Raw genomic sequence first — 57671 nt, forward strand, 5'->3', positions numbered from 1 at the left:
GGTGAGTATGGTCGGCTCGAAAAAGAGTCCGCCGCGGCCATGGGGACTGCCGCCTGTCATAATCTGCGCCCCACCGGCTAAGGCATCGGCTATGTGCTCTTTCACTTTGGCGAGGGCCGCAGGATCAATCAAGGGGCCGATCATCACCTCCGGCTCCGTGCCAGCACCCACCTTGTAAGTCCGGACCTTCGCTGCCAGTTTTTCGGCAAAGAGATCATAGACGTCGTCCTGAACATAGATTCGGTTAGCGCAAACACAGGTTTGTCCGGCGTTCCGGTATTTCGAGGCCAGGGCGCCATCGACCGCCGCATCGAGATCGGCATCGTCAAAGACGATGAAGGGTGCATTGCCGCCCAGTTCCAAAGACAATTTCTTGATGGTGTCGGCAGATTGCCGCATCAGGAGCCGTCCGACTTCCGTGGAGCCGGTGAAGGATAATTTGCGCACCAAGGGGCTGGCGCAGAGCACGCGGCCCACCTCAGCCACCTGGGGACCGTCGCAGGTGATAAGGTTGAAAACCCCTGGCGGTAGACCGGCCTGTTCGCCGAGCGTGGCCAGAGCAAGAGCGGTGAGGGGGGTTGCCTCAGCAGGCTTGCAAACCACAGTGCAGCCTGCGGCTAGGGCGGGCGCCACCTTGCGGGTGATCATGGCCAGGGGGAAATTCCACGGAGTTATGGCGGCGCAAACCCCGATCGGCTGCTTGAGGGTCAGCAGCATGCGATCGTTTTGATTGCTGGGAATCACACTGCCGTAGGCGCGCCGAGCCTCCTCGGCGAACCATTCGACAAAGGAGGCGCCGTAGTTGACCTCGCCCCGCGCCTCGGCTAGGGGTTTTCCTTGTTCAGCCGTGATGAGTTGGGCCAGATCCTCGCCATGGGCCAGGATCAGCTCAAACCAGCGTTTGAGGATGGTTGCGCGCGCTTTGGCGGTCAGGGATCGCCAGGCGGGCCAGGTTACACTGGCCGCCGAAATCGCCAGCTCTGTCTCGGCGGAACCCATGGACGCGACTTCGGCGATCAAATCACCGGTAGCAGGGTTGGTTACCGGGTAGACGCCGCGATCCTGTGCCGGTGTCCAGCGGCCATTGATGTATCCCTGGTTTCTGAGCAAGGTTTTGTCGGTGAGCGGAATGGGCATTGCAACAACTCCTTAGGTGTAAGTATTCCGTATGTTGTCAATCAGCCACGATCAGTGGCAAGAATCTCCTGCGTCAGGTTGTCGACGACCACCGGGGTTTCCAGGAAGGTGAGGCTGGGGTCGGATCCGTACTTGGACCGGACAAAGGCCTTCCATTCCTCAGTATAGACCTGCTCCGCATCCTGTCTGGATTGCCAGAGATAGATGCCGCCGGCCTCGGTTCCATCGGAAGTGACAAAATAGTATTTTCGGATCAGGCCCGGCATGCCTAGGTATTTCGGTGCGGTTCCGAGAAAAATTTCTTTGGCTTGGGCGGTAGAAATTGGTTGCGGAAGTTTGAATCGAACAAGTACCGTGATCATCGCTGGCTCCGTCGGCATGAGACAGATAATAGGGGTATTTTCCCTCTCTACGCATACATAGCACGACCCAGAAGAGAAGCAAATACATTCCATGGGCACAACACGATTGATAGTTGCAGGCAGCATGATCGACGGCAGCGGTAGCGGTACCGCAGCCCGACGCCAGGTTTTCCTGACCGTCGAGGAAGGCATCATCACCGCTATCGGATTGGCTGTGGACTTGCCTTGCTCTGCCGATGCGGTCATCGACGACCTCTCGCATTGCACCATCGTTCCGGCACTGGTGGATTGCAGTGTTGCCCTGGCCAGATCGCCCGCCGTTGACCTGCGGATGCCAAACAGCGAACAGAATGACAGCGGTGCAGCAGCGCTCCTATTTGACCGGCACCTCTCCTATTGCCATGCCCACGGTGTGCTAGGGGTAGCCGACAGCAGCGATCCGTCAGGCTTGGTGCAGCGTTCTGCTGCCGGAACCGGGCCACGGCTGCCGGTAATCATTCGTTCTGCCTGGCAATACCAGGGCAGGGATGGGATGCCCATGGATTCCGGCAAAAACGATTTTCTCAGGATCGCCTATTCCGCCGATATCGATTCGATGGATTCTTCCTCGACCAGAATCGACCTGGAAGAACTCCGCTGTATCTTGTCGCACCATTGGGAAGGAAAAAAGGTGGTAGTCGCCAACGGCCCGCAGGCAGTTGCAGAGGTGCTGGAGATCGGCTGTGATGCTGTAGAGCAGGGCTACGGCATGGGCGAGGAGAATCTGCGAGCCATGGCGGCGCGGCAGGTGTTGTGGATTCCCAGCGTGCTGCGGGCCAAGAACAGGCTGGATGGTTCAGCCTCAGGCGGAGATGTATGTTGTCGCTTTTCCATGCGCTTTGTTGCGCCCGGAAAACCGATCCCTGGCGCGGAGGCCTACTGGAAATCAGTACTCGCCGAACAGTTGGCGCAGTTGCGATTGGCCCGTTCCCTAGGCGTGCCGACCGCCATCGGGACCGGTGCTGGAGGCACGGGTATTCTCCACGGCGAGTCGGTGGTCGAGGAAATAAAGCTCTTTATCAAGGCTGGTTATTCCTTGGAAGAAGCGATCCATTGCAGTTCGGAAGTTGGGGCACGCTTCTTCGCCATGGAAGGGCTCGGGGCGTTGACGGTCGGGCGACACGCCACCTTCCTGGTCACCAGGGGTACGCAGCAGCAACTGCCGAGAAAGCTCTCCTACCTGGAGAATATCTACCATGACGGTATCCCAAGCACCAATTATCGCAAAAATCCGGTGAAGGTGGGGGGATAGGGCTGACGCAGCCAAGGAGATAAGGGTTGAGCCGAATCTGGCCAATAATTTCCGTTAGGTAAACCCCCGGCTTTGCCGGGAGACAACAAAAGTTTGACGGTTCCAGCATAATAAAGAAGCCTCCTCTCACGTGGACCGCTCAAAGTCACGAGAAAGGAGGCTTCATGAACAACGTACAATGTTTAAGCCACACGAAATGGGGTTGCAAGTTCCATGTAGTGTGGATACCGAAATGCCGTCGGAAAATGCTTTACGGTCAACTCCGCAAGAATCTTGGAGATGTGTTCCATGACCTTGCCCGGCAGAATGAGAGCCGGGTGCTGGAAGGGCATTTGCAATCCGATCATGTGCACATGCTGATTTCGATACCGCCGAAATATGCGGTATCGCAGGTGGTTGGCTATATGAAAGGAAAAGCGCGATCCATATAGCGCGGACCTACCTTGGCCAACGGAAGAACTATAGCGGCATGAGTTTTTGGGCACAGGGCTATTTTGTTTCAACTGTCGGTGCCGATGAAGAGGTTGTGCGGGCTTACATCCGCGAGCAAGAACAAGAAGACCATCGCGTCGAGCAACTGCAACTATTCAGATAGTCGACCACCGAATGGTGGTCAGAGAATCTGTTGAATATACCGCTTTGAGCGGGTCACAATCTTTCAAGCCACCGGCTTTGCCGGTGGTCACTGACTGACCAGAAATATCGATAGGGTTTTTCGCTGCCGGCAGGTTTTTCTTGGGTGATGGAAAACAGGAGACGCCTTGACTCTTTAAAAAAACGTCAATTTAAACGAAAGCTAGGTGTTGCGCATGGAAAGAGAAACGCGCCCCCTCTTTATATCCACTTCAAGTACACGCACCTGGACCTGCTGTCGAACCTTGACCACTTCTGCCGGATTCTTGACATAACTGTCGGCAAGCTGACTGATATGGACAAGACCATCATGATGGACACCAATATCCACAAAAGCACCAAATTTGGTCACATTGGTCACGATACCCGAAAGGCACATTCCCACCTCCAGATCGTCTAACTTTTCAATTCCTTTGGCAAAGGCAAAGACTTCAAATAATTGGCGTGGATCGCGACCCGGTTTGCCTAATTCGGCCATAATGTCCTGCAAAGTCGGGAACCCAGCCTCATCATTAACATATCGTGTAAGTTGAATCAGTTGTCTCAGTTTCTCATTCTCCATAAGCGCAGATACCGTACAACCGCAATCCTTGGCCATCTGCTTGACGATCCCATATCGTTCCGGATGAACCCCTGAACGATCCAGGGGGTTTTTACCATCATGAATACGTAAAAAACCAGCGCATTGCTCAAAAGCTTTTTTGCCGAGTCGGGGAACTTGTAACAATTGCAGTCTGTCGGTAAAAGGCCCCTTTTCACTGCGGTATGCAATGATATTGGAGGCTAGGGTATCCCCTAATCCAGAAACAAAGGTGAGGAGTTCCTTGCTGGCACTGTTCACCTCAACACCAACTTTATTCACGCAGCTGATGACCACGTCTTCCAAGCTTTGTTTCAGCGCTTTTTGATTGACGTCATGCTGATACTGACCGACGCCTATAGCTTTCGGATCAAGCTTGACCAATTCTGCCAAAGGATCTTGTAAACGGCGACCAATGGAAACGGCCCCACGGACGGTGATATCCTGCTCGGGGAATTCTGTACGCGCGACCTCCGAGGCGGAATAAATGGAAGCGCCGCTCTCATCAACCATGGTGATAATCAATTCTGGTGGAAGTTGTAATCCTCGAATGAAGGATTCAGTCTCCCTGCCCGCCGTTCCGTTGCCAACAGCAATGGCCTCAATATGGTATCGCTCGCATAACTTGATCACCGTTTGCGCGGATTCCTCCCGTTGTTTTTGGGAAAGCGCAGGGTAAATGGTGGTGAAATGCAGTAGTTCTCCCTGTTTGCCCAAACAGACCAATTTTGCCCCTGTCCGAAACCCTGGGTCCAAAGCCATGGTACGTATTTGACCTAGCGGGGCAGCGAGCAGCAAATCGCGCAAGTTTTCTGAAAAAACAGTGATGGCTTCAAGGTCGGCCTGATTTTTCAAGCTCGCTCGGAGTTCATTCTCCAGGGATGGAGCGAGCAACCGCTTGTAACTCTCTTCTACGGCAAGAGCCACCTGTTGTCCTGAAAAGCCATTGGAGCGAACCAGGCAGCGATGGAGAATTTCTAGCGATTCAGCCTCAGGAGGACGAAATGAAAGGTTCAGAATTTTTTCATTTTCACCTCTGAGCATTGCCAGCAATCGATGCCCTGCCACTTTAGCAACAGGTTCCTGCCAATCAAAGTAATCCCTGAACTTACCGCCGTTCTCCTCCTGGCCTTTAACCATTTTCGAGATGACCAGTGCTTTCCGCTGAAAAACAGACCGAAGACGAGCGCGAATGGAAGCATCTTCATTAATCCATTCGGCAATGATATCACGGGCACCACACAGCGCCTCCTCAACCGTTCTCACTTCCTTGTCGGGATTCACAAAGGCGTCAGGCTCGATTTGCCGATTAGCCTGCCTGTAGATAGTTTTCGCCAAAGGCTCCAAACCCTTTTCTTTGGCGATTTGCGCTCGGGTTCTCCGTTTGGGGCGGTATGGCAGGTAAATATCTTCAAGAGTAGCGAGAGCAGGAGCAATGTTGATTGCCTGCCGTAGCTCTTCAGTCAAGATGTTCCGCTCATCAAGCGAACCAAGGATGGCTGAGCGACGTTTATCCAAATCGGCTAACTCGACCCTTCGGTCACGAATAGCGGTAATTTGTACCTCATCAAGAGACCCGGTGGCTTCCTTGCGATAACGGGAAATAAACGGAACAGTAGCGCCATCATCAAGCAATGCAGATACGGTTTCCACCTGCTCGACGCTAATATGCAACTCATTGGCAATAATTTGTGGGGGGGCTCTCATTATTCTTAAACAAAAACGAATCGAATGATTCTCAATAGTGGATTTCTTACCTTTGCCGGCGGCACTGGCTTAAAAAACTATGTGCGAGAGCGGAAGTGAAACAATTTGGATTCCATGGTATTCGGCATCTGTTTGCCTCTATCTTGGCTGCGAATAACAGGCCCCCTAGTAGAGATACAATAGATGTTGCGGCACGGGAGTATAACGACGACGGCACGGTATATTCACACGTTGGACGGTGAAAACCGTGAAGTTTTGAGCGCGTTGCCTGCCTGGGAAGATCGAGAACTGAAAAGAGGGGCGAGCTGATGCACACTCACTACTCCAAAACAAGAAAACGCCTTGAAAGCGCATTAACTTTCAAGGCGTTTGGTACTATTGTCAGCAAGTAACTGGAATTACTTGGTGACCCCAAGGGGACTCGAACCCCTGTTGCCGGCGTGAGAGGCCATTAAGGGAAGATCAAAGCGCTACCACCCAACGCATTTCAATACATTTGAAACATCTTCTGTCTTTAAAAAACATCCTGATTCACGAAAAAGGCCCCCAGCAGGGCCCCCATCAATGGGTCAATAGCGGGGTGACATTTAAAGTGAATTTTTGCTGCTCTACTTTCCACAGATCATAAGCCATCTGTTGGCCCATCCAGCTTTCAGGGCTACCGCCAAAAGCCATAGAGAGTCGAAATGCCATTTCTGGAGAAATACCAGCCCTTCCATTTATTATTTTGGAAAGTGTTTTACGGCTTACGCTAAGTGCAACAGCGGCCTGGGTAACAGATAATCCCATGGGAGAAAGCCATAGCCCGCTAAGAATTTCTCCCGGATGTGGAGGGTTATGCATTCTCATTATGTCACCTAGTGATAGTCTTCATAGTCCACGATTTCAGCGTCGCCGTTTTCAAAACGGAAAGTAATGCGCCAGTTGGTTTGTACCGTCACGGCCCAAGTACTCCTTCTCTCACAACCATGGCTTGATTCAATTTGGCAAGGACAAGTCGCAAACGTTCAACATATTTGGGTTGGATACCAACTTTGTTGCAAGAGAGAAAAAAATTTCCAACCCCTTATTGCCCATCCTAATGACATTGAATTGAAATTCATTGAAACAATTCTAATTTTTCAAACAACAGTCCTGATTGATCTTTAGCCGAGAGCATCGGTGGCGTGCTGATAGGCCAGTGGATGGCAAGAGTTGCATCATCCCAATGAATAGTTCGCTCAAATTGAGGAGCCCAATAATCAGTGGTCTTATAAAGGAAATCGGCCGATTCGCTCAGCACCAAGAATCCGTGCGCAAACCCCTCGGGCACCCACAACTGTCTTTTATTTTCCGCACTGATTATCTCTCCCACCCATTGCCCGAAAGTTGGCGAGCTTTTGCGGATGTCCACAGCCACATCAAACACCTCACCCTGAACAACGCGCACCAACTTAGCTTGCGGTTGCTGGATCTGGTAGTGCAATCCGCGTAGCACATACTTTGCAGAGTGGGAGTGGTTGTCCTGCACGAAATGTATTTTTTTGCCGATCGCAATTTCAAACTGCTTCTTATTGAAGCTCTCATAGAAGAAGCCCCGTTCATCGGCAAACACTTTTGGCTCAACCAGGAAGACGTCGGGAATAGCAAGCTGGGTAAATTTCATTAGAATACTTTTCCTTTGAGCATGCGCAGCAGGTACTGGCCATAGCCACTTTTTACCAGGGGTTGCGCCAGTTTTTCCAGATGGGCGGCATCGATCCACTTCTGCCGGTAGGCAATTTCTTCCGGACAGGCAACCTTGAGCCCTTGGCGTCGTTCAAGGGTGGCGATGAACTGGCTGGCATCAAGCAAGGATTCATGGGTACCGGTGTCGAGCCAGGCATAGCCGCGGCCCATGATTTCAACATTCAACTGCCCTTGCTCCAGGTAGAGACGGTTGAGATCGGTGATTTCCAATTCGCCGCGCTTTGAAGGCTTGAGGCTTTGGGCCAGTTCAACCACGTGGTCATCGTAGAAATAGAGGCCGGTGACCGCGTAGCTTGATTTAGGTTGCTGCGGTTTCTCCTCAAGCGAGATGACTTTGCCGCTGGAATCGAACTCGGCGACTCCATAACGCTCGGGGTCCTGCACGTGATAGACAAAAACGGTGGCGCCCTCAATTCGCGACATGGCATTATGCAATATTTGATGAAAATCATGTCCAAAATAAATATTGTCGCCCAGCACTAGGGCTGAAGGATCGTTGCCGATAAACTCACGGCCGATGATGAAGGCCTGCGCCAATCCGTCCGGCGAGGGTTGCACGGCATATGTCAAGTTCAGCCCCCACTGGCTGCCATCTCCCAGGAGCGACTGGAAGCGTGGCGTATCCTCCGGGGTAGAAATCAGCAAAATGTCCTGGATGGAGGCAAGCATCAGGGTGGAAAGCGGATAATACACCATCGGCTTGTCGTAAATCGGCAGCAGTTGCTTGGAAATAGCCTGGGTGGCCGGATACAACCGCGTTCCGGAACCACCGGCAAGGATAATACCTCGACGTGTTGTCATGATGTCAGAATCTGTTGAAGGACATGGTGTATTCCGAGTTGCCAATCCGGCAGCTCAAGATTGAAGGTTGTACGAAAGAGTGTGGTATCCAGGTGCGAATTGGCAGGACGTTTGGCCGGCAGCGGATACTCTTCGGTTGTGATTGGCCGAATATTATCGAGCATCGTTTTCAGGGGTTTGCCGGCCTGACGTGCCTGTTTGATGACAAAACAGGCAAAATCGTACCAGGTGGTCACGCCGCCAGCGGTCAGGTGATAGAGGCCAAAGGGGAAATCCGCCAGGCTTTCGCGCCGTGCCCGCCCTACCAACTGCGCCGTGACGTCGGCCAGTAAGGCAGCAGATGTCGGGGCTCCGTGTTGATCGGCAACGATGTTGAGGTTGTCGCGCTCGCCTGCCAGGCGCAGCATGGTTTTTGCAAAGTTGTTGCCATGCGCACCGACCACCCAACTGCTTCGCAAAATCAGGTGCCGATCACAGCTCTGCTGGAGAGCAACATCACCATCCCTTTTGGTGCAGCCGTAGACGCTCCGCGGATTGGTGGCGTCGGTCTCCCGATAGGCTGATTGGCTGAGGCCGTCAAAGACATAATCGGTTGAATAGTGGATCACCCAGGCGCCCAGGAGGGCCGCCTCTTCGCCCAGTATGCCGGGCGCAGTTGCATTGAGCGCAGCAGCCGCATCGGGTTCGCTCTCCGCGCGGTCAACGGCGGTGTAGGCGGCGGGGTTGACAATCAGATCCGGCTGTACGGATCGCACCAGCTGCCGGATGGCATCAGCGTCGGTGAGGTCACATTCCTGCCGGTCCACAGCAAGCACCTGACCGAGCGGTGCCAACGCACGCTGGAGCTCAAAACCGAGCTGGCCGTTTTTGCCGGTGAGAAGGATTTTCATAGACGAGCTCCATAGTTGCTGTCGAGCCATTGGCGGTATTCGCCACTGGTAACATGCTCCACCCAGGCCTGGTTGGCCAGATTCCATTGCACGGTCTTGCGGATCCCAGTTTCGAATATTTCCGCGGGGCGCCAACCTAGTTCCCGCTCGATCTTGCGGGCATCGATGGCGTAACGGCGGTCATGACCGGGTCGATCCGTGACATGGGTGATCAGGCGGGCATAACTGCCGGTCGGATCAGGCCTGAGTTCGTCCAGCAGTTTGATGATGGTGTTGACGATATCGATGTTGGGCATCTCATTCCAGCCACCGACGTTATAGACCTCGCCGACCTGGCCTGCCTCCAGAATGCAACGGATGGCGCTGCAATGGTCCGTGACATACAACCAGTCGCGAACTTGTTGACCATCGCCATAGATTGGTAGTGGCTTGCCGGCCAGGGCGTTGGCGATGATCAACGGGATGAGCTTCTCGGGAAAGTGATAGGGTCCGTAGTTGTTGGAGCAATTACTGATGGTGATTGGCAAGCCGTAGGTGTGGTACCAAGCACGAACGAGGTGATCGCTGGCAGCCTTGCTGGCCGCATAAGGGCTGTTGGGTTGATAGGAATTGTTTTCGGCGAAAGGCGGGTCGTCCGGTTGAAGCGAACCATAGACCTCATCGGTACTGATATGATGGAATCGGAACTGTCTCAATTCCACACCTTTTAGGGAATTCCAATAGGAGCGCGCGGCTTCGAGCAGGGTGAAAGTGCCATCAATGTTGGTGCGCATGAATTCGGCGGGGCCATGAATACTGCGGTCGACATGGCTTTCTGCAGCGAAATGAATGATTGCACGGGGGCGGTGTGTAGCCAGCAGGTGATCGACTAAGGCACGATCACAGATATCTCCCTGGACAAAAAAATGGCGTGGATCAGCGGCAAGCGCTGCCAAATTTTCCCGATTGCCAGCGTAGGTGAGTTTGTCGAGATTAACAACCGGTTCATCCGACTGCTCCAACCAGTCGAGAACAAAATTGCTGCCTATAAAACCGGCACCGCCGGTAACGAAAAGAGCCATATTATTGGTATTAATGATGAATTATTTTTTTGCTGTTATGGGAGGTGGTCAGGGTTAGCAAGACATCCTGGAGTGTGAAATAAGCAATGTTCCTTTTGTTATACAGTTACGGGCTTTAGGCACTCTTGCTCAACAGTTTGAGTCCCTTCGAATAAGCCTCATTTGGAGTCTGCTTGTCAAGCGATGAATACTTTCTATATTATAACAGTTGCACCAGAGAGTCAGGTCCCCGGATGTTGACAGGGGGGGGACTGGCTAGGTATTGAGCTGCGAAAGTAATGATTAGAGGTGTCCATGTTGTTAAGCGCCCGCCCCCGCCCTATTCACGGATTTCACCTGTTCGACAAATCAGCCCGCGTATCCCATTGAGTGAAGAGATCCGGCTGGATATAACGGAGGTAACCGACCAGCGCGGACAGGTTATCGCGAAAGGCATTTAAAAAAATTTGCTTCAATTCATGGAGCTTGTGACTGATAAACCAATTGACCAGTACAGCGTTGAGGACAAGTTCCGGTACCGTGACGTCCTTCAAGCCATACCCAAATACGATAACCGAAAAGAACTCAACTGGTGGTTCAAACAGCGACCCACCCCGAAAAAAAATCGGCTGTGTTTCAGCGGCAACCAGATAAAGCATTGTAATTATGTTGTTAATATAATTAACAACATAAAAAATACAGGTTATCCACTTTTAATTGTCCAATTGATTTTTAATGGCATACAATTAAATCAAATTTTGATCTAAACAAGAAAGAGACGTTAACAACCGAACATTATGGTCGGGACTCTATGGCTAAATTGCCTCGGGAAGCTGAAGTGTGGCCAATATCCAAATTTGAGGGTCCCATTTCGTACGACAATTAGGAATTTTAACAAGAGCTTATCTATAAATAACCATGATTTTGTTTAGAACGATCATTGCTGCGGCCAGCATGTTGATTGCATTGTACGATAAACCTATTTTTCGTATCGAGGTATCAACTTGCGAAAACGGTTGAACAAGGAATGTGCAAACTCAACCACCCACCTGCGTGCTTTGAATGTCGGGTTTTTTTCTATTAACCTCTTTTCTTCACCACCTAACTGGATGTGTGGGATAAAGCCATATTCCTCCACCACCCCTTCTTTCCCGACATACCCAGCGTCGAGACAAAAATTTTGGGTCTTGCCCTTGTTGTCTTTCGGCCCCAAAACCCGTTCTTTCAGCAATAGCTCGAGAGAAACGCTGCCATGCCGTTTGGCTCCGCTGATGACAATTGACAAAGGGATGCCACTTTCGTTGACGAGTAAGATTCCCTTTGTTCCATTTCTTTCCCCGATCTGTAAGATTTGGGCCAACAGTTTCTTGAGCAAGGGGCGCTTCGATATTCGATTCGTCCGCCGCTTCCCAGATCCAGGCGATTCCTTCCATTTCGTCGCACTCTACCAATCCGCGCAACCACAGATTGCGAAAGACACCTACCGAGGCCCATTGCTGAAATTTGCAGCGAACCGCTGTAGAGCCCAATCCTTCAAATTTCTTCCGTGGCAAGGTATTCCAAATGATACAGGCGCGCAACACGTCAACGAATGCGGCGCAGTAGTTCCGATCCGAATATTTGGTTTTTTTTCCTCCACCTGGCTTGCGCTTATAACATTTCTCGTCGGCGCGGGGAAATTTTGGGATCAAGGACTCGACCAACGCCCAAAATTAATTGGAAATTCCCCATATTTTAATGCGTGCCGTGTCTTCATTCCATCAAGGATTTTTCTTGGTATGATCACTGGGATCTACGGCTAGATGTAAGCCTTTTTTTTATGGACAAACTCTTTTTAATCCCAAAAATAACATTTCAGCAACTCTTAGGTCGATTATCATGAACATTAATTTACTAACCACTGATCAAGTAGCTTTCTTAAGCACCTCAGCCATCAATAGCTTGACCAGCTCAGAAGTTGCTGCCATTGATACGGTTCATCTCAACGCCTTGAGTTCGGGGCAGTTCGGGGCCATTGCCACGGCCGGCATCGCCCAGATGACGACAACGCAGCTGGCCGGTCTCGACAGCGATCATGTGGCGGCCTTCACCACGACCCAGATATCCACTTTGAGCACAGCGGCGATCGCGGCATTGACCACGGACAACGTGGTGGGCCTCGAGACCGCTGACATCGCAAAACTCGGTTCCGCCCAGGTGAGAGCCATTGAGGTCGATGACCTGTCCGAGCTGACATCGGCGCAGCTGGTGGCCATCTCGTCCTCGGCGATGGCGGGCCTGACTTCCGCCCAGTTGGAATCTTTTGGAACCGACGCCCTGGCGGGCCTGAGTTCAGCGCAGGTGAGCATGTTTGGGTCTGCCCAAATAGCCGGGCTTGGCACGGACTTTTTGAACTCCCTGGCGACCTCTGTCTTCCGTTCCTTTTCCACCAGTGCGGTTGCCCAGATGACGGCAACGCAGCTGGCCGGTCTCGACAGCGATCATGTGGCGGCCTTCACCACGGCCCAGATATCCAAGTTGAGCACAGCGGCGATCGCGGCATTGACCACAGACAACGTGGTGGGCCTCGAGACCGCTGACATCGCGCAACTCGGCTCTGCCCAGGTGCGGGCGCTGGAAGTGGATGATCTCAACGCCTTGAGTTCGGGGCAGTTCGGGGCCATTGCCACGGCCGGCATCGCCCAGATGACGACAACGCAGCTGGCCGGTCTCGACAGCGATCATGTGGCGGCCTTCACCACGACCCAGATATCCACTTTGAGCACAGCGGCGATCGCGGCATTGACCACGGACAACGTGGTGGGCCTCGAGACCGCTGACATCGCAAAACTCGGTTCCGCCCAGGTGAGAGCCATTGAGGTCGATGACCTGTCCGAGCTGACATCGGCGCAGCTGGTGGCCATCTCGTCCTCGGCGATGGCGGGCCTGACTTCCGCCCAGTTGGAATCTTTTGGAACCGACGCCCTGGCGGGCCTGAGTTCAGCGCAGGTGAGCATGTTTGGGTCTGCCCAAATAGCCGGGCTTGGCACGGACTTTTTGAACTCCTTGTCGACCTCAACCTTTGGCTCCTTTTCCACCAGTGCGGTTGCCCAGATGACGGCAACGCAGCTGACCGGTCTCGACAGCGATCATGTGGCGGCCTTCACCACGGCCCAGATATCCAAGTTGAGCACAGCGGCGATCGCGGCATTGACCACAGACAACGTGGTGGGCCTCGAGACCGCTGACATCGCGCAACTCGGCTCTGCCCAGGTGCGGGCGCTGGAGGTGGATGATCTCAACGCCTTGAGTTCCGGGCAGTTCGGGGCCATTGCCACGGCCGGCATCGCCCAGATGACGACAACGCAGCTGGCCGGTCTCGACAGCGATCATGTGGCGGCCTTCACCACGACCCAGATATCCACTTTGAGCACAGCGGCGATCGCGGCATTGACCACGGACAACGTGGTGGGCCTCGAGACCGCTGACATCGCAAAACTCGGTTCCGCCCAGGTGAGAGCCATTGAGGTCGATGACCTGTCCGAGCTGACATCGGCGCAGCTGGTGGCCATCTCGTCCTCGGCGATGGCGGGCCTGACTTCCGCCCAGTTGCCAGTCTTTGGATCTGATGCTCTGGAAGGGATGAGCTCAGGCCAGGTGAGCATGCTGTTTGGGTCTGCCCAGATAGCCGGGCTTGGCACGGACTTTTTGAACTCCCTGGCGACCTCTGTCTTCCGTTCCTTTTCCACCAGTGCGGTTGCCCAGATGACGGCAACGCAGCTGACCGGTCTCGACAGCGATCATGTGGCGGCCTTCACCACGGCCCAGATATCCAAGTTGAGCACAGCGGCGATCGCGGCATTGACCACAGACAACGTGGTGGGCCTCGAGACCGCTGACATCGCGCAACTCGGCTCTGCCCAGGTGCGGGCGCTGGAAGTGGATGATCTCAACGCCTTGAGTTCGGGGCAGTTCGGGGCCATTGCCACGGCCGGCATCGCCCAGATGACGACAACGCAGCTGGCCGGTCTCGACAGCGATCATGTGGCGGCCTTCACCACGACCCAGATATCCACTTTGAGCACAGCGGCGATCGCGGCATTGACCACGGACAACGTGGTGGGCCTCGAGACCGCTGACATCGCAAAACTCGGTTCCGCCCAGGTGAGAGCCATTGAGGTCGATGACCTGTCCGAGCTGACATCGGCGCAGCTGGTGGCCATCTCGTCCTCGGCGATGGCGGGCCTGACTTCCGCCCAGTTGGAATCTTTTGGAACCGACGCCCTGGCGGGCCTGAGTTCAGCGCAGGTGAGCATGTTTGGGTCTGCCCAAATAGCCGGGCTTGGCACGGACTTTTTGAACTCCTTGTCGACCTCAACCTTTGGCTCCTTTTCCACCAGTGCGGTTGCCCAGATGACGGCAACGCAGCTGGCCGGTCTCGACAGCGATCATGTGGCGGCCTTCACCACGGCCCAGATATCCAAGTTGAGCACAGCGGCGATCGCGGCATTGACCACAGACAACGTGGTGGGCCTCGAGACCGCTGACATCGCAAAACTCGGCTCTGCCCAGGTGCGGGCGCTGGAAGTGGATGACCTCAACGCCCTGAGTTCCGGGCAGTTCGGGGCCATTGCCACGGCCGGCATCGCCCAGATGACGACAACGCAGCTGGCCGGTCTCGACAGCGATCATGTGGCGGCCTTCACCACGACCCAGATATCCACTTTGAGCACAGCGGCGATCGCGGCATTGACCACGGACAACGTGGTGGGCCTCGAGACCGCTGACATCGCAAAACTCGGTTCCGCCCAGGTGAGAGCCATTGAGGTCGATGACCTGTCCGAGCTGACATCGGCGCAGCTGGTGGCCATCTCGTCCTCGGCGATGGCGGGCCTGACTTCCGCCCAGTTGCCAGTCTTTGGATCTGATGCTCTGGAAGGGATGAGCTCAGGCCAGGTGAGCATGCTGTTTGGGTCTGCCCAGATAGCCGGGCTTGGCACGGACTTTTTGAACTCCCTGGCGACCTCTGTCTTCCGTTCCTTTTCCACCAGTGCGGTTGCCCAGATGACGGCAACGCAGCTGGCCGGTCTCGACAGCGATCATGTGGCGGCCTTCACCACGGCCCAGATATCCAAGTTGAGCACAGCGGCGATCGCGGCATTGACCACAGACAACGTGGTGGGCCTCGAGACCGCTGACATCGCAAAACTCGGCTCTGCCCAGGTGCGGGCGCTGGAAGTGGATGACCTCAACGCCCTGAGTTCCGGGCAGTTCGGGGCCATTGCCACGGCCGGCATCGCCCAGATGACGACAACGCAGCTGGCCGGTCTCGACAGCGATCATGTGGCGGCCTTCACCACGACCCAGATATCCACTTTGAGCACAGCGGCGATCGCGGCATTGACCACGGACAACGTGGTGGGCCTCGAGACCGCTGACATCGCAAAACTCGGTTCCGCCCAGGTGAGAGCCATTGAGGTCGATGACCTGTCCGAGCTGACATCGGCGCAGCTGGTGGCCATCTCGTCCTCGGCGATGGCGGGCCTGACTTCCGCCCAGTTGCCAGTCTTTGGATCTGATGCTCTGGAAGGGATGAGCTCAGGCCAGGTGAGCATGCTGTTTGGGTCTGCCCAGATAGCCGGGCTTGGCACGGACTTTTTGAACTCCCTGGCGACCTCTGTCTTCCGTTCCTTTTCCACCAGTGCGGTTGCCCAGATGACGGCAACGCAGCTGACCGGTCTCGACAGCGATCATGTGGCGGCCTTCACCACGGCCCAGATATCCAAGTTGAGCACAGCGGCGATCGCGGCATTGACCACAGACAACGTGGTGGGCCTCGAAACCGCTGACATCGCGCAACTCGGCTCTGCCCAGGTGCGGGCGCTGGAGGTGGATGATCTCAACGCCTTGAGTTCGGGGCAGTTCGGGGCCATTGCCACGGCCGGCATCGCCCAGATGACGACAACGCAGCTGGCCGGTCTCGACAGCGATCATGTGGCGGCCTTCACCACGACCCAGATATCCACTTTGAGCACAGCGGCGATCGCGGCATTGACCACGGACAACGTGGTGGGCCTCGAGACCGCTGACATCGCAAAACTCGGTTCCGCCCAGGTGAGAGCCATTGAGGTCGATGACCTGTCCGAGCTGACATCGGCGCAGCTGGTGGCCATCTCGTCCTCGGCGATGGCGGGCCTGACTTCCGCCCAGTTGGAATCTTTTGGAACCGACGCCCTGGCGGGCCTGAGTTCAGCGCAGGTGAGCATGTTTGGGTCTGTCCAAATAGCCGGGCTTGGCACGGACTTTTTGAACTCCTTGTCGACCTCAACCTTTGGCTCCTTTTCCACCAGTGCGGTTGCCCAGATGACGGCAACGCAGCTGGCCGGTCTCGACAGCGATCATGTGGCGGCCTTCACCACGGCCCAGATATCCAAGTTGAGCACAGCGGCGATCGCGGCATTGACCACAGACAACGTGGTGGGCCTCGAGACCGCTGACATCGCAAAACTCGGCTCTGCCCAGGTGCGGGCGCTGGAAGTGGATGACCTCAACGCCCTGAGTTCCGGGCAGTTCGGGGCCATTGCCACGGCCGGCATCGCCCAGATGACGACAACGCAGCTGGCCGGTCTCGACAGCGATCATGTGGCGGCCTTCACCACGACCCAGATATCCACTTTGAGCACAGCGGCGATCGCGGCATTGACCACGGACAACGTGGTGGGCCTCGAGACCGCTGACATCGCAAAACTCGGTTCCGCCCAGGTGAGAGCCATTGAGGTCGATGACCTGTCCGAGCTGACATCGGCGCAGCTGGTGGCCATCTCGTCCTCGGCGATGGCGGGCCTGACTTCCGCCCAGTTGCCAGTCTTTGGATCTGATGCTCTGGAAGGGATGAGCTCAGGCCAGGTGAGCATGCTGTTTGGGTCTGCCCAGATAGCCGGGCTTGGCACGGACTTTTTGAACTCCCTGGCGACCTCTGTCTTCCGTTCCTTTTCCACCAGTGCGGTTGCCCAGATGACGGCAACGCAGCTGACCGGTCTCGACAGCGATCATGTGGCGGCCTTCACCACGGCCCAGATATCCAAGTTGAGCACAGCGGCGATCGCGGCATTGACCACAGACAACGTGGTGGGCCTCGAAACCGCTGACATCGCGCAACTCGGCTCTGCCCAGGTGCGGGCGCTGGAGGTGGATGATCTCAACGCCTTGAGTTCCGGGCAGTTCGGGGCCATTGCCACGGCCGGCATCGCCCAGATGACGACAACGCAGCTGGCCGGTCTCGACAGCGATCATGTGGCGGCCTTCACCACGACCCAGATATCCACTTTGAGCACAGCGGCGATCGCGGCATTGACCACGGACAACGTGGTGGGCCTCGAGACCGCTGACATCGCAAAACTCGGTTCCGCCCAGGTGAGAGCCATTGAGGTCGATGACCTGTCCGAGCTGACATCGGCGCAGCTGGTGGCCATCTCGTCCTCGGCGATGGCGGGCCTGACTTCCGCCCAGTTGGAATCTTTTGGAACCGACGCCCTGGCGGGCCTGAGTTCAGCGCAGGTGAGCATGTTTGGGTCTGCCCAAATAGCCGGGCTTGGCACGGACTTTTTGAACTCCTTGTCGACCTCAACCTTTGGCTCCTTTTCCACCAGTGCGGTTGCCCAGATGACGGCAACGCAGCTGGCCGGTCTCGACAGCGATCATGTGGCGGCCTTCACCACGGCCCAGATATCCAAGTTGAGCACAGCGGCGATCGCGGCATTGACCACAGACAACGTGGTGGGCCTCGAGACCGCTGACATCGCAAAACTCGGCTCTGCCCAGGTGCGGGCGCTGGAAGTGGATGACCTCAACGCCCTGAGTTCCGGGCAGTTCGGGGCCATTGCCACGGCCGGCATCGCCCAGATGACGACAACGCAGCTGGCCGGTCTCGACAGCGATCATGTGGCGGCCTTCACCACGACCCAGATATCCACTTTGAGCACAGCGGCGATCGCGGCATTGACCACGGACAACGTGGTGGGCCTCGAGACCGCTGACATCGCAAAACTCGGTTCCGCCCAGGTGAGAGCCATTGAGGTCGATGACCTGTCCGAGCTGACATCGGCGCAGCTGGTGGCCATCTCGTCCTCGGCGATGGCGGGCCTGACTTCCGCCCAGTTGCCAGTCTTTGGATCTGATGCTCTGGAAGGGATGAGCTCAGGCCAGGTGAGCATGCTGTTTGGGTCTGCCCAAATAGCCGGGCTTGGCACGGACTTTTTGAACTCCCTGGCGACCTCTGTCTTCCGTTCCTTTTCCACCAGTGCGGTTGCCCAGATGACGGCAACGCAGCTGGCCGGTCTCGACAGCGATCATGTGGCGGCCTTCACCACGGCCCAGATATCCAAGTTGAGCACAGCGGCGATCGCGGCATTGACCACAGACAACGTGGTGGGCCTCGAGACCGCTGACATCGCGCAACTCGGCTCTGCCCAGGTGCGGGCGCTGGAAGTGGATGATCTCAACGCCTTGAGTTCGGGGCAGTTCGGGGCCATTGCCACGGCCGGCATCGCCCAGATGACGACAACGCAGCTGGCCGGTCTCGACAGCGATCATGTGGCGGCCTTCACCACGACCCAGATATCCACTTTGAGCACAGCGGCGATCGCGGCATTGACCACGGACAACGTGGTGGGCCTCGAGACCGCTGACATCGCAAAACTCGGTTCCGCCCAGGTGAGAGCCATTGAGGTCGATGACCTGTCCGAGCTGACATCGGCGCAGCTGGTGGCCATCTCGTCCTCGGCGATGGCGGGCCTGACTTCCGCCCAGTTGGAATCTTTTGGAACCGACGCCCTGGCGGGCCTGAGTTCAGCGCAGGTGAGCATGTTTGGGTCTGCCCAAATAGCCGGGCTTGGCACGGACTTTTTGAACTCCTTGTCGACCTCAACCTTTGGCTCCTTTTCCACCAGTGCGGTTGCCCAGATGACGGCAACGCAGCTGACCGGTCTCGACAGCGATCATGTGGCGGCCTTCACCACGGCCCAGATATCCAAGTTGAGCACAGCGGCGATCGCGGCATTGACCACAGACAACGTGGTGGGCCTCGAGACCGCTGACATCGCGCAACTCGGCTCTGCCCAGGTGCGGGCGCTGGAGGTGGATGATCTCAACGCCTTGAGTTCCGGGCAGTTCGGGGCCATTGCCACGGCCGGCATCGCCCAGATGACGACAACGCAGCTGGCCGGTCTCGACAGCGATCATGTGGCGGCCTTCACCACGACCCAGATATCCACTTTGAGCACAGCGGCGATCGCGGCATTGACCACGGACAACGTGGTGGGCCTCGAGACCGCTGACATCGCAAAACTCGGTTCCGCCCAGGTGAGAGCCATTGAGGTCGATGACCTGTCCGAGCTGACATCGGCGCAGCTGGTGGCCATCTCGTCCTCGGCGATGGCGGGCCTGACTTCCGCCCAGTTGCCAGTCTTTGGATCTGATGCTCTGGAAGGGATGAGCTCAGGCCAGGTGAGCATGCTGTTTGGGTCTGCCCAGATAGCCGGGCTTGGCACGGACTTTTTGAACTCCCTGGCGACCTCTGTCTTCCGTTCCTTTTCCACCAGTGCGGTTGCCCAGATGACGGCAACGCAGCTGACCGGTCTCGACAGCGATCATGTGGCGGCCTTCACCACGGCCCAGATATCCAAGTTGAGCACAGCGGCGATCGCGGCATTGACCACAGACAACGTGGTGGGCCTCGAGACCGCTGACATCGCGCAACTCGGCTCTGCCCAGGTGCGGGCGCTGGAAGTGGATGATCTCAACGCCTTGAGTTCGGGGCAGTTCGGGGCCATTGCCACGGCCGGCATCGCCCAGATGACGACAACGCAGCTGGCCGGTCTCGACAGCGATCATGTGGCGGCCTTCACCACGACCCAGATATCCACTTTGAGCACAGCGGCGATCGCGGCATTGACCACGGACAACGTGGTGGGCCTCGAGACCGCTGACATCGCAAAACTCGGTTCCGCCCAGGTGAGAGCCATTGAGGTCGATGACCTGTCCGAGCTGACATCGGCGCAGCTGGTGGCCATCTCGTCCTCGGCGATGGCGGGCCTGACTTCCGCCCAGTTGGAATCTTTTGGAACCGACGCCCTGGCGGGCCTGAGTTCAGCGCAGGTGAGCATGTTTGGGTCTGCCCAAATAGCCGGGCTTGGCACGGACTTTTTGAACTCCTTGTCGACCTCAACCTTTGGCTCCTTTTCCACCAGTGCGGTTGCCCAGATGACGGCAACGCAGCTGGCCGGTCTCGACAGCGATCATGTGGCGGCCTTCACCACGGCCCAGATATCCAAGTTGAGCACAGCGGCGATCGCGGCATTGACCACAGACAACGTGGTGGGCCTCGAGACCGCTGACATCGCAAAACTCGGCTCTGCCCAGGTGCGGGCGCTGGAAGTGGATGACCTCAACGCCCTGAGTTCCGGGCAGTTCGGGGCCATTGCCACGGCCGGCATCGCCCAGATGACGACAACGCAGCTGGCCGGTCTCGACAGCGATCATGTGGCGGCCTTCACCACGACCCAGATATCCACTTTGAGCACAGCGGCGATCGCGGCATTGACCACGGACAACGTGGTGGGCCTCGAGACCGCTGACATCGCAAAACTCGGTTCCGCCCAGGTGAGAGCCATTGAGGTCGATGACCTGTCCGAGCTGACATCGGCGCAGCTGGTGGCCATCTCGTCCTCGGCGATGGCGGGCCTGACTTCCGCCCAGTTGCCAGTCTTTGGATCTGATGCTCTGGAAGGGATGAGCTCAGGCCAGGTGAGCATGCTGTTTGGGTCTGCCCAGATAGCCGGGCTTGGCACGGACTTTTTGAACTCCCTGGCGACCTCTGTCTTCCGTTCCTTTTCCACCAGTGCGGTTGCCCAGATGACGGCAACGCAGCTGGCCGGTCTCGACAGCGATCATGTGGCGGCCTTCACCACGGCCCAGATATCCAAGTTGAGCACAGCGGCGATCGCGGCATTGACCACAGACAACGTGGTGGGCCTCGAGACCGCTGACATCGCAAAACTCGGCTCTGCCCAGGTGCGGGCGCTGGAAGTGGATGACCTCAACGCCCTGAGTTCCGGGCAGTTCGGGGCCATTGCCACGGCCGGCATCGCCCAGATGACGACAACGCAGCTGGCCGGTCTCGACAGCGATCATGTGGCGGCCTTCACCACGACCCAGATATCCACTTTGAGCACAGCGGCGATCGCGGCATTGACCACGGACAACGTGGTGGGCCTCGAGACCGCTGACATCGCAAAACTCGGTTCCGCCCAGGTGAGAGCCATTGAGGTCGATGACCTGTCCGAGCTGACATCGGCGCAGCTGGTGGCCATCTCGTCCTCGGCGATGGCGGGCCTGACTTCCGCCCAGTTGGAATCTTTTGGAACCGACGCCCTGGCGGGCCTGAGTTCAGCGCAGGTGAGCATGTTTGGGTCTGCCCAAATAGCCGGGCTTGGCACGGACTTTTTGAACTCCTTGTCGACCTCAACCTTTGGCTCCTTTTCCACCAGTGCGGTTGCCCAGATGACGGCAACGCAGCTGGCCGGTCTCGACAGCGATCATGTGGCGGCCTTCACCACGGCCCAGATATCCAAGTTGAGCACAGCGGCGATCGCGGCATTGACCACAGACAACGTGGTGGGCCTCGAGACCGCTGACATCGCAAAACTCGGCTCTGCCCAGGTGCGGGCGCTGGAAGTGGATGACCTCAACGCCCTGAGTTCCGGGCAGTTCGGGGCCATTGCCACGGCCGGCATCGCCCAGATGACGACAACGCAAATCCAGGGTTTGAGTACTGATGCTATTCAATCCCTAACCACGGCCCAGTTTGTTGCTATGGCGACAATGAATATAGTCGCCTTGACAACGGATCAAATACAGGCGCTGCAGACGACAGATATCGCAGCACTCTGTAAAGTTGGTAAAGATGTGTTTACTGCAGAGCAAGTTTCGGTTATGGACGGCGATCAACTCAATGCAGCATTCACTTCACCGATTACACTTGATCTCGATGATAACGGCCTGCAAACAGTTGGAAAAACACTTGGAGTCGATTTTGATTTAACTGCCACTGGAACCAATCAGCATGTTGGCTGGCTTGTCGGAAATGATGGTTTCCTTGTGAGGGACATTAATCAGGATGGTTTGATCAACAACGGCAGTGAAATGTTCGGTACTGCCACGCTCATAGATTCTGGTCAAAAGGCTAGCGATGGCTTTTCGGCATTGGCATCATTCGATACAAATTGTGACAATATCATCAACTCGCAGGATCCTATTTACCAAGAACTCCTCGTGTGGATAGACGCCAATATTGACGCAATTAGCCAAGCTGACGAATTATTTCAGCTTGATTCGCTTGGCATTGAGCAATTGAACCTGAATCCCACTCATACAGCCGTAAACAATAACGGCAACTGGGAGATCTTGAGTTCTACCTACACGACCAACGATGGTCAGACACATCAGCTGACTGATATCTGGTTCCAAACTGGTGCGCCGGTGGAAGGAGCGTCTATCAACAATGTACAAGTTGACGATTTGACGACTGTTCCTGCACTTATAAAACCAACGTGATATCGTGAAGAGCAATTTTTTTGCAGCTTATTATGATCCATAATGAGAACGATATTATCCCTACTAGTTGTGCAATTCCTTGTGGGTGATATTTAGTCGCATGCATGTAACAATGTACAACCTTAGGCCGTAATTGCTCGAACTATGGTGATAGTTGGTTGAGTAGACATCTATAGATACAATTTTTTCTAAAATTGTCAGCATGAGCAGACGCCGGATCCCCTCGCATGAGATCCGGCGTTTTGCTATAGAAGTGATGGAGAAAAAGATATGGAAAATTGTGTTGATGAGGTCGGGTTAAGTTTCACGGCAGCTGCACGGGGAGAAATGGAACTTGTCGAGTTGGTCAGTATTTTAGAGCGGTGGACAGCCGGAGGCGACCGCACAAATGAGGTGCTGGAACTCTATCGGATTTGGATTGAACACACATCGTCACCACTGGTATTTGTTGCCTGCTATAATTGTGCGGTTGAGTATGCGAAGGCTCATGATTATGCGCAGGCTGAGTCTATGTACCGCAAGGCTCTGGATCATAATCCGAACTTCATTCAGGCCCGCATCAATCTGGGCAACTGCTTGGAACAGCAAAAACGTGAGGACGAGGCACTGGAACAATGGCGCACAGCCCTTGCAACTCAATCAATTTCCTTACCTGAAAACAAAGCCCTGCGGTTGCATGCCCTCAATAATTTAGGCCGGCTCTTGGAAACTAAGAGGCAATTCCAGGAAGCTTTGTCGGCGTTGACCTTAAGCTATAATTTGGACCCAACGCAGCAAGATGTGCTTTATCATCTAGTCCCTCTCCGTGGAAAAATATGCGCTTGGCCGGTGATTCGCCCCCCTAAGGGTATTTCCAAAACTGAGATGATCAATGGTGCATCCCCATTGGGTGTTCTGGCTCTTTCTGATGATCCCTCATTACAGTTGTCCTGTGCTCGTAAATTTGTCGAAAGAAAATATTTGGTTAAATCAGAGCCACTTGCGCCTACCGGAGGGTATCGTCACAAAAAAATCAAAATAGGTTATCTTTCTTCCGATCTTTCCATGCATGCCGTGTCATTTCTGACCGTTGAGCTGTTTGAACGGCACAATCGGGAGCAATTCGAGGTGTATGGCTTCTGTTGGAGTCGCGAGGACGGCAGCGCCTTTCGTCAGCGGGTTGTTGCCGCCATGGATCATGTTGTCCGTATAGGCAGCATGAATGATAAACAAGCAGCAGAGAGCATTCGTGCCCATGAGATAGATATTATGGTCGATTTGCACGGGTTAACATCCGGCGCACGACCCGAAATTCTAGCATATCGGCCGGCACCGCTGCAGATAACCTACCTTGGCTTTCCTGGGCCGACCGGACTGCCGTGGATCGACTATGTAGTTGCCGACCACTATCTGATCCCTGAAGAGTCGGCGCAGCATTTCACCGAGAAGCCACTCTATATGCCCCACTGTTTTCAGGTCAGCGACAGCAAGCGCGAGGTCGCGCATAAACCATCGCGGGCTGAATATTTCCTGCCAGAAGATGTTTTCGTCTACTGCTCGTTCAATAATAATTATAAATATACGCACAAGATGTTCGCGACATGGATGCGTATCCTCAAAAAAGTCCCCAAGAGTGTACTCTGGCTGTTGGCAGACAATGAGTGGGCCCATGACAACTTGCTGAAAGCTGCTAAAAAGCACGGCGTAGAGAAGGATCGGCTCATCTTTGCGCCACGGGTAATGCCATCGGCTTATCTGGCTCGGTATCAGCTTGCTGATTTGTTCTTGGATACCTTTCCGTTTAATGGTGGAACAACGGCAAACGATGCCCTGTTTATGGGGTTGCCACTCCTAACGCTTTCCGGCCAGACCTTTGCTTCGCGCATGGCTGGAAGTTTATTGACTAATTTGGATTTACCTGAATTGATAACCACTTCATTCAAGGAGTATGAAGAAAAATCGGTAGAACTTGCACGACAATCAGGTGAATTGAAAAGGATAAGGGATAGGTTAATCAATGGAAAGAATTCAAGCCCCGTCTTTGATATACCAAGACTTGTACAAGACTTCGAAAATTCTTTAGTTGAATTAATACAAGAACGTACATCATGGTGCGATGAATTAGATCGGTCGCGCAAAGATAAATCAATTTTGAATATTTTAGTGAAAGAGGCAAGTGCTGAGAGGAATTTTGATACAAACATAATTAACCCATTGAAGAATAATGATTCAATTATTGTTAAAGATGTAATGCCAAAAAAAATAGCAATTGCATCGATTCAGCGTGATCGAGGACCGTGGATTATTGAGTGGCTAGCTTTCCATATGCTTATCGGATTTAATCAATTTTATATTTATGTTCATAAAAGTATAGATGACATGACCATAAAACTACTTAAATTGTCCCAGCATTATCCGATTGTTGTCCATCAGGTAAGTACCGATGACCGGCCACAACTTTCCTGCTATCAACATGCATATAATTCATATGGACAATTGGTCGATTGGATGGCCTTTATTGATGGTGATGAATTTCTATTCCCTACGGCTAAATCGCAAATGGCCGCAGCCTTGGCTGAATATGAAGATAAAGAGATGTCAGCTATAGCAGCTTTCTGGGTTTGTTACGGAAGCAGTGGCCATCTGCGAGAGCCGGAAGGGCTTATCGTAGAAAATTATCGGCGGCACAGTTCATTTGATTTTTTGCCAAACCGCCACGTTAAATCGATTGTCAAGGGGCGGCAAAATGGGATTATGACCACGGCATCACATGTTTTTTCAACACCTCGAGGGACATATGACGAATTGAGGCGGCCAATTAACCATGGATTAATGGAAAAATTGACACCTTCCTATAAGCAATTCCGCATTAACCATTATGCGACCCAGAGTTATGATTTTTTTCTGCGCATCAAACAGAATATGGGAGCAGCAGATTCAGACAGTACTTATGTCCGCTCGCCAGAGTGGTATTTTCGTTATGACCGAAACGAGTGTGATGATGGGATTTCGTACAATTTTCTCATCCCTCTCAAACTGAAAGTCATCGAGCTAACAAATGCTATATCATATTGATGATATAATAATTTCCGTTAGGTAAACCCCCGGCTTTGCCGGGGGACAACAAAAGTTTGACGGTTCCAGCATAATAAAGAAGCCTCCTCTCACGTGGACCGCTCAAAGTCACGAGAAAGGAGGCTTCATGAACAACGTACAATGTTTAAGCCACACGAAATGGGATTGCAAGTTCCATGTAGTGTGGATACCGAAATGCCGTCGGAAAATGCTTTACGGTCAACTCCGCAAGAATCTTGGAGAGGTGTTCCATGACCTTGCCCGGCAGAAGGAGAGCCGGGTGCTGGAAGGGCATTTGCAATCCGATCATGTGCACATGCTGATTTCGATACCGCCGAAATATGCGGTATCACAGGTGGTTGGCTATATGAAAGGAAAAAGCGCGATCCATATAGCGCGGACCTAGCTTGGCCAACGGAAGAACTATAGCGGCATGAGTTTTTGGGCACGGGGCTATTTTGTTTCAACTGTCGGTGCCGATGAGGAGGTTGTGCGGGCTTACATCCGCGAGCAAGAACAAGAAGACCATCGTGTCGAGCAACTGCAACTATTCAGATAGTCGACCACCGAATGGTGGTCAGAGAATCTGTTAAACATACCGCTTTGAGCGGTTCACAATCTTTCAAGCCACCGGCTTTGCCGGTGGTCACTGACTTTTTAAAATTGAAACACATGGTCCTTGCAAGACAATTAAAAACAATTGATAACACAGCTGTCTCATAAATGATCAATAAAAAGAGGCTCAGAGAGCTCTTTGGGGTATAATGATTTTGCGAAAAAGATCATACAAACCAAGGAGATCCGAGCCATGGCCCATAGCGATACCGCGCTGAAGCAACTGATTGCACTTGTACCGAGATATGAATTCGATGCTCTTGCCAAAGTACATCATGCAGGACAGAAGTTCCGCTCCTACAACCGGTGGAGTCAGTTCCTGGCTCTGCTGATCGGGCAAATGTCCGGCAGAAAAAGTCTCCGGGATATCACCGACAACCTGAAGGCGCAAGGCCAACGCCTCTATCACCTCGGCATGAAGAAAACCTGCAAAGCAACGCTGGCACGGGTGAATGCCGAGCAGCCTGCCACCCTTTATCAGGCACTGTTCACCCGGCTTTTGAGCCGATGCCAACTGGTTGCGCCCAAACACAAGTTCTCCTTCCAAGGCAAGCTCTATCTCTTGGATGCCACAGTGATCAATCTCTGCCTGTCCGTGTTTCCATGGGCCGAGTTTCGGCAGAAAAAAGGGGCCATCAAGTTGCACATGGGGCTGGATGCCGATGGCTTTATCCCCGCGTTCATGGACATGACCAGCGGCAAGGTGCATGAGATCAACTGGGCCAAAACCCTCAAACTTCCCAAGGGATCCTTTGTCTGCTTTGATCGCGGCTTCACCGATTACGCATGGTATAATGACCTGACCATAAACTCCATTTTCTTTGTCACCCGCCTGAAAAGCAACGCCGATGTCGAATACCTGCTCAAACGGGCTGGACGTAAAAGCCCCGGCATCACCAATGACCAGTCCATCCGGCTCAAGGGCGTCAAGGAGCCGCTTCGCTTGGTCGCGTACACCGATGCGGAAACCGGTGTCGAATATCGCTTTGTCACCAATGCCCACCACCTGATAGCCAAGGAGATCGCAGCTATTTATAAGGAGCGCTGGCAGATCGAGCTGTTCTTCAAGTGGATCAAGCAGAATCTGAAGATCAAAACTTTTCTGGGAACATCCAGCAACGCAGTGTTGACCCAGGTGTGGATAGCCCTATGTGTGTACCTCTTGGTCGCTTATCTCAATTTTAAAGCAAAATTGAGTAGTTCCATGCAGCAGATCCTCCGGGTGCTGCAGCTCAACCTCTTCACCAAGAGGAATTTAATCGAACTTTTTAAACCAACCGTTGCTCAACGTACTGTTTCTCCGCAAATTTTATTGTGGGAAAATCTATAAGACAGCAATGAATTGATAACCCAAGGTGACTTGACAATTTGTGGGAAATTACAGAACAATTGACGATATCCTACCGATGTCTTCTTGGGAATACCTCAGCACACGAAAACTATCAGTTTTTCAAGGACAACGCCAAATGAAACAAACTCCAGCCCATCAAATTGTTAATACTGATCTGTTAGCATTGATGCCGACCGACAGTCGACGAGTCATCGAGATCGGCTGCATGCATGGAGTGTTGGCTCAGGCGTATCGACAGCAAAATACTGCAGCCGAATATGTTGGTGTTGATATTGATCAAAATTATGCCAGGGTTGCTGAAAAAGCCTGTACGAAGACTATAGCCGGTGATATCGAAATGCTGTCGCCAGTGGTCTTTGAAACATTCTTTCCAAGCGACTGCTGGGTTTTTGGAGACTGCCTGGAGCATCTACGCGATCCTTGGACATTACTGGCACGCATCCGTGGACGAATCGACAGGGACGGATGTCTAGTGGCCTGCATCCCTAATGCGCAGCATTGGAGTGTGCAGATGCGGCTAACTTCGGGAAACTTGTTCTACGAGGATTCAGGGTTGTTGGACCGTACTCATATTCGCTGGTTCACTCGCATCTCTATGATAAAGATGTTTTTGGATGCCGGATGGAAGATTGAAAAAGCAATTAGTCGAGTGATCAACTCGCCTCACCAAGAGCAACAACTTCGTGCAGTTGCAGCTATGGCTGAAACTGGCGGTTTTGATCCCAACTTGGCAGTGCAGGACGCAACGCCATTTCAGTATTTATTCAAGGTGGTACTTGCATGAACGAAAAAGTATATCTCTATCAAATCGCTTATTCAGAGGAAACTTTGAAAGGGGTCGAGCCTGGCTACCTCATATTGAACAACCTTGAAAACAGCCGACCCGACTGGCGTGAATATTGGCCGATTCGTCAACATCTGCTCGCGCACGATTTGAATGAAGACGCCTTTTTCGGTTTTCTTTCTCCCAAATTTCCCAACAAGACCTTATTGACATATGAACAGACGAAGCAACTTGTCATGTCAGCAGCCGATCGGGCCGATGTCATTCTGTTTTCGCCACAGCCAGATATGGGTTCATTCTTTTTGAACGTCTTTGAGCAGGGGGAAATATTTGATCCCGGATTCATAAATGCGTTTGAGGCATTTTTAGAACAGGTTGGTCATCGAGTAAAACTAAATAATTTGGTGATGGACTCAAGGAATATCGTTTTTTCTAATTTTTTTGTTGCTCGTCCGGCATTCTGGAAAGCCTGGTTGGAAATATGTGAAAAATTCTTTGTGCTCTGTGAAGGGCCAGCATCAGATCTGCAGCGCATGTTAATTCAGTCGACCTCATATGAAGCTGGGGTGCAGCGTAAAGTGTTTATACTTGAGCGTATCGCATCTTATCTCCTTGCCACGCAACCCTCATGGCGTGTCGTCGCATCGAATCCGTTTCAATTCGCTTGGTCAGGTCCAGCTACGAGGTTTCGTGAGTTCCCGGATGAAGCTGTTATAAGTGATGCGCTTAAGATTGCTTTTCGCGAGCAGCGATATTCGGAGTATATCCAGGTGTACAGTCGTTTGCGCCAACGTTGTTTTGGACAGAATTCTGTTGTTTCAAGCACAAATGGAAGCTTTGTCGCTATTACAGGGCAGAATAAGACTAATCAATTTTGTGGAAAATCGGTTGAAGATGGATGTTTGCGGCAAGTTGTGAAAAATTATAAAATAGTTACAGATATTCCTACGATGAGCAAGGAGTACCAATTCGGTGGCGATTCTGCAGCAAATAAATTTATCATAGGACACCTTTTTCCAAATGAAATAACGCCAAAAATAGTATTGGATATTGGAATGGGTGTTGGTAGCCTTGGTATGCTGATCAACCAAAGTCCTCAGTTGAGACGGTGGATCGTTGATGGTATTGATGGTTTTAATGAAACATGTTGCAACGTTTCTTTGTTCAACAAGGGGATATATCGTAACGTCTGGCATGGCATGGCTCAGGATTTATCTCTCGAACGGTTGATTACATATGACGTTCTTTGTTTGTTTGATGTTATCGAACATTTGAGCCCAGAGGCAGCAACTAATTTATTGAGAACCCTGCTATCATCTCTTGGTGATCATAGCCTATTGGTAATTAGCACTCCTCTGTGGTTTTACCCACAATACCATCAGAAGGATGGCGATCTTGAAGAACATTTAATAGGTATTTCAATTCAATCAATGATGGATATGAAACCTATTATGTATTGCATTGGAAACTCTTCCCTTGTAGGTAATTTCGTATATTCCAAGAAAAGTATTTTATATATTGATAATTTTAATCCAATTACCGATAAATCATTCAGCATAGATAAGGGAACCGAGCAAGTGTTATCTCTTGGTTTACATATAGATAATAAGGTGTATATAGTTTAATTTGTTAAAGTTGAAATTTTTAAGATTTTTCAACAAATTTTATTGTTAATATTATGAAATGATTTAAAATATCTATTTTTTAAACTGATATATTTATCATTTTATATACTTTTACCTAAGAAGCTCATATAAAATATGACTGGCCATTGGGTGCATGGTTCTTAGCTGTCTTTCTACTAACATGAGAAGATATGGATACAGGAATTTTAGCCTTGGTGCTGATGGCCAGGCACCATGGCATTGCCGTTGATGAAGCGCGATTGCGTCACGAGTTTGGGCAGGAGCGCTTTTCCACCGAACGAATTTTGCTGGCAGCAAAGCATCTGGGGATGTCGGCGAAGGCCATCGAACAAGACCCTGACCGCCTGGAACGTGCGCCGCTGCCAGCCATCGCCATCGACAAAGAGGGTAACTATTTTATTGCGGTAAAGTTTGGTTATGACGGCGGCGACAAGACCCGCCCCAAAATCGTTATCCAACGTCCAGGAACCCCTTCCCAACTCCTCGATCTGCCCAATTTTATTGAACTGTGGTCAGGGCAATTCATTTTCTTTACCTCCAAGGCAAGTTTTGCCGAAGAACTTGCCAAATTTGACTTCAGTTGGTTCATACCGGCCATCATCAAGTACAGGAAACTGTTGGGCGAGGTGCTCCTGATCTCTTTTGTGCTACAGATCATTGGCCTGGCAACCCCTTTGGCCTTTCAGGTGGTGATGGACAAGGTGCTGGTCAATCATGCCATGAAAACGCTCAATGTGATTGCCATCGGGCTAGTGTGTGCCACCCTGTTTGAATCGGTGCTGACCGGGATTCGCACCTGGGTGTTCGCCCACACCAGCAGCAAGATCGATGTCGAACTCGGTGCCCGGCTTTTTCGTCACCTGCTGGCGCTCCCCATTGCCTATTTTCAGTCGCGCCGAGTGGGGGATTCCGTGGCCCGGATCCGCGAGCTAGAGAACATCCGCTCTTTTCTCACCGGCAATGCCATCACCCTGTTGATGGACCTGCTGTTTTCTTTTGTTTTTCTCGGCGTGATGCTCTGGTACAGCCCCTTGCTTACCCTGATCGTGGTGATTTCCATTCCGTTGTACATTGTTTTATCGGTGGTCATTACCCCAACGCTGCGGGCCCGCTTGAATGATAAGTTCAACCTTGGCGCCAAAAACCAGGCTTTTCTGGTGGAATCGATTAACGGAATTGACACAGTTAAAGCAATGGCAGTCGAGCCTCGCTGGATTCAGAACTGGGAAAAACAACTGGCTGCCTATGTATCGGCTGGAGTAAGCGCCAACAACATCGCCTTGGTTGCCAGCGGCGGGGTAAATTTGGTAAGCAAGATGGTGACGGTAGCCATCCTCTGGTTTGGCGCGGCCTTGGTGGCGGATGGGAAAATGACCGTGGGTGAATTTATAGCCTTTAATATGTTTTCCGGAAGGATATCTTCTCCTATCCTACGTCTTGCCCAGTTATGGAATGACTTTCAGCAAGTCGGGATTTCCATGCAGCGCCTAGGCGATATTCTCAATGCCAAGACCGAGGTGGTGGGACAGAAAACTCGGATCCCCCGGCTGGAGGGTTCCATTGAGTTCGACCAAGTCTCCTTCCGCTACCGGCCCGATGCTCCGGATGTCATCCGTGATATCCAACTCAAGATTGCCCCGGGCGAAGTGATTGGCATTGTCGGCCGGTCCGGTTCAGGTAAAAGTACCTTTGCCCGATTGCTGCAGCGTCTGTATGTTCCAGATCGCGGCCGGGTAATGATTGACGGGCAGGATCTTGCGGTAATCGATACCACCTCGTTGCGCCACCAGTTGGGCGTGGTCTTGCAGGAAAATATTCTCTTTACCGGCACAATCCGGGATAACATCGCTTTGGCCAATCCCGCCTTTCCCATTGAAGCTATCATCGAAGCAGCAAAACTCTCCGGGGCGCATGAATTCATCTGTGAACAGCCTGAAGGATATGATACCCAGGTGGGCGAGCATGGTACCGGCTTGTCCGGTGGACAACGTCAACGGATTGCTATCGCCCGGGCGCTGATCACTAATCCGCGCATCCTTATCTTTGATGAGGCCACCAGCGCCCTGGACTATGAATCGGAAAAAATCATTCAGGATAACATGCACCAGATCTGGGCTGGACGCACGGTATTGATCATCGCGCATCGACTGTCGGCCGTGAGGGACGCCGACCGCATCATTGTGCTTGAGCGGGGACAGATTGCGGAGATCGGTTCGCATGCCGAACTCGTCGCTAAAGATGGAGGTATTTATGCCCACTTGAATCAATTGCAGTTGGGTTCCAACTCAGCACAGGTGGCCATATGATCAGCAAACACAGACGTGAGGCCTATGTGGGATTGTTGCGCCATTACCGCAATGTCTTTCGCCACTATTGGCAAAAACGCAAAGAGCTGGGCGGCGGTCTTTTTACCGAAAATGAAGCGGAGTTTTTACCTGCTGCCTTATCCCTCCAGGAGAAACCAGTCTCGCCGACCTCCCGGTTCACCGCTAAGGTCTTAATGGTGCTGGTGGCGTTGATGCTTGCCTGGTCGATTTTTGGCCGCATCGATATCATTGTCAATGCTACCGGGGAAATCATCCCCAGTGAACGCACCAAAACCATTGCCTCGGTGGATGTGGGCAGTGTCAAGGCCCTGCACGTTGTTGAGGGGCAGGTGGTCAAAAAAGGAGATTTGTTGATCGAACTGGATACCAGCGCACCGGACGCCGAACGCGACAAAGCCTTGAGCAGCATAATTGAGGCAACCCTGCAGGCGGCACGATCGCGAGCCATGATCGCCGCAGTCGATAGCCGGAAACGGCCAACATTGGCAACGATTGAGGGCATCCCCAACGAAAAGCTGCATGAGGCACAGCGGCATCTCGATGGGCAATTTCTCGATTTTATTGCTAAATTGCAACGGCTTGAGGGGGCCGTCTCACGGCTTGCTCTTTCTCTGCCGCTGGTTACCCAGCGGGCTGCCGATTACAAAGAACTTGCCAAGGGGCACGATGTGTCCCAGCATGCCTATCTGGAAAAGGAGCAGGCGCGGGTTGATCTGGAAGGGCAACTGGTGGAAGCAATAAGCCAAAGCACTGCCTTGATTGCCGAAACCAGGAGGGTCGCCTTTGATGCCCTGGCTGAGAGTGAGAAGATCCTTGGGGCCGCACGGCAGGATGCCCTGCGGGCAAGCTCGCACGGCAGGTTGCTCAATCTTGTCGCGCCGGTGGACGGCACGGTGCAGCAATTGACGGTGCATACCATCGGCGGCGTGGTCCCCGCGGCGCAACCCCTGATGTTGATCGTTCCTAAGGAGGATCGCCTCGAAGTGGAGGCCTTCCTGGAGAACAAGGATGTGGGTTTTGTGGAGGTGGGGCAGGTGACTGCCGTCAAGGTCGATGCCTTTGAATACACCAAGTACGGCACGGTGCCCTCGCGGGTGGTGCATGTGTCGCGCGATGCCATCAAAGATGAGAAAAAGGGGCTGATTTATTCGGTCCGGGTGGCGCTTGACACCTCGACCATCTCGGTAAACGGACACGCCACAGAGTTGAGCCCGGGAATGTCGGTTAAGGTGGACATCAGAACTGGCTCACGCCGAGTGATTGAATATGTGTTGAGTCCCTTGCTGCAGCATAAACAGGAGAGTTTTAATGAACGCTGAGTGTGGCGGGTATCGAGTCCGCCGCTGGCTGGCAGGATGGCAAGTACTCGTTATGCTGCTCGTTACGGGGGTAGTCGGGGCCAACTCGGCAGGGGCTTTGGATCCGGTGTATCCTTTTGCCGATCCGTTGCAAACGGAACCTGCGGTGATTGCGACCGGGGTCACGCTGCCCGGCGACGGCACGCCGGTGCCCTGTCCGGCGCAGAAAGATTTTTCTGCTCCGCTTGCGTTGAGCGAGGCTGTTGATCTGGCCCTGTGCCATAATTCGCAGCTCAAGTCTTCCTGGGCCAACATTAAAATCCAGGCAGGGGCGGTCGGCGAGGCCCGCGCGGCCTATCTGCCCGTATTGACTGGATCGCTAGGCCGGACAAATGACCAGATCCGCTATTCGAATTCCAACTTCAAACCCACCAGCATCAACCAAAACACGGCGCAAGGGACCCTGATCTGGCGCCTCCTTGATTTCGGAGGTCGAGCCGCCAGCCATCAGGCCGCTGAAAACCTGCTGACCGCGGCCCTGGCCAGCCATAATACCACCCTACAAAAAACTCTGGCCGCAGTGATTCAGGCCTACTGTGATGCTTTAACCACCCGGGCGGCCGTCAAGGCCAAAACCGAGAGCGTGGAGATCGCCATCCGTACGCTCAATTCTGCCAAGGCGCGGGAAGCCAAAGGGACCCTTGCCCAAACCGATACGCTGCAGGCGACCACTGCGCTGGCCAAGACCTCCCTGGAGAAAAACCGTGCACGGGGCGACTACGATAAGGCCCTGTCCGTGTTGGTGTATCTCCTGGGTGTGCCCGGTAATACTGCGATCACCCTGCCGGAGGACCAGGAGGCGAAGTTCGAGGAGGATGGCGGCAAGGCCCTAGCCTTGTGGCTGGAGGAGACCGAGAAAAACCACCCGGCGCTGGTTGCGGCCCGAAGTCAACTCGAAGCTGCGCAGCAGCGGGTCGAAGCCACCCGCTCGGCCGGTATGCCGTATTTGGGGCTTTCCGCCAACTACTACCAAAATACTCGGCCCGGCGAGGCGGTCACAGCCTCGAATTCCACTGAAACCACCGTAGGCCTGACCTTGACAATCCCCCTCTTTGACGGCTTTTCGTCCACCTACAAGCTGCAGGGCGCCCAGGCCCAGGTGGAACAGAAAGAAGCGGTGCTGGCGGACGCCGAACGGCAGATCGCCATGGAGGTGATCAAGGCGCATGCCGATGCCACCTCAGCCTTGCAGAATTTGGGGGCCTCGGCCACCCTGCTGGCTGCCGCGCACAATGCCCTGGCCGTCTCGCAGCGCAAGTACACCAAGGGAGCTGCCGACATTGTCGAGCTGCTCAACACCCAGGCCGCCCTGGCCGATGCCCGCCACGAACGCATCCGCTGCCTGGCCGAATGGCGATCCGCACGTTTGCGTCTCCTGGCCAGCGTAGGGCAGCTTGGGAGGACTGCCTTCAGAGAGTAAGTTGCTATTATCCTAAACACAGCAGTTAGCTTATGGGGCAGCCCCCAACGGCTAACTAACTTCTTGGGAAATATTGTCAACTCGCTATCCAGTGCCATTACCTTAAGGGAATATTGAAATTTAGCTCAGTAAGCCCCTGGCATGTCAATCAGCTTTGAAAAATGACCCCCTTTCAGCGTCCAAAATTGACCCCCTGAAATAATAAAAAAAGTGTTTTCATCTTCCCTTGTCTATTGGTCTGGCACAACCAAAGGAGCTCAAGCTTTTTTCTGGAGCGAGAATGGGCCAGAGTGTTGCTCGTCGGATCGGAAGAAAAAAGCTTGGGCGGGTCCCATCCGATGTCTTTATTCTCTGTTTTTGTAGCGCTAGCTCTCGTTACCGGTCTCGATGATATCACAATGGTGGGTTAGGCGATCGAGCAGAGAAGTGGCTCCGGAAAATTGGACACGCCATTAAGTGGAAAATCTGCTACCAGTAGCGCCCAATAAAGGGCCTAACCATACCACTTTTCTACGGCCTGATCGTGACCGCCAAGGCCAGCAATTGCAATCCCTATAACTACCTCCGACATATCACCTACCCCGGGCGAACACCCTCGCCTACTACGTGGCTTTGCTCCCTGGGAACATGGATACAATGAAAATAATGCTCCGCTCTGTCGAGACGGTTAGTTCGACGCTTACGCAGCAAACCCCTTGACCTCACCATGGGGAAGGTTTACTCACCGCTCCTCTCCCTGGTTAAATATCCGCAGAAAATTGGCATCCGCCTTTTGGCTGAATTCAAGATAGTTCTGCATCTGCGGTAAAGAAGACACAGCAGCACGATCGGCCAGGTTGATGATGGCTGTTTTCCTGTCGGCCATCCAATCGGCCAACAACATATTAACCTGGTCACCGTCGCGCATGAGAGTTGCGCGGATATCGCGGTCGATCTCGGAGCAATCGATGCGACTGCTCACTCCCAGCATGATCAGAACCGGAAAGAGGACGAAGAAGGCCAGCAGATTGCAGACAATATCACCAAACGAAATCTTCGTTTCACGCGACCGGAGGGCGAAACCGGTAAAGAGCAACCTGGCGACAAGGGCATTGGCAATACCGTTGACCGCCTGCTTGATCATGGTGATGGCAACGCTGCTGAAAGGAACATCCATGACCAGTTGGTAGAAAAGATAGACCAGCGGCATGCCGACGATCAACCAGTAGAGCGTATCGGCCAACACCATTCGTATCTTACGGTGCTCCATCAGCCAACCGACGACCGCCACCTCGGCGGTCATGATAATGATGGCGTAGGGATGATTCCAGAGGACATAGGTATAACTGGCGATCATGGCCGCAGCAAGGATGCCGCGGACAAGGCCGAAGAACTGCAGCGCCAGCATGGCGAAAATACTGCCAAAAAGGAAATCTACATCGAGAAATATTTCAATATTTACATAGTTGCCCACAAGACCAGCAGCAACCATGATCAACATAAAGGGGAGGCTAGTTCTCTCAAACAGGGCGGAGTTGGTCTGCGGCACGATCGGCATGGTGGACATTGGAAGCAGAAGGAACGAATGGCGCGGGGTCGAGTGGTTTATATATATCCTGCTTCGCCCCGGAAGGCCAGAAAGGATTCCCAAACAAGAAGTACGGTGCGCGCCGGTCCCTTTTTCCGGCCGAATATCTGCAGCATGTGATGGTCCACGAATGACAGAATCCGCAATTAAGTATACTATGAGCCCGGCGGTCCAGACATGACACTGCACGCCACAGACATACGTAAGGTTTCTTCTATCAAAGGATTAGCTTAACGCTGAGAAGATGGTGAGGCTGTTCATTCCAGCCCAACGTCACAGGCAGCCTGTTTGGGGTGAAAATGGAATCAACACTGGCAGATCAACAACAACTCTTTCGATCGTGCGAGATTCTCTTTGGCAGGGATTTACATATTTCCGGGGAATTTCTTGAGCACCTGCAACCCGGTGGCTTAAAAGGTGCGTATCGAAAGCGGGCTTTGGAAACACACCCGGACAGGTTAATCGGAACCGGCCGATCGGGGTGGAAAGAAGTTAACGAGGGATTTTACACCATTCGAAATGCGTACGAAAATCTTTTGCATTTTCTGAAGGCAAAAGAGACTCGTTCGCGGAGATTAGACACTTTATCTTTCAAGGCAGCAACGGTTTCCCGCCCCTCACAAAGAGAGCATTCGAACCCCAGAAAAAAATTTGGCCCTGAAAACTCCCCGAATGAGGCTCAACGGCCAGGGTCGTCTCCATGGAAGACAACCAATCCGTCTTCTTTTCACATTTCAGCCCCAAATGAAGGGGATGCTCGTCGACAGAAAGCCTCTATTGCGGCCCTTTGCCGCACCGGCGGCTACTCTTCGGCCACTTTCTCTATTATTCAGGTTTGGCCAACTGGCGAACCATTACCCGCATACTGACCTGGCAGAGAATCGAACGCCCTCGACTCGGTGAACTGGGATATCGCTTCGGTATGTTGAACCTAGAGGACATTACCCTAATCCTCCAAAACAAAATCCCTTTTCAGACCTTCGGCCAGACAGCGGAGCACATGGGAATGTTACACGCCGATCAGATATGGGTGCTTCTTTTTCAACAACAACGCCTACAGAAAAAATTCGGCACCATACTCCTGGAAAAAAATCTTATCACGTCCAACGAATTACATGATCTGCTCGAGCAATTCCAACAACATAATGCCATGGCCTCCAAATGCCTCGAATAGAAAAGCTAGCCAGACCAAACAACCACCGACTCGAAGTTGGTGGGTTTTCTCTTTTGCAAACTGGGAGTGGAGGTATACAGAAAAGCTTTGCAACCGGTTCACGCCCGACATCAAAGCCGTCAAATGGGTCGGTTCAAAACCGATGCAAAAGGTAGTCTTCAATCATTGACGTGATCAAATAAAAGTAGATTTTTTAAAATCGCTTTTCTTCAAAGCTGTCATTTCTCGATTTTCATGAGATCCATAGGGACAACCTTGAGGAAAGGCTGCTTGCCTTGTCGTCCTGTTCACCTCAACTAGCATTGAGCTGCAGGCGAATAAGCAGCCACAGGAGGGCAAGATGTGAAGAGGGCGGTGGTAGGCCCACTTCACCTATCCTGCCTTTCACTCCAAATGAAAAATAGTAAAAAACAATGCAGTAATGATGCAAAGACCTAGGTTTTGCATCATATATACATTATATTTCATGATATTGTTTGGTTATGAGTAATAATAACATTATAAATGCAGGTTCATTACATTGTTTTTCATTTTTTGTCATTTTAGTTTGGGAGGGGAGAGCTATGGATGACTCAAAAACAAGATTAAAAAAAGGAATGGCTCGCATTCAGTTTTTTGCTGTCGGTGGAGAAATCGAAAAACTTTTTGCTGCGGGGTACAGCATCAAATTAGCATATGATCACCTCGTACAATCAGGCAAAATAACTATGAGTTACAGGGCATTTTACGACAATCTGAATGCCAAAAAAAAGCATGCGATATCTTTAGCTCAATTGCCTCACAGGCAGCAGTCACAAGAAGAAAAACGACGGAAGTTGGGGATTGGCAACAAGGAACCAATTATTAAGCACGACAAAAATCCAAATCCAGATGAAATTTGTTGAGACCTATGCAGCCATGGCAAGGAGTTGGGACCGAAAGATTCCGTACCTCGCCACCGCCAAGCTTCTCGTGGGGCCGGGTCAAGTTGTAACTTGCGGCGCAAGTGGCAAACTTGGATTCAGTGGAATTGGTGGAATTGACTGGCTGGTGGGGCAGGGGATACTGACAAAACGGTACACCCTCTCCCGGAAATGAATCCAGAAGAGGGCGTAAGTATCATTTCATTCCGAGGTGGCTTTTTTCTTCGTGCGGGCAACGATAGCCTTGCGGAGGTTGTCCGGGAGACCTCTCTCTTTACCAGACTGGGATCGCCTCTCTGAAAGCGCTTTGGCGCACAATGGCTGGCGAGCTGACAGCCCATGCTTCTTACGATACTCTCTTGAAGTGAGGCCATGAGACTTCAGGTGCTTCGGAGACAGCATCTTGAATTCCTGGCCGCATTCAAGGCAGATAATCTTGTTTTTCTGGATGGATTTCTTAGGGTCCATCACTGTGGCTGTTGCTTCTGTTTCTGTCTCAAGCATGCCACCGGCTTCGGCATCTTGAAGGGATTTTAGAGCCTGGAAGGTTTCGTTCAGAGCAGCTTTGATTTCTTCGGTGCTCATCTGTTTGCTGGTTATCTGGGATTGGATAATTTCAGCTGTCATTTGTACAAGTGTTTTGCTCATCTATTTACTCACTGACTGAATTTTTCATATTCTTTTTTTGAATACAGGAAATACCTTGGCCATTAAAATAACATACGCTTCAACTGTCGTGGGCGGTTGAAGCGTATCTCGTGCAAATTATATTTTTTCGATTCTATCGTCAATGGGCAATATTTTCATATTTCTTGCAAAATAGCAATCAATTATTCTTTTGTCAGCTTCGAAAGCATAGATTGTCCCAAAGTGCATATCACTATCTATCCACTTGAGCTCTGTTAATTCATCCCTTGGCTCCTGGTTGCCTCCCAATACATCCCCTATTAAAACTATGACGATAGTGTGATGCAAATCATCAAGATGATTCGAAACTACATTAACAATTCCTTCGATTCGTATTTCAAGGCCTGTCTCTTCTAATACCCACGATGTGCGGTTTCAATAAAGGATTCCTCGAACTCAATATACCCACCAGGCAAACACCACGCATTTCCATATCGTGTATTTTTCGATCTCTTTCCTGTTAGTATTTTCCCGTCAGTCGACCTAATAATGGATAAATCCACATTTATTACAGCTCTGTCGTTCAAATTTGCCAAGCTCTTTTCTGATGAAACTAGCTCCACATTGGGGACAGTAATGCAAACGCCTATTATTACCTGCCGATTCACCTGAAGTGCTGAATACTTGAAACAGATTCATGTGTTACCTTGTTGCAAACCCATCTAATATCGTGGCCTGAATCAAACCATCCAAGCTTGACAGGAGAGGTCTATTTAGGGAATCCGGGGCAGCCGATCTATTCTTAGCGTACAGCCGTTATTCTTCCAGCAACTATTCACCCTCAGATGAAAGGAATTGACTGCGAATATCCTCGATGCGACTACGGTTTTTGCCAAGATCCGAATAACCAAGTCGCGAGGCGGAACGGACTTGAATGACCTTGTTGGTCGGATCCATCAAAAATTCACCATCATCGATAAACAGGAGCGTGCGCAGTTCAACCCGCAGATAGCCGGGCAAGTCTTCCACGATGGTTGTATCGCTCCTCCTGGAAACAATTCGTTTCAAATGGGCAAAAGCTGCAACTGGATCACCACTGAAGAGCAGTGGCGCAATCCGATGGCGCTCGTCATTGGCCTGACTCGAAACACAGTTGGGAGAATTAGGGCACGGGGCGAGAAGTCCGCCCTGGGCTCCAAGGTTATCTGGACGATCACCAGCACAGCCAACTAAACCAAGCAATCCGATAGCCATAACAACAATCCTCTCGTTCAATGTTTTCATCGACCACCTCATTCCAAATGATAGAGCATTGATGCAATTTCGTCCTGAGCTAATGCATACCTTTGGGAGCTTACCCCCAGAAGACAAAGGAGTTACGTGCACATCTCTTGAGCACGTAGACTTTGCTACACTTTATTGCTGTTATTATTACGAAAAATAGTGCCCGCAACAATGAAGATTTTTTCTTCGTTTGAATTTCTTGCGAAACCTTGGAATGGAACGGGTTTAAGGAATTCAGTTGTCCGCTAAGATTAATATTGAGCATGATCGAGCATTCATCAGTAAATAGCAGATACGTTGAGATATCGATTTGTTGGCAACTTGTTGATAACTTTTTTATACGTCATTCAACACATTGTTTTTATATGACATTTATCATTTTTTTAGAAAAATAGCGTAGTCATTGAGCGTTGCGAACATCCCTTCTGGTAACTCTATTACCTGCATTGGATTCCATAATGTGCATAATCATCTCGGTTACTGCATCAAATCAACTCATACAGCTTTTGACCGGTACTCGGTTTTTCAGTAGATCAGCCTTTTATCAGGATGAACTTTTGAAGAATAAAGGAAGCTGTTTATGTTGTGGAATACGATCAAAACCTCTCTTCACAGTACTCTGTCAGAAAGTGAATTCGGCCTATGGATAAATCCACTCGAATGTCGGAAACAGGATGGACAAGCGCTTGAACTCGTCGGACCTGACCGGTTTTTCTGTGCTTGGGTCGAAGATCGCTACCTTAGCCTCATCCGCAATACAGCTAAAGAACTGGGGAATATTGACAGTATACAATTGAAAGTCGCCGAAATTCGACCCATGCAGGTTGCAAGCAACGGCAGCGGTCAATTAAGGCTTCCCGGGATAGCCAGCGGGGGTGCCCGTCTGCGTTCGCTTCATCCCGCCTTCACTTTCGAGCAGTTCATGGTCGGTGAATCGAACCTGCTAGCCCAATCCGCCTGCCAAGCGCTAGCCACCGGCGATTCCACCTACGGCAGTTGTCTGTTCATGAACAGTTCCACCGGGCTTGGCAAGAGCCACCTGACCCAGGCTGTGGTGCATCAGGTGCTGCATTCAGCCCCTTCTACCCGCCTACACTATCTCACCGCCCAGCAATTCTCAGCTGAAATGGTCAAGGGTATTCGTTCCAACACCATGGAGCTGTTTTCCAAAAAATATATTAATGACTGCGACATGCTGCTGGTTGAGGACATCCATACCCTAACCGGTAAGAACAAAACCCAGGAAGAACTGAACACCATTCTCGACTATTTACTTAAATCTGGACGACGGGTGATTCTGACTTCAGCGATCGCCCCGAACAAAATCAAAGGGATAGACGACGATTTCCGCAGCCGGATGACCTCAGGTCTGGTGACCGGAATCGAATCACCGGATTACGAGACCAGGGCCCGGATCATCCGTCATAAACTGCAGTTACATGGATTAGTTGGGGATGATGATCTGGTGGGTTTCATGGCGGATAGCCTGAAGGGCGATATCCGACGGATGGAGAGTGCCATTATCGGCATTAAGGCCAAATCCCGTTTGCACAACGTCCTGCCGGATCTGAGCATCGCTAAGGAGGTAATCTATGGACTGATCGGCTGTTCCGTCGAGATTACCGGTGAATCCATCCGTGATCTCATCGGAAGCCAATTTAGGGTCAGCGTTGACGATCTGCGCTCCCGCTCCCGGAAACGTTCGGTCACCTTTCCCCGACAGATGGCCATGTATCTCACCCGAAAATTTACCACGCAATCATTGGCTGATATTGGCAGCATGTATAACCGAGACCATTCCACGGTCCTCTATGCCATCAAAACCATCACCAAGGATATGTCCCGCGAGACTTCAATCCGAGAGCAGGTGGAACTGCTCTGCACCAAGCTCAAGAGATAATCCTCAAGAGTTGGGAGGCATGCACCAAAATTATGATGAAACAGATCAACTCGTTTTAGCTTTAGGAGATGGTCGGAATACTTTGCTCACGAGCGATATACCCTGCATCTTCCAGAAGATCGGATCCATTCGCAGCTTCTGTGGCAAGTTGGTCGCAACGTTCGTTTTCCTGGTGGCCATCATGACCTTTCACCCACAGGAATTTGACATGGTGCTTCTCCATCAACGTAAGTAACCGCTCCCAGAGATCCACATTCTCGGCACGTTCCCCACCACTACGCTTCCAGTTGTTCCGCTTCCATTTCACAGCCCAACCCTTTGAAACTCCATCGACCAGATATTTCGAGTCGCTATAAACAGTAACCGCACATTCGCGTTTCAAAGCCCCCAGGGCGAAAATACAGGCCATCATCTCCATCCTGTTGTTGGTGGTATGCTGATAACCTCCTGAGAGTTCCCTACGGTGCTCCCCGTAGGCCAGAATCGCACCATAACCGCCCCTGCCTGGATTGCCCAGGCATCCGCCATCTGTGTAGATTTCAACATGTTGCATTAGATTATATTCAGCGCCACGGCTGCACAACAAGCCGTTAGATAAGCATCAGCCTGGTATCGATTGAGCTGGTCAGGAACTTGAAAGTCATGACGACGCGTTGCCGCAGCTATCGTCGGTCCTGAAAATAGCTGGGTGGTGGCGTGAGGATTGAGCTGAATCAATCCTTCCATTTTGAATGTAACCGGTCCACCAGCAAACTGACCTTTTTGAGCCCTTTGTTTGACACCTATATGCTCAATATTTTGGTCGCGAATGAAGCCGCAAATTGCATCATAAAAGAACCGAGCTGATTGTTGCTCCGCACTCTCTCCATATTTGACCTTTCGGGTTTGGCAAACGACACTCGATACCTTTGCATTCACCACATCAATGACAGCGAATATCGCATCACTCCCCTTTAACTCAACCCCACAAATCCTCATTCGATCCCTCTCACTGCTTCAATGAATGCAATTTTTAATCAACTAGTCGCACATCTCACCCTAACAGGAGGAAAAATGCAATACTCTATCACTGACGCAGGTGGCAGCCGGAACCGAACTCCCCAATGAGGTCTGAGTAAAATCACTGAATAAATCCAATAGATGAAAATATGAGACTGGTTCAAGGGGTGAGATTCGCCACGCATTCAGGGCTTTTTTATAAAGGAGCATCTCGTCATATTTGAAAAAAAATCTTTCTAGCCGATGGCCGAGGAGCAACCTATTGCTTGCATGCCGCCAGCATGCTCGACACAGAAAACCTGACTAGAGGGCAAGCTTTCTGCAAGTCAACTGACGGATCATTTATTTATTTTTCTTCGGACAGTCCCCGTTAAACCGAGGAGACCTGTCCCGAAGAACAGCATGGTGGCGGGTTCAGGAACTGGAGAAGCGTCGCTATCCAGTTTAAAGCTGGCAGTCAGTTCTTTGCTACCATTGCAAGTAATCTCAGTGTCGTTAAAACGATACTCATACTTGCCACCATTGCCAAAGGTAACCGTATTCCAGGTATTATCGAAATCGACCGTTATTTTTTGCTCGGTGACACTCCAGACCTGTTTGAATCTTACCTTGATCCATTCGCCCTCTTCTGTTCCATCCACTGAAGCTAAACTTGTAAAAGTTACATCTGGTGGGGAGATAAAGAGTGTCTCTATAAAAGAATCACTATTGTCTGCAATAGCATTGGCATCAAGTTTAGAATCACTTGTTAAAAAAGATCCGAATTTAACATCAATAGTACCATTAGTGAGTGCGTTCAAATATTATTCCTGCCGTTACCAAAACCTCGCTTCCGCAATTCCGGCAATGAATGTAGCCCCGAGCGGTTGACTATAGGGTTTCTTGAAAATTAAATGCAGTAGCTCGCTACAAGCAAAAGTATCAACTTGTTGATTTTGTGTTAATATGTTACGATCTCTATCGTTTTAAGGGGGTACCCGGCAACCTAACCCGATGGAGATCTACCATGATCCAGCCCGGCTTTTTCGATCTGCAGGACCGATTGTACAAAATCGACAAAAACGGCGACCCGCTTGCCAAGATCAACGAGACGGTTAACTGGGAGATGTTTCGCCCGGCGCTCGAAAAGGCTCGGGACAAAAAACGGCAGTCCACTGTTGCTCCGAAGGGATACGACGTTATTCTGCTGTTCAAAATTCTTGTCCTGCAGTCGCTGTACAACCTGTCGGACGACGCGACCGAATTTCAGATCCTTGACCGGCACTCCTTCGGGCGTTTTCTTGGTCTGCACATCAGCCAAAAAGTTCCCGACGCCACCACCATCTGGCGGTTTCGGGAAGACCTCGTCAATGCCGGCATCGTGGAGGAGCTGTTTGCGACCTTCGATGCGCACCTTCGGGCCAACGGTTTCATGGCGATGAAAGGGCAGATCGTGGATGCCAGCATCGTCAACGTGCCCAAGCAGCGGAACAGCCGGGAAGAAAATGCCAGGATCAAAGAGGGCGACATCCCGGAAGACTGGTCCGAGAACAAGCGGCGAAGAAAGGACGTGGACGCGCGCTGGACCAAGAAGAACGGCAAGTCCTTTTACGGATACAAGAACCACGTTTCGGTGGATGTGAAGCACAAGTTGATTCGAAGCTATGCGGTGACGGATGCGGCCCTGCACGACAGCAATGTTTTCGAGCAGCTCCTTGCCGACAACACAAGCAAGGACGTCTGGGCGGATTCGGCCTATCGATCGGCGGATCGGCTGGATCGGCTTGCGCAGGACGGTTTTCGCGAACACATCCAACGCAAGGGGAGCCGCAATCGTCCCTTGACACCAAGAGAACAGGAAGGCAATAAGACCAGGTCCAGGATCCGTTCGCGGATCGAGCACATCTTTGGAGTACAGGCCCAGAGAGCGGGCAATTTGCTGTTGCGTACGATCGGTATAACCCGAGCCCGAGTAAAAATCGGTTTGCGCAACCTGGCGTACAACATTGATCGGATGGGGATGCTTCTGGCGACGAGCAGGTGAAGTGCGCCCAGGAAGCGGCAAAATGGCAAAAGAACGCCATCGAGCGCATAGCCAGAAGGTGCAACGGCACAAAACCGATAGAATTAATGGGCAGAGAAGCATGATTTTCGTAAAAAAATTTGCTGGTGAGTGCTACCGGGGCTCACCGAGCTAAATTTCAAGATTCCCTATAGCTCGGTTTTCCGCATTGAGTGCATTCAAATCCATCCAGCCAGCGGCTTCGGCGGCATGCAGATTCATCGGCGAACCATTCAAGAAATTCTTGGTTTGTGCGAGGGTAGTGTTCTCCAACTACCGGCTGCGGATAGTTGTTTATGCTCACCAATACTTCATATGGGGGCCCACTTGCGCCAAGTGGATACCGCGCTTTGTTAATTTTCCAACACTGTTCTAAGAAGTTTAGCGATATCTTCCTTCAACATAGGCTTCATGATAAAACCTTTAACACCGATCTTCTTTGCCTGCTCCTCGGTGATGGGATTGCTATAGCCTGTACAGAGGATAATCGGTATGTCAGGACGCTTCTGTAACATCTTTTTGGCAAGATCCACCCCAGTCATGCCCGGCATAGTTAGGTCAGTGATAACCACATCGAACTGATCCGATTGGTTTTGGAAAGTACTAAGAGCTTCAAGGCTGCTGGTACGGACGGTTACCATGTAACCAAGGCGTTCGAGGATCAGTTTGCCTACATCAACCAAAATCTCCTCGTCATCAATAAACAGTATACGTTCCTTCCCCGTGGAAATTTCTTCAGCGGGTTTGATTGAATCTGTGACCTTTTCGTCTATAGCCGGGAAAAACACATGAAAGACCGTACCCTTTCCCAGGGTGCTTTCGCAGGTTACAAACCCGCCATATTTTTTGATAATACCGTGGACTATGGCTAGCCCCATTCCAGTCCCTTTCCCTACCACCTTGGTAGTGAAATAGGGGTCAAACATTTTTTGCTGTATTTCTAGCTGGATACCAATCCCAGAGTCCACGATGGAGAGCACTACAAAATTCCCCGGTTGCACACCAGCTTGGCCAAAAAGATCCTCATATGAAAGTAAGCGGTCCTTCAAGATAATTTCGAGGGTGCCCCCAGTCTCTTCCATGGCATGGAAGGCATTGGTACAGAGGTTCATCACTACTTGATGAATATGGGTCGGATCGGCAAGAATTGTTTTTGTGCTATCAACTTGTTGTATGATTGAAATAGTTGAAGGAAGCGACGGGCGGAGTATTTTGATGACCTCCTTGATAACAATTCCTGGTTGAAGGATAACATCTTCGGTTACGGCCTGACGGCTGAACACAAGGATCTGCTTGACGAGGTTGGTAGCCCTGCGGCTTGCCTCCATCACCTTATTTAAATAATTAGCGGTATCTGACTTTGGAGGAATAGAGCCGAATGCGATCTCAGTGTAACCAATTATCGCACCGAGAATATTATTAAAATCATGAGCAATGCCACCCGCAAGGGTTCCGATTGCTTCCATTTTCTGCGCCTGAAGGAGTTGCGCTTCGAGTTTTATTTTTTCCTCTTCAACTCGCTTTTGCTCAGTGATGTCATATCCTTGAGCGATTACAGCAATCGGTTTGTCTCCCTCCGGGCCTAGTATGGTTGCAGAGTTCCAGAGTACTGTGCGAACCAGCCCATTTTTATGTTGGATATTGATCTCAATATCTTTCCACCGTTCACCACTCAGCGTTTCCTTGATTAATGCCATAGAATCAGCAGCTTGAGAAGGCGGAAAGAGAATTTCGATGGATTTCCCCTTTACATCATCGGCACTTCTTCCCGTTAATTCCTCGAAGGCGTAGTTAAACCGAGTGATCTTGAATTGCATATCCCAAACAATGATGGGAACATTGGCATAATTAATCAGGCTTTCAAGATAATCGTTGGTTTCTCGTATTTTTTCCTCAGCCTGTTTGAGCTTTGTGACATCGGAAACCAGCACAAAGAAACCCCTTACTTTGCCTTCAACTTGATCTGGGATGTATTGGGCCCATGTGTGGCCCTTTTCACCGGTAGGCTTTACCAAGGTCCTTTCAAAATGCTGTGCCTCGCCCTGTAAGGCTTTGCGAATAAAGGATTCATTTTTACGGAACAGATCGTCTCCCATCAATTCCTGTATGGTAATCCCCAACACCTCCTCTTGAGTCTTGTCAAACCACTCCACATAGGCCTTATTGGCAAAGGTGCAGTGGAGCTCACTCGTCCAATAACCGACCATTCCTGGAAGTTGGTCGGTCATCAATCTGAGAAACCGTTCACTGGCGATCAGTTTTTCTTCCGCCTGTTTGCGCAACATAGCCTCACCGATATTCTCGGCGATATCCTCAAGTATCTCAATTCCATCAAGCGTGAAACATCCTGCTCTGTGGGCATTCAGTTGTAACAGGCCGACAATAGTACCTTTAGCTTTTATTGGAACCAAGGCGACTGAAGCAAACCCTTGATGTATGCATTCATTCCGAGGGTTTGTTCTGGGGTCCTCATTTAAGGGGATTTGGAGAGCTGGGTAAGAATTATTGGTCCAAACACTTCCACCACTGGTAAACAGTTTGTCGGAATGATCGGTTTTGCCGGTAAGCACCATCCCGCAGGTGCACTCCAGACCAACATTGCCATCTTCATCCCGACAAATGCCACCATCGCTATTTCTAACCAGCAATGAATTCTCTTTTTGCAGAAAATCCGGGGAGAATCCATCCTGACAGAAATAAGGGAAGTCCTCTTTATCTTGTAAACGAATACCCACAGCATCGACTCCGGCAGTTATTTTCACCAAGCCGATGACCCGTTGGATCGCCTCTTTCAGGTTGTGTTTTTCGTTCAATTCCAGGAGAATATCCCGCCCCATTTTGCGGTAGTTCTCTTTTCGTTGACGTTCGGTGATGTCTCGTGAGATCCCCACCAGACCCAAAGGATTTCCCCCAGGACCATTGATGGAAGCCTTCACAGTATCAAGGAGCACCCTACTACCGTCGTGGGAGACAACCCACTCCTCGATATGCGCAGCAACACCACTTTCCAGGATCTTCTGGTCAAGCTGCACTATCTGTTCGGCCATCTCACGGTCGAAGAAATCGAAATCGGTCTTGCCGATTTGAGCTTCTTCGGAGAGACCGGTAAAAGCTTCGGATGCTTTGTTGCAGCCAATGTAGACGCTATTGCAGTCTTTGAAGTAGATGAGATCGGTTGCGGAATCTATGACAGCTCGCAAAAAAGCCTTCTCTTTCATTAACGATTCTTCAATGGTTTTGCGCACGGTGATGTCCTGGATCATGGCCACAAAATGTTTCGGTGTGCCATCCTGATTCCGTACGCACTTCACAGAGAGGGCGACCTGCACGATCCGTCCGTCCTTGTGGATGAAGCGCTTGTCCATCGAATAGCTGTCGATTTCTCTTTGCAGCACCTTGAAAAATTGTGCTTCATCTGCCGCGAGATCATCGGGGTGCGTCATCTCGGCCCAATTCTTCTCAGCCAGTTCCTCCCGGGAATAGCCGAGCATTGTACAGAGGCAGTCGTTATACTGCACCCACCCCTTTTCCAATGAGGTGATCGCCATGCCGATCAAGCCGAGTTCGTAGTAGCTCCTGAAGCGGGCCTCGCTCACTCGCAGCGCCTCATCGGCAAGCACCCGCTCCAACTCACCGGCGGCACGTGGCGCGACATAGTGCAGGACGGTCTCAATCAGGGCCTGATTAGCAAAAGGTTTTTCACCGATTAACGCGATCAAACCGATCGGTTTCTCATCCTTGCCCCACAGGGTAGTGCCGGCGTAGCTTTGGGCATCGAGCTCCCGCAGGACCGGGTCGTTAGGGAATAGGTCGGCGACATTTCGCGGGAAGCAGCAGATGGTCTTTCCTACTACATCGCCGCAGGGGGTGTCCTTGAGGGCATACTCGACATTGTCCTCAAATTTGCCGTTATGATAGACCGCCACGGTGCGCGCCATGTGCCCTTCGCCGGTCAGGCGGTCGATGCAGATGAACTCCAGCGAGAGGAGCTCGGACAGAAAGCGCGCCAAAGCTGGGAAAAACTCCATATCCGAGGACATCCAGCCGCGTCCGGCAAGAAACGCCTGAACCATCTCGATCGTCTTGCGGTCGGTGATGTCGATTATCTGAGTGATAAAATGTTGCGGATTGCCTTCGTCATCCCTGACCAGTGACGTGCTGCGGAGTACCCATATGGCGGAGCCGTTCTTGTGGAAATAACGTTTCTCCTTTTGATAAGATGCGATAGGGCCATCGAGCATCTGCCGGACCTGGTCGAGATCAGCCTCCAGGTCGTCCGGATGGGTGATATCCTGGAATGTTTTGGAAAGCAGTTCCTCCTCCGTGTAGCCGAGCATGGCGCAGACCGCCCGGTTAACCTTCAGCCATCCTCCGTTCGGCGCCACCAGGGCGATGCCGATCGGGGCGAAATGGAAGGCGTTGGAGAATTGCTTCTCGCTGGTGCGCAGTTCCCTGAAAAGAAGATCGTAGGGTTTGCGGAGGGCGGTTTCGATGATCGCCTTATACATGAACCAGAAGGAAAATATCTTGAAGAAATGCCCGACCAGGTTCGAAATGCCGTAAAGGTGGACGTATACCGTGAAGCAGAGTTCGGTGACCATGGTACAGCCGATCGAAAGGGTGAGCAGTTTGACCACACCCGGCTCGAAATGTTCCTTGTACCGGTAGAGCATATACAAGGCGGCGCAGAGGATAAGATCTATCAAATATTCAGAACCAACCTTGAACGGGGTCAGCCCTGACCCGGTGACAAAGCAGACCGGGAAGATGCCCGTGAAAAAGATGGCGTAGATAGCTAGGGCTGAAATAATGGTCAAAACGGAAATGATGCGCCAGTGCCTGACCGGTTTATTGAAAAAGGTCGGGGCGAGCAGGAGCGCGATGCTTTCCATATAGCGGGCCACCAGCCAGAGCTGCGGGGGCAGGTTGTTGTCGTCATACCCATGGAAGATATTCATCCCTTTATAGGCCAGGGTATGCAGGGTATCGAAGAAGGCGACGAACAGGTAGGCGATGCCGATAAACAGCAGGTAGTTGTTCTTGTAATATTTTCGCGAATTCCAGCCGATGACGAAAATGCCAAAGGCGATGACGATACTGAACAGCTCTGCCAGGCTGTGAAACAGGAGATAGTTCTGTAGGGAGACCACAAACAGGAGGGCCAAAAATCCTCCGTATAGAAAAATTTTCGTCGCTATACTCATTATAACTCCCCAAAATAAAAATATAAACCGACGCCTGGAAAAGCCGTAATGCCGATTCACAAAGGATTAATCAAAATAAATATTGACCGTGGTATTTGCGTATTCCGGTTGAATCCGGCCACCATTCCGGCGGGAAAAAGGCCACCGTTCCGATGGGAAAAAGGCCAGCATTCCGATTTGATTGCGGCCAGCATTCCGACGAAAAAGGCCAGTGTAGAATGAGAGAATAGTCGCGGGGTAACCTTCAACCGGTATCCTGTCTTCTTTGTTTCAAAAACAAGGAGGGCTTGATGCCAAGAGAAAGAGTTTCCATGCGAAAAACACGAGAAATACTTCGCCTTGTCTGGTCCTGCAACCAGAGTCGGCGTGATACAGCCAGAACCTGCGGTGTCGGCAAAAGCACCGTGAACGCGACAATCCACCGAGCAATCGCTGCCGGCCTTTCCTGGCCGCTGCCTTTAGATCTTGATGACGAAGCCCTTGAACAACGTCTCTATCCTCCTGTAGTCCATCCCTCTTCCCGCAAGCTCTCCCAGCCCGACTGGCAAGCCTTGCATGATCAGCTTGCCACCAAAGATAAGCTGAGCCTTATGCTGTTGTGGCAGGAGTACAAGGAGGGTGCCCCCACCGGCTACCAGTACAGCCAATTCTGTGAGATCTACCGCCAGTGGCGAAAGAAGCTCGATCTATCCATGCGCCAAGAGCACCGTGGCGGAGAGAAGTTTTTCGTCGATTATAGCGGCCAGACTCTACCGATCGTGGACGCCTCAACCGGTGAGATTCGGCAAGCCCAGGTGTTCGTGGGCGTCATGGGCGGCAGCAACCAGACGTATGTTGAGGCCACCTGGACGCAGTCACTTCCGGATTGGACAGGGTCCCATGCCCGGGCCTTTGCTTTTCTGGGCGCGGTACCCCGTTGTTTGGTCCCCGACAACTTGCGCTCAGCAGTGACCAAGACCTGCCGTTACGAACCCGACCTCAATCCCACCTATGCCGAACTTGCCGATCATTACGGCACCGCTGTCGTTCCTGCCCGTGTCCGCCATCCCAAGGATAAAGCCAAGGTCGAAGGCGGCGTGCTGATAGCCCAACGCTTCATCCTGGCAAGCTTTCGGAACCGGACCTTCTTCAGCCTGGCCGAAGCCAATGCTGCCATCCGTGAACGTCTTATTCTGCTCAACAACCGTCCCTTCAGAAAACTTCCCGGCTGCCGACAGAGCCGGTTTGAAGAGATAGATCTCCCTGCCATGCTGCCCTTGCCGTCAATGCCCTACCAGTATGCCCAGTGGAAAAAGGCCAGGGTGCATATCGATTATCACGTTGAACTGGAAGGGCATTTCTACAGTGTCCCCCATCGGTTGGTGAAGGAGCAGATGGAACTCCGTTACACCGAGACGATCGTTGAGTGCTTCTATAAGGGAAACCGGGTTGCCTCTCATCCCAGGTCGTCTGTTCGGGGAATACACACTACAACCACGGAGCATATGCCCAAGGCGCACTGAGGTGGTCGGGGTTTGTGAGACATCCTGAGGTGTGAAATAAGCAATGTTGCTTTTATTATACAGTTACAGGCCTCAGGCTGCCTTGCTCAATTGTTCGATTCGTTTTGAATAAGCCTCATTTGGAGTCTGCTTGTCAAGTGACGAATGTTTTCTTTTCTCATTATACCAGCCGAACCAGGAAGTCAGATCCTTGACAAGCTCAGTTCCCGTTTCGTATGACTTCAGGTAGATCCTTTCGTATTTCAGGGTGCGCCAAAGTCGCTCGATAAAGATATTGTCCTTGAATCGTCCTTTGCCGTCCATGCTGATTTTGACGTTCCAGGCCTTGAGGACTGAGGTGAACGCTTCGCTGGTGAATTGGCACCCCTGATCAGTATTGAATATCTCAGGAGCGCCATATTTAAAGAGAGCCTCTTTCAAAGCCTCAACGCAAAATCTGGTGTCCAGAGTGTTGGATAGTCGCCAGGCGAGAACCTTTCTGGTGGCCCAATCCATGATCGCGATCAGGTACATGAAACCCCGAGCCATAGGGATGTAGGTGATGTCAGTCGCCCACACCTGATCGGGCCTGTCAATGGTCACTCCCCGGAGCAGATAGGGATAGACCGGATGCTTCGGCTGTCGCCTGCTGGTGCCCGGCTTGGGAGCTAAAGACTCGATGCCCATGACCCGCATTAAGCGACGGACACGACCTCTTCCCACCACGAGTTCGGGAGTTGTGAGGTGATCAGCAAAGGAACGGCTCCCCATCCAGGGGTGCTCAATATAGAGTTTGTCTATCCGGGCCATCAGTTCCAAATCACCAACACGTAGACCGAAGCCAAGGCCGCGGTAATAGTTGGAACGAGGCAGTCCGAAAAGCTGGCAGCAACGCTGAACAGAAACTTCAGGATGTCCCATAGCGATCACCTGTTGTTTCTGCGCCCGGCCAAGTTCAGACCGGGCAGATTGGCTAAAAAATCGTTCTCAACCTTGAGCTTGCCGATCTGACGGTGGAGCTCGGCCACTTCGGCCTCATGGTTGACTTCTTTCTTCTTGCCCTTGCCAAAAAGCTCAGAAGCGTTCTTGGTCAGATCCTGCTTCCAGCGGGTGATCTGGGTCGGGTGAACCCGGTACTCAGTAGCCAGTTCAGCCAGAGTCTTGGACTCCGACAGTGCGGCCAGGGCTACTGTGGCCTTAAATTCTGCGCTGTGACGTGGACGATGAGGTGGGTTTGACATTGAACTTCTCCTTGCAAAATAGGTTGGTTCATTGCTTATACACCTGTCTCAATAATCGGCACCTCTTCACGCACCGCCGGTTTTGGCAGAAGGCACCATTCCCACTCCTGAAAAATCGGCGTCTATGACTGTTGCACCTGTAGTCACAGACTACCTCAATCCATCAGTGGTTCCGCTGACGGACAGGGAGCGCAAGGCGCTGCAGCTCACCGGGCAATGGTCGCGTTCCGATATCCAGCCCTATATGGCCGGCGGTGGCAAGTTGGTGTACGTGCATGGCGCAAGTCAGCCGACCATCATCGCAGCACCGATGCAAGTCTGTGACGTCGAACTTGAACCAGGTGAAAAGGTCAACGAGATAGTCGTCGGCGATTCAGCCCGCTGGCTGGTGGAATCCGGCACGGCCGGTGACACCACCCACCTGTTTGTGAAACCTGTGGATGCCGGGTTGGAATCAAGCGCCGTCGTGACCACGGATCGACGGGTATACCATCTACGGCTGCTCTCCCAACGTTCTGGTCATACACCTTATGTCGGCTTTGCCTACAGCGACCGCCTGCAGCGCACAGCGACTCTGAAGAAAGAGCAGGAGGGGAAAGATAAGCAATGGCAGTCGACCACCGACGCAATGGGCAAAGAAGTAGATTTGTCGAAGCTGAATTTTAATTACGAGCTGGACGGCAGCGCCTTGTGGAAACCGGAACGGGTCTATGACGACGGTCTCAAAACCTATATTCAACTGCCCCGGGTCACGAAAACCGGTGAAATGCCCATACTGCTGGTCCGCAAGGGGGGCAAGGATGTGCTGGTCAACTACCGCGTCCAGAATTTGACCATGATGGTTGACGGCCTGTTCGAAACCATTGCCCTGGTGGTCGGGGTTGGCGGGGATCAGGAAAGTGTCGAGATCAGGAGGGTGCAATGAAACAGGTTCTGGTTTTTCTCCTAACTTTGGCCATGGTGACTGGCTGTGCCGGCCGTTTCAAAGCAGGCAGCTCTTATGTCGGCCACCTGCCCAATGATTCGGCAGCGCAGAAGATAGCGGAAGACGCCGTGGCCTGCCTGGCAACCTTTTATCCGCCTGGTCGAACCACAGTCAATCTGGTTGCCCCCAAGAGCCATGATGATTTCAGTCAGATGCTTGGAACCAACCTCCGAAGCAAGGGGTTCGCTGTGTCTTCCACAGGTACTGTGACGGTGACCTATATCCTTGACGAGCTGCGGACCCAAAAACCGGCGACCTGGTATGTCCAGCTCCGGATTGCCGACGTTCAGGGCGACAAGATCATCACAAGGTCCTACACCACCACGGGCGAACCTGAAGCGGCTTTTTCCAGCACTTCTAACGGTGGCAGCACGGAGGAGTGAAGGTGAGTGACCAAAGCCCCAACAGCCTGCAGCCGCCCAAAGTGACCACAGTCAAAATGCGGAAATGGCCCCTCTACGTGGCGGCGCTCGCTGTCCTTGGGTTGTTTGGCGTCCTGTTTTACAGTGTGAATTTTGGCCAGAATACCAAGAAGAAAGAGGTCACATCTAAGCCAGTTGTTACGGAAGAAAAACCCCTAGTAGCTTCGGAAGGCCGTGGATTGTCCCTGCCTCCACCGCAAAGGGATCCAGAGGGGTTGCCGTCGGCAGCAACGCCTGGAAAACCACTGATGGTGGTTCGTGATGAGAAGAAGGCTGAGAACGAAGAAATCCGGAATCTGCGACGACAAAAGGCGCAAGAATTTACCAAGGCCCTGAGCTCGCCGCTGGTGGCCAAACGAGCAAGCGAAGCAAACAGGCCAAAGGAGGAGCGCCCGATTACGGTTCGGCGAGAAGCGGACGAAAAACCAGGACAACTCGATCCAGCAATCATGGCCAGGACAGAAGATGCCTACAACCCCGCTGCTGATCGCGACAAAGAAGGTTTCTTCAACCGGTCCGACCGCGACCAGTGGCTTTCGCCGTACACCCGGGAAGCAGGGCTTCCCTATGAGATCAAGACCGGAACAGTCATCCCCGGTGTCATGGTCACTGGGGTCAACTCTGACCTGCCGGGGAGCATGATCGCCCAGGTCTCGCAAAATGTCTACGACACGGCCACCGGCCGACAGCTCCTGATCCCGCAAGGATCCAAGCTGTATGGGGCCTATGACTCACGGGTGATTTACGGCCAGAGCCGGGTCTTGATCGCCTGGAACCGGGTGATCTTCCCCGATGGATCCGCAGTCACACTCGGCGCCATGCCCGGAACGGATATGTCAGGGTATGCCGGTTTCATGGATCAGGTCGATAACCATTACCTGCGTATCTTCGGTTCCTCAATGCTCATGAGCCTGATTACCGGCTCCACGAGCTATGCCGTGGACAGCGTTTCTAATGGCGCCGGTAGCGGCAATGACGCCACAACTGTTCAGGATGCCATGGCTTCCGCTCTAGCTGCCCAACTTGGGCAGACAACCCAGACCCTGCTGCAGCGCAATCTCAACATCAAACCTACCCTGGATATCCGGCCCGGGTATCAGTTCAACGTGGTAGTCACCAAGGACGTTGCTTTTAAGAGCGCATACCGATGACTGAGCAGCAATACGGCCATCTCAGCCGAAAACAAGAAAAAAGCCCCTGGCGATGGGCAACGTTGATCGTGCCCGTTACCTGGGGACTGACCGTGGCCTGTTGGTTTACCCACCAGGCAGCGGAATTGTTCGGGTTTAACCCGTCACTGGGGCAACCTCTGTTCTTTAACAATAATCCCTGGTACGGACCCTGGACCATTCTGCACTGGCCATCCAGCCTATGGGAACAGCCGGAAGTCCAGCAGCTGTTCGATCACGCCACCCTGCTGTTCGTTGGCCCCCTGCTTGTAGGCGGGTTCATGCTGATGGCCGCTACTCAAAAGCTGCGGGGACGAGACGACCTCCACGGCTCGGCGCGTTGGGCTCGTGCAAAAGATATCGAGAGGATGGGCTATTTCGGCGGCACTGGGGTCTATGTCGGCGGCTGGTATGACCCCAAAAAAGGACAACAGCTTTACCTGCGCCACAATGGCCCGGAACATATTCTCTGCTTTGCCCCGACCAGGTCCGGGAAAGGCGTGGGCCTGATCCTGCCCACGCTGCTTGCCTGGGAACAATCCTCGGTGGTGCTCGATATCAAGGGCGAGAATTTTGCTCTGACCGCAGGATATCTCAAGAGCCGGGGGAACAAGATCCTGCGTTTTGATCCATCGGACCATACCGGGGCTTCGGCCAGCTTTAATCCCCTGGAAGAAATCCGCCTGGATAGTGAACGAGGCATCGCCGATGTGCAGCAGGTGGCCAACATGGTGCTGGATCCGGACGGCAAGGGACTGATGGATTACTGGAATAAGGCTGCATTCGGCTTTTTTGGTGGCGTCCTGCTCCACTGCCTGATCAAGACCCGGCATGATCACGGCCGAACAGCCAGTCTCTATGACGTCTCGGTGATGCTGGAAGATCCAGACCGGCAAGGCGGTCCCACAGAACTCTTTCAGGAAATGCTGGCCACAGATCATGGGGCCATGCTGGAGAAGATTTATGCCGGTATAGCAACCGAGTTGGGCCGGGCTGCCCATGTCTTCGCCGCCTCTGCCGCCAGCGGTATGCTGGCCAAAGCCGACAAGGAGATGGCCGGAGTGGTTTCCACAGCCACAGCCAACCTGGCGCTCTACCGTGATCCGGTTGTGGCCCGAAACATTGCCCGCTGCGATTTCCGCATCCATGATCTGATGAACCATGACGCTCCGGTCAATCTCTACCTGGTGATTTCTCCTGCGGACATTGATCGCATGCGTCCGTTGCTTCGGATCTTTATGACCCAGTTGCTGGGCCGGTTGACCGAAAAGATGGATTTCGCCGATGGTGCCAGCCAAGCCAGATACAACCACCGCCTCCTGTTGATGCTTGATGAGTTCACCAGTTTAGGCAAGTTGCC

The 57671-nt window shown here is 52.3% G+C and carries 41 protein-coding genes and 2 pseudogenes (2 of these 43 running past the window's edge); 23 read left to right on the top strand and 20 right to left on the bottom strand.

All coding sequences use genetic code 11. The features are described from left to right. Together ACHZCX_RS01045 and ACHZCX_RS01050 are read right to left on the bottom strand one after the other, a co-directional pair. On the bottom strand, positions 1-1137 hold the 5' portion of the coding sequence (locus ACHZCX_RS01045; RefSeq protein WP_319585390.1) for an NAD-dependent succinate-semialdehyde dehydrogenase. Its footprint begins 330 nt before the window's first position; 1137 of the gene's 1467 nt are visible here — the first part of the coding sequence; its start codon is at positions 1135-1137; its stop codon lies beyond the left edge, outside the window. Positions 1138-1178: 41 nt separating this feature from the next. Further along, positions 1179-1499 (bottom strand): YdhR family protein, encoded by a 321-nt coding sequence (locus tag ACHZCX_RS01050; RefSeq protein ID WP_319585391.1) that lies wholly within the window; start codon positions 1497-1499, stop codon positions 1179-1181. Between the two features lie 91 nt (positions 1500-1590). Between ACHZCX_RS01050 and ACHZCX_RS01055 the strand changes: the two genes are divergently transcribed. After that, on the top strand, positions 1591-2790 hold the full coding sequence (locus ACHZCX_RS01055) for an amidohydrolase family protein (RefSeq protein ID WP_319585392.1): 1200 nt from the start codon (positions 1591-1593) through the stop codon (positions 2788-2790). A gap of 164 nt (positions 2791-2954) precedes the next feature. Further along, a pseudogene (tnpA, locus tag ACHZCX_RS01060) lies at positions 2955-3385 on the top strand (IS200/IS605 family transposase). Positions 3386-3586: 201 nt separating this feature from the next. Here the strand turns inward: tnpA (ACHZCX_RS01060) and ACHZCX_RS01065 are convergent. The 8 genes from ACHZCX_RS01065 to ACHZCX_RS01100 all read right to left on the bottom strand — a co-directional run bounded on the left by ACHZCX_RS01065 (position 3587) and on the right by ACHZCX_RS01100 (position 11544). Then, positions 3587-5710, bottom strand: a complete 2124-nt coding sequence (locus tag ACHZCX_RS01065) for a Tex family protein (RefSeq protein ID WP_319585393.1) — start codon at positions 5708-5710, stop codon at positions 3587-3589. Positions 5711-6271: 561 nt separating this feature from the next. Beyond that, complete coding sequence (locus ACHZCX_RS01070) at positions 6272-6559, bottom strand: HigA family addiction module antitoxin (protein WP_394708732.1); 288 nt, start codon at positions 6557-6559, stop codon at positions 6272-6274. Positions 6560-6809: 250 nt separating this feature from the next. Beyond that, positions 6810-7355 carry a dTDP-4-dehydrorhamnose 3,5-epimerase gene (gene rfbC, locus ACHZCX_RS01075; RefSeq protein WP_319585395.1) on the bottom strand — a complete coding sequence of 182 codons (546 nt, stop codon included), beginning with the start codon at positions 7353-7355 and terminating at the stop codon, positions 6810-6812. Then, the gene (gene rfbA / locus ACHZCX_RS01080; protein WP_319585396.1) at positions 7355-8239 is read right to left on the bottom strand and encodes a glucose-1-phosphate thymidylyltransferase RfbA; all 885 of its coding nucleotides are present in this window, start codon (positions 8237-8239) and stop codon (positions 7355-7357) included. The genes rfbC and rfbA overlap by 1 nt, the downstream gene beginning before the upstream one ends. After that, positions 8236-9129, bottom strand: a complete 894-nt coding sequence (gene rfbD, locus ACHZCX_RS01085) for a dTDP-4-dehydrorhamnose reductase (RefSeq protein WP_319585397.1) — start codon at positions 9127-9129, stop codon at positions 8236-8238. The genes rfbA and rfbD overlap by 4 nt, the downstream gene beginning before the upstream one ends. Beyond that, positions 9126-10190, bottom strand: coding sequence for a dTDP-glucose 4,6-dehydratase (rfbB, locus tag ACHZCX_RS01090; RefSeq protein WP_319585398.1), 1065 nt, complete (start codon positions 10188-10190; stop codon positions 9126-9128). Before rfbB ends, rfbD begins: the two co-directional genes overlap by 4 nt. Positions 10191-10522: 332 nt before the next feature. After that, positions 10523-10828 carry a hypothetical protein gene (locus tag ACHZCX_RS01095; protein ID WP_319585399.1) on the bottom strand — a complete coding sequence of 102 codons (306 nt, stop codon included), beginning with the start codon at positions 10826-10828 and terminating at the stop codon, positions 10523-10525. Positions 10829-11148: 320 nt separating this feature from the next. Then, positions 11149-11544 (bottom strand): hypothetical protein, encoded by a 396-nt coding sequence (locus tag ACHZCX_RS01100; protein ID WP_319585400.1) that lies wholly within the window; start codon positions 11542-11544, stop codon positions 11149-11151. Between ACHZCX_RS01100 and ACHZCX_RS01105 the strand changes: the two genes are divergently transcribed. From ACHZCX_RS01105 to ACHZCX_RS01150, 10 genes and pseudogenes are all read left to right on the top strand, one after another. Continuing rightward, the gene (locus ACHZCX_RS01105; protein ID WP_319585401.1) at positions 11537-11971 is read left to right on the top strand and encodes a hypothetical protein; all 435 of its coding nucleotides are present in this window, start codon (positions 11537-11539) and stop codon (positions 11969-11971) included. The two genes, ACHZCX_RS01100 and ACHZCX_RS01105, sit on opposite strands and share 8 nt — an antisense overlap. Positions 11972-12047: 76 nt before the next feature. Continuing rightward, a complete protein-coding gene (locus tag ACHZCX_RS01110) occupies positions 12048-22760 on the top strand; it encodes a hypothetical protein (RefSeq protein ID WP_319585402.1) in 10713 nt (3570 codons plus the stop codon). Positions 22761-23030: 270 nt separating this feature from the next. Further along, on the top strand, positions 23031-25814 hold the full coding sequence (locus tag ACHZCX_RS01115; protein ID WP_319585403.1) for a tetratricopeptide repeat protein: 2784 nt from the start codon (positions 23031-23033) through the stop codon (positions 25812-25814). Between the two features lie 127 nt (positions 25815-25941). Continuing rightward, positions 25942-26373: pseudogene (tnpA, locus tag ACHZCX_RS01120) on the top strand (IS200/IS605 family transposase). A gap of 249 nt (positions 26374-26622) precedes the next feature. Continuing rightward, positions 26623-27759: an IS4 family transposase gene (locus ACHZCX_RS01125; RefSeq protein ID WP_319585404.1), complete on the top strand. Its 1137-nt coding sequence runs from the start codon at positions 26623-26625 to the stop codon at positions 27757-27759. Between the two features lie 136 nt (positions 27760-27895). After that, positions 27896-28564, top strand: a complete 669-nt coding sequence (locus tag ACHZCX_RS01130) for a methyltransferase domain-containing protein (protein ID WP_319585405.1) — start codon at positions 27896-27898, stop codon at positions 28562-28564. Next, positions 28561-30189: a methyltransferase domain-containing protein gene (locus tag ACHZCX_RS01135; RefSeq protein WP_319585406.1), complete on the top strand. Its 1629-nt coding sequence runs from the start codon at positions 28561-28563 to the stop codon at positions 30187-30189. The genes ACHZCX_RS01130 and ACHZCX_RS01135 overlap by 4 nt, the downstream gene beginning before the upstream one ends. 191 nt (positions 30190-30380) lie before the next feature. Next, positions 30381-32516, top strand: a complete 2136-nt coding sequence (locus ACHZCX_RS01140; protein WP_319585407.1) for a type I secretion system permease/ATPase — start codon at positions 30381-30383, stop codon at positions 32514-32516. Next, complete coding sequence (locus ACHZCX_RS01145; protein ID WP_319585408.1) at positions 32513-33856, top strand: HlyD family type I secretion periplasmic adaptor subunit; 1344 nt, start codon at positions 32513-32515, stop codon at positions 33854-33856. Before ACHZCX_RS01140 ends, ACHZCX_RS01145 begins: the two co-directional genes overlap by 4 nt. Beyond that, a complete protein-coding gene (locus ACHZCX_RS01150; protein WP_319585409.1) occupies positions 33846-35315 on the top strand; it encodes a TolC family protein in 1470 nt (489 codons plus the stop codon). The genes ACHZCX_RS01145 and ACHZCX_RS01150 overlap by 11 nt, the downstream gene beginning before the upstream one ends. Positions 35316-36036: 721 nt before the next feature. On the opposite strand, the gene ACHZCX_RS01155 is transcribed toward ACHZCX_RS01150, so the two are convergent. Continuing rightward, entirely contained in the window at positions 36037-36861 is an 825-nt protein-coding gene (locus ACHZCX_RS01155) for a hypothetical protein (RefSeq protein WP_319585410.1), read from the bottom strand. 320 nt (positions 36862-37181) lie between these two features. Here ACHZCX_RS01155 and ACHZCX_RS01160 point away from each other — a divergent pair, with 320 nt between their 5' ends. The 3 genes from ACHZCX_RS01160 to ACHZCX_RS01170 all read left to right on the top strand — a co-directional run bounded on the left by ACHZCX_RS01160 (position 37182) and on the right by ACHZCX_RS01170 (position 38940). After that, complete coding sequence (locus tag ACHZCX_RS01160) at positions 37182-37751, top strand: hypothetical protein (protein WP_319585411.1); 570 nt, start codon at positions 37182-37184, stop codon at positions 37749-37751. 53 nt (positions 37752-37804) lie between these two features. Continuing rightward, positions 37805-38056, top strand: coding sequence for a hypothetical protein (locus ACHZCX_RS01165; RefSeq protein WP_319585412.1), 252 nt, complete (start codon positions 37805-37807; stop codon positions 38054-38056). A 482-nt stretch (positions 38057-38538) separates the two neighbouring features. Continuing rightward, positions 38539-38940 carry a TraK family protein gene (locus tag ACHZCX_RS01170; protein ID WP_319585413.1) on the top strand — a complete coding sequence of 134 codons (402 nt, stop codon included), beginning with the start codon at positions 38539-38541 and terminating at the stop codon, positions 38938-38940. A gap of 219 nt (positions 38941-39159) precedes the next feature. Here the strand turns inward: ACHZCX_RS01170 and ACHZCX_RS01175 are convergent, their stop codons facing one another. From ACHZCX_RS01175 to ACHZCX_RS01190, 4 genes are all read right to left on the bottom strand, one after another. Next, the gene (locus ACHZCX_RS01175; RefSeq protein ID WP_319585414.1) at positions 39160-39606 is read right to left on the bottom strand and encodes a MucR family transcriptional regulator; all 447 of its coding nucleotides are present in this window, start codon (positions 39604-39606) and stop codon (positions 39160-39162) included. 392 nt (positions 39607-39998) lie between these two features. After that, entirely contained in the window at positions 39999-40148 is a 150-nt protein-coding gene (locus ACHZCX_RS01180) for an NUDIX domain-containing protein (protein WP_394708733.1), read from the bottom strand. After that, positions 40129-40284, bottom strand: coding sequence for a zinc ribbon domain-containing protein (locus ACHZCX_RS01185; protein WP_394708734.1), 156 nt, complete (start codon positions 40282-40284; stop codon positions 40129-40131). The genes ACHZCX_RS01180 and ACHZCX_RS01185 overlap by 20 nt, the downstream gene beginning before the upstream one ends. Before the next feature lie 132 nt (positions 40285-40416). Further along, positions 40417-40869: a DUF1499 domain-containing protein gene (locus ACHZCX_RS01190; RefSeq protein WP_319585415.1), complete on the bottom strand. Its 453-nt coding sequence runs from the start codon at positions 40867-40869 to the stop codon at positions 40417-40419. Positions 40870-41449: 580 nt separating this feature from the next. On the opposite strand from ACHZCX_RS01190, the gene dnaA reads away from it, so the two are divergent. Continuing rightward, entirely contained in the window at positions 41450-42769 is a 1320-nt protein-coding gene (dnaA, locus tag ACHZCX_RS01195; RefSeq protein ID WP_319585416.1) for a chromosomal replication initiator protein DnaA, read from the top strand. A 61-nt stretch (positions 42770-42830) separates the two neighbouring features. On the opposite strand, the gene rnhA is transcribed toward dnaA, so the two are convergent. From rnhA to ACHZCX_RS01210, 3 genes are all read right to left on the bottom strand, one after another. Further along, positions 42831-43322: a ribonuclease HI gene (gene rnhA, locus ACHZCX_RS01200; protein ID WP_319585417.1), complete on the bottom strand. Its 492-nt coding sequence runs from the start codon at positions 43320-43322 to the stop codon at positions 42831-42833. Then, a complete protein-coding gene (locus ACHZCX_RS01205; RefSeq protein ID WP_319585418.1) occupies positions 43322-43747 on the bottom strand; it encodes a DUF3010 family protein in 426 nt (141 codons plus the stop codon). The genes rnhA and ACHZCX_RS01205 overlap by 1 nt, the downstream gene beginning before the upstream one ends. Before the next feature lie 359 nt (positions 43748-44106). Further along, positions 44107-44568: a PEP-CTERM sorting domain-containing protein gene (locus ACHZCX_RS01210; RefSeq protein ID WP_319585419.1), complete on the bottom strand. Its 462-nt coding sequence runs from the start codon at positions 44566-44568 to the stop codon at positions 44107-44109. Positions 44569-44774: 206 nt separating this feature from the next. On the opposite strand from ACHZCX_RS01210, the gene ACHZCX_RS01215 reads away from it, so the two are divergent. Continuing rightward, the gene (locus ACHZCX_RS01215) at positions 44775-45791 is read left to right on the top strand and encodes an IS5 family transposase (protein ID WP_319585420.1); all 1017 of its coding nucleotides are present in this window, start codon (positions 44775-44777) and stop codon (positions 45789-45791) included. 371 nt (positions 45792-46162) lie between these two features. Here ACHZCX_RS01215 and ACHZCX_RS01220 read toward each other — a convergent pair whose 3' ends face one another. After that, positions 46163-51013, bottom strand: coding sequence for a PAS domain S-box protein (locus tag ACHZCX_RS01220; protein WP_319585421.1), 4851 nt, complete (start codon positions 51011-51013; stop codon positions 46163-46165). A gap of 48 nt (positions 51014-51061) precedes the next feature. Here ACHZCX_RS01220 and ACHZCX_RS01225 point away from each other — a divergent pair, with 48 nt between their 5' ends. Both ACHZCX_RS01225 and istA read left to right on the top strand, forming a co-directional pair. Then, positions 51062-51235 (top strand): hypothetical protein, encoded by a 174-nt coding sequence (locus ACHZCX_RS01225; protein WP_319585422.1) that lies wholly within the window; start codon positions 51062-51064, stop codon positions 51233-51235. An 89-nt stretch (positions 51236-51324) separates the two neighbouring features. Beyond that, a complete protein-coding gene (gene istA / locus ACHZCX_RS01230) occupies positions 51325-52515 on the top strand; it encodes an IS21 family transposase (protein WP_319585423.1) in 1191 nt (396 codons plus the stop codon). A 72-nt stretch (positions 52516-52587) separates the two neighbouring features. Here istA and ACHZCX_RS01235 read toward each other — a convergent pair. After that, positions 52588-53735, bottom strand: a protein-coding gene (locus tag ACHZCX_RS01235; protein WP_319585211.1) for an IS3 family transposase whose coding sequence is annotated in 2 segments (ribosomal slippage) — positions 52588-53477 and positions 53477-53735 — 1149 coding nt in all. Because the reading frame shifts where the segments join, the coding sequence is not laid out codon by codon here. 124 nt (positions 53736-53859) lie between these two features. Here ACHZCX_RS01235 and trbG point away from each other — a divergent pair. The 4 genes in view from trbG to ACHZCX_RS01255 are tightly spaced (at most 2 nt apart) and all read left to right on the top strand, a layout consistent with a single transcriptional unit that may run on beyond the window. Continuing rightward, on the top strand, positions 53860-54660 hold the full coding sequence (trbG, locus tag ACHZCX_RS01240) for a P-type conjugative transfer protein TrbG (RefSeq protein ID WP_319585424.1): 801 nt from the start codon (positions 53860-53862) through the stop codon (positions 54658-54660). Further along, entirely contained in the window at positions 54657-55103 is a 447-nt protein-coding gene (locus tag ACHZCX_RS01245; protein WP_319585425.1) for a hypothetical protein, read from the top strand. Before trbG ends, ACHZCX_RS01245 begins: the two co-directional genes overlap by 4 nt. A 2-nt stretch (positions 55104-55105) precedes the next feature. After that, a complete protein-coding gene (locus ACHZCX_RS01250) occupies positions 55106-56293 on the top strand; it encodes a TrbI/VirB10 family protein (RefSeq protein WP_319585426.1) in 1188 nt (395 codons plus the stop codon). After that, positions 56290-57671, top strand: partial view of a type IV secretory system conjugative DNA transfer family protein gene (locus ACHZCX_RS01255; protein WP_319585427.1) — the 5' portion only. 565 nt of this gene lie beyond the right edge of the window; the window shows 1382 of its 1947 coding nt (coding positions 1-1382); the start codon lies at positions 56290-56292; its stop codon lies beyond the right edge, outside the window. The genes ACHZCX_RS01250 and ACHZCX_RS01255 overlap by 4 nt, the downstream gene beginning before the upstream one ends.

This window comes from uncultured Desulfobulbus sp. (assembly GCF_963662935.2).
Taxonomy (GTDB): Bacteria; Desulfobacterota; Desulfobulbia; order Desulfobulbales; family Desulfobulbaceae; genus Desulfobulbus.

What these genes read in the sequence shown, in the direction of transcription:
- ACHZCX_RS01130 (WP_319585405.1), top strand. Translation starts at nt 27,896, where the DNA reads ATGAAACAAACTCCAGCCCATCAAATTGTTAATACTGATCTGTTAGCA.
- ACHZCX_RS01055 (WP_319585392.1), top strand. Translation starts at nt 1,591, where the DNA reads ATGGGCACAACACGATTGATAGTTGCAGGCAGCATGATCGACGGCAGC.
- ACHZCX_RS01070 (WP_394708732.1), bottom strand. Translation starts at nt 6,559, where the DNA reads ATGAGAATGCATAACCCTCCACATCCGGGAGAAATTCTTAGCGGGCTA.
- ACHZCX_RS01150 (WP_319585409.1), top strand. Translation starts at nt 33,846, where the DNA reads ATGAACGCTGAGTGTGGCGGGTATCGAGTCCGCCGCTGGCTGGCAGGA.
- rnhA (WP_319585417.1), bottom strand. Translation starts at nt 43,322, where the DNA reads ATGCAACATGTTGAAATCTACACAGATGGCGGATGCCTGGGCAATCCA.
- ACHZCX_RS01175 (WP_319585414.1), bottom strand. Translation starts at nt 39,606, where the DNA reads ATGAGCAAAACACTTGTACAAATGACAGCTGAAATTATCCAATCCCAG.
- ACHZCX_RS01065 (WP_319585393.1), bottom strand. Translation starts at nt 5,710, where the DNA reads ATGAGAGCCCCCCCACAAATTATTGCCAATGAGTTGCATATTAGCGTC.
- ACHZCX_RS01190 (WP_319585415.1), bottom strand. Translation starts at nt 40,869, where the DNA reads ATGAAAACATTGAACGAGAGGATTGTTGTTATGGCTATCGGATTGCTT.
- ACHZCX_RS01140 (WP_319585407.1), top strand. Translation starts at nt 30,381, where the DNA reads ATGGATACAGGAATTTTAGCCTTGGTGCTGATGGCCAGGCACCATGGC.
- ACHZCX_RS01205 (WP_319585418.1), bottom strand. Translation starts at nt 43,747, where the DNA reads ATGAGGATTTGTGGGGTTGAGTTAAAGGGGAGTGATGCGATATTCGCT.
- ACHZCX_RS01225 (WP_319585422.1), top strand. Translation starts at nt 51,062, where the DNA reads ATGCCGATTCACAAAGGATTAATCAAAATAAATATTGACCGTGGTATT.
- ACHZCX_RS01165 (WP_319585412.1), top strand. Translation starts at nt 37,805, where the DNA reads ATGTTGAACCTAGAGGACATTACCCTAATCCTCCAAAACAAAATCCCT.
- rfbB (WP_319585398.1), bottom strand. Translation starts at nt 10,190, where the DNA reads ATGGCTCTTTTCGTTACCGGCGGTGCCGGTTTTATAGGCAGCAATTTT.
- dnaA (WP_319585416.1), top strand. Translation starts at nt 41,450, where the DNA reads ATGTTGTGGAATACGATCAAAACCTCTCTTCACAGTACTCTGTCAGAA.
- ACHZCX_RS01125 (WP_319585404.1), top strand. Translation starts at nt 26,623, where the DNA reads ATGGCCCATAGCGATACCGCGCTGAAGCAACTGATTGCACTTGTACCG.
- ACHZCX_RS01110 (WP_319585402.1), top strand. Translation starts at nt 12,048, where the DNA reads ATGAACATTAATTTACTAACCACTGATCAAGTAGCTTTCTTAAGCACC.
- ACHZCX_RS01115 (WP_319585403.1), top strand. Translation starts at nt 23,031, where the DNA reads ATGGAAAATTGTGTTGATGAGGTCGGGTTAAGTTTCACGGCAGCTGCA.
- ACHZCX_RS01185 (WP_394708734.1), bottom strand. Translation starts at nt 40,284, where the DNA reads ATGAATCTGTTTCAAGTATTCAGCACTTCAGGTGAATCGGCAGGTAAT.
- ACHZCX_RS01095 (WP_319585399.1), bottom strand. Translation starts at nt 10,828, where the DNA reads ATGCTTTATCTGGTTGCCGCTGAAACACAGCCGATTTTTTTTCGGGGT.
- istA (WP_319585423.1), top strand. Translation starts at nt 51,325, where the DNA reads ATGCGAAAAACACGAGAAATACTTCGCCTTGTCTGGTCCTGCAACCAG.
- ACHZCX_RS01170 (WP_319585413.1), top strand. Translation starts at nt 38,539, where the DNA reads ATGAGTAATAATAACATTATAAATGCAGGTTCATTACATTGTTTTTCA.
- ACHZCX_RS01050 (WP_319585391.1), bottom strand. Translation starts at nt 1,499, where the DNA reads ATGATCACGGTACTTGTTCGATTCAAACTTCCGCAACCAATTTCTACC.
- trbG (WP_319585424.1), top strand. Translation starts at nt 53,860, where the DNA reads ATGACTGTTGCACCTGTAGTCACAGACTACCTCAATCCATCAGTGGTT.
- rfbA (WP_319585396.1), bottom strand. Translation starts at nt 8,239, where the DNA reads ATGACAACACGTCGAGGTATTATCCTTGCCGGTGGTTCCGGAACGCGG.
- rfbC (WP_319585395.1), bottom strand. Translation starts at nt 7,355, where the DNA reads ATGAAATTTACCCAGCTTGCTATTCCCGACGTCTTCCTGGTTGAGCCA.
- ACHZCX_RS01135 (WP_319585406.1), top strand. Translation starts at nt 28,561, where the DNA reads ATGAACGAAAAAGTATATCTCTATCAAATCGCTTATTCAGAGGAAACT.
- rfbD (WP_319585397.1), bottom strand. Translation starts at nt 9,129, where the DNA reads ATGAAAATCCTTCTCACCGGCAAAAACGGCCAGCTCGGTTTTGAGCTC.
- ACHZCX_RS01160 (WP_319585411.1), top strand. Translation starts at nt 37,182, where the DNA reads ATGGAATCAACACTGGCAGATCAACAACAACTCTTTCGATCGTGCGAG.
- ACHZCX_RS01245 (WP_319585425.1), top strand. Translation starts at nt 54,657, where the DNA reads ATGAAACAGGTTCTGGTTTTTCTCCTAACTTTGGCCATGGTGACTGGC.
- ACHZCX_RS01220 (WP_319585421.1), bottom strand. Translation starts at nt 51,013, where the DNA reads ATGAGTATAGCGACGAAAATTTTTCTATACGGAGGATTTTTGGCCCTC.
- ACHZCX_RS01145 (WP_319585408.1), top strand. Translation starts at nt 32,513, where the DNA reads ATGATCAGCAAACACAGACGTGAGGCCTATGTGGGATTGTTGCGCCAT.
- ACHZCX_RS01155 (WP_319585410.1), bottom strand. Translation starts at nt 36,861, where the DNA reads ATGTCCACCATGCCGATCGTGCCGCAGACCAACTCCGCCCTGTTTGAG.
- ACHZCX_RS01215 (WP_319585420.1), top strand. Translation starts at nt 44,775, where the DNA reads ATGATCCAGCCCGGCTTTTTCGATCTGCAGGACCGATTGTACAAAATC.